Here is a 56,118-nt window from a genome sequence, read left to right as displayed (position 1 = left end):
CGGGGGTTGGCCACCAGGCCGCCGTGGCTCATCGAGGCGACATTGCCCAGCGCCAGGCCCGCGTAGTTGTGGGTCGGCCCCACCAGGCCGTCGAAGTTGACCTCGCGGTAGTCGCGATCCGGTCTCTGCTGGTCGCTCACAGGCTCACCCCCGGCGGCAGCTGATCGGGCAGGTGCAGGTCCTCGCTCTCCACGGAGGCCACCGGATAGGCGCAGTAGTCGGCCGCATAGAAGGCGCTGGGGCGATGGTTGCCGCTATCCCCGACCCCGCCGAAGGGGGCATCGCCGGAGGCGCCGGTGGTCTGGCGGTTCCAGTTGACGATGCCGGCGCGGATGCGCAGCAGGAAGTCGTCCCAGTCGGCGCGCTCGCCGCCGATCAGGCCGGCGGCCAGGCCGTAGCGAGTGGCGTTGGCCAGGGCAATCGCCTCGTCCCAGTCGCGGTAGCGCTGCACCTTGAGCAGCGGGCCGAAATGCTCCTCATCGGGCACCTCGAGGCCGGTGACGTCGATCAGCCCCGGCGAGAGCAGGCTGGTGTCCTCCTCCAGGCGCTCCATGCGCGCCAGCACCGTGCCGCCGAGCTCCTCCAGCGACGCCTGGGCCGCGAGCAGCCCATCGGCCGCCGCCACGCTGACGAGGCCCCCGTAGAAGGGGGCGGGCTCGCTGAACGGGCCGGCCACCCGCAGCCGCGAGACGGCGTCGCTGAGCGCGTCGAGCAGGTGGTCACCCACCGGCCCCTCGGGCACGATCAGCCGCCGAGCACAGGTGCAGCGCTGGCCGCCGGAGAGGTAGGCCGACTGCAGGATGGTGAGCACCGCGGCATCCTGGTCGGGCACGTCCTTCACCACCAGCGGGTTGTTGCCGCCCAGCTCCAGGGCGAGGATCTTGTCCAGCTGGCCGGCGAACTGACGGTGCAGCATGCCGCCTACCCCGGCGCTGCCGGTGAACAGCAGGCCATCGATGCCCGGATCGGCGGCAAGCGCCTGCCCGGTCTCCACGGCACCCTGCACCAGGTTGATCACGCCGGCGGGCAGCCCCGCCTCCAGCCAGCACTGGAGGGTGAGGTCGGCGGTCAGCGGGGCCTGCTCGCTGGGCTTGAAGACCACGCAGTTGCCGGCCAGCAGCGCCGGCACCATATGGCCGTTGGGCAGGTGGCCGGGGAAGTTGTAGGGGCCGAACACCGCCATCACCCCGTGGGGACGATGGCGCAGCACCGCCCGGGCATCGCCCAGGTCGCGCTCCCGCTCGCCGGTGCGCTCCTGGTAGGCGCGCAGGGAGAGCGCCACCTTGCCGATCATGGCGCCCACCTCGGTGCGCGACTCCCACAGCGGCTTGCCGGTCTCGTGAGCGATGGCCGCGGCCAGGTCCTCGCGATGGCGCTCCAGCACCTCCCGGAAGCGTTCCACCAGTGCCTGGCGCTCGGCGAAGGGCGTGCGCGCCCAGCCGGGGAAGGCCGTGCGGGCGGCCGCCACGGCGGCCGCCACCTGGGCCGGGCTGGCGGCACGCCCCTCCCAGAGTCGCTCCCGGGAGACCGGGTCGTGCTTGGTGAAGGTCCGGCCCTCCCCGGCCTGCCAGATACCGCCCACCAGCAGCTCTCGTCTCGCCTTCATCAGCCTTCCTCCTCGCTATCCAGAATCCGCAGGGTGGCGCCGGCGTCCACCTCGAGCCGCGCCGCCTCGCCGGGCGAGAGTCTGAGCACGCCCGCCTCGTCGGGGCCGCGCCCCACCCAGGCGGCGCGGAAGTCGGCCATCCCGGTGGTGGCGGCCAGCCAGCGCGGCCGCGCGCCCTCATCGCTCAGAGCCGGGTCGATCTCGACCCGACAGTGCCGGGAGAGGCGCACACCGCGCACATCGTCGATATAGGCCTCGACGGTGGGACCACCGTCGAAGATGTCGATGTAGCCCTCCCAGCGCAGCCCCTCCTTCTTGAGCATGGCCAGGGCCGGGCGGGTCTGCTCTCGGACCCGACCCGACCGATGCAGGCCCGCGCCTCCTCGGAGAGGAAGGGGGTATAGATCGGGTACTTGGGCATCAGCTCGCCGATGAAGCTCTTCTGGCCCAGCCCGGTGAGCCGGTCGGCCTCGTCGAAGTCCAGCGGGAAGAAGTGGCTGCCCAGGCAGTGCCAGAAGGGGCTCCTGCCCCGCTCGTCGAAGACCCCGCGCATCTCCGCCAGCACCTTGGCGGGGAAGCGGTCGCGGAACTCCGCCATGAACAGCCAGCGCACCATGGAGAGCAGCGCGCCGTTGCGCTGGTGGCGGCGGTCGCCGCCGCGGTACTCGGGGCGCAGGAAGAGCGAGGCCACCTCGGCATCGCCGGTGTGGTCGGAGCACAGGAAGAGGCTGTCGATGGTGCGATGCAGGTCGAGCTGCACCGAGGAGTGGGCCAGGGTGCCCACCCGGTAGTGGTAGAAGGGCACCTCGCGCCCCACCTCGCCCTCGATGGCGCAGCAGCCGGCCAGGTGGCCGGTGGCCTCGTCCTCCAGCACGAAGAAGTAGTTGCGCTGGTCCGGCGGTACACGCTCCTCGAAGGCGCTGATCGTGGCGGCGATCTTGGCGGCCAGGAACTCGCGGTTGTCGGGCAGCGAGGTGAAGCCCACGCCGGTCTCCCGGGAGAGCGCCTGCAGCTCGTCCAGGTCACTCTCGGCGATCGGTCGAATACGCATCACAGCTCTCCCTCGTCGTAGCCCGGGTCGCGCTCCTCGACGCCGTCGTCTCCCATGCCGGGCAGCGCGAGCGGCGCAGCCAGCACCGCGCGCCCCTCCTCCACGCCGAGGCGCTCGGCGTGCTCCGGCGAGAGCATCAGCTGGCCGGTGGGCGACAGCGCATAGCGCGCCACCACGCAGCAGAAGTCATCGAGACGCTGGTTGGCCACCATGGCCGGCTCCGCATCCGGCAGGGCATGGGCCGGGCGGATGCGCACCGGATGCCAGGCGGCGCGGCGGAAGGTCTGCAGCCGCTCGCGCTCGGCCTTGATCACCGGCCCGGCATCGAAGATGTCCACGTGACGCGAGCGCAGGAAGCCCTCGGCCAGCATCTCGGCCAGCGCCCCCTCGTGGTCGGGATGCTCGCGGCCGATGGCGGCCCGCGCCTGGGGGGTGAGCAGCGGCAGGTAGAGCGGGAACTGCGGCATCACCTCGGCGATGAAGCTCTTGGAGCGGATGCCGGCCAGGGTGTTGATCTCGTGGTAGTCGCGCATGAAAAAGTGGCGCCCCACGCTGTTCCAGAACGGCGACTCGCCGGCGCCGTCCAGGAAGCCGGGGAAGGCCATGGCCAGCAGGCCGGCGAAGCGCTCGGGGTACTGGGCGATGAACATCAGCCGCGCGCGGCGCAGCAGGCTCTCGGCGCTGGTGCCCCGGTAGCGGGGCTCCAGCGAGTAGGCACAGAGCAGGCTCGCCTCGGAGACCTCGTGGGAGAGCGCCAGGGTCTGCACCTCCCGGCGCACGTTGAGCTGCTGGGAGGCGTGGATCAGGGTCTCCTGCCGGTAGGTGTAGTAGGCGTCCCGGGCGCCGGCCTGAGCGCGGATGGTAGCGGTGCCCACCGCCTCGCCGCGCTCCCGGTCCTCGAGCACGAAGGTGTAGTGCTCATCGCCGGGGAAGGCCACCTCGGCGGTGAAGGCCTGGCGGGAGCGGGCGATGCGCTCCTCCAGGCGATCGCGATGGGCCGGCAGGTTGGTCAGCTGCGGCACGGCCATGCCGGCCAGCCGCTCCAGGGCGGGCAGGTCGGCGGGCACAACGGGGCGAACGACCAGCATGACGGGGTCTCCCTCGGATGACAGGGGGCCGGCAGGCCGGCTCACTGACCGGCCACGAGCCGTGCGATGGCGCGCTCCAGGCGCGCCATGCCCTCGGCGATGTCCGCCTCGGGGATCACCAGCGAGGGCGCCATGCGCAGCACGTTGGGCCCGGCGACCAGGGCCATCAGCCCCTCCTCCACCGCCAGCGGCAGGATCTCGGCGGCGCGCCCCTCGTAGTCGGCGGACATCACCGCGCCGATCAGCAGGCCCATGCCGCGGATCTCGCCGAACACCCCGTGCCTGTCGTTGATCGCCTCGAGGTGCTCGCGGAACAGCGCATGGCGGCGCTTCACGCCCTCCAGCACCTCGGGGGTGTCGATGAACTCCACCGCCGCCAGGGCCACCGCCGAGGCCAGCGGGTTGCCGCCGTAGGTGGAGCCGTGGGTGCCGAAGGCGAAGGCCGACGCCACCCGGTCGCTGGCGAGCATGGCGCCCACCGGGAAGCCGCCGCCGAGCGACTTGGCGCTGGTCAGGATATCCGGGGTCACGCCGAGCTGCTGGTAGGCGTAGAGGGTGCCGCTGCGGCCCACGCCGGTCTGCACCTCGTCGAAGATCAACAGGGCATCGTGGGCGTCGCACAGCGCCCGCAGGCCGGCCAGGAACTCGGGATCGCCCGGCAGCACGCCTCCCTCGCCCTGCATCGGCTCCACCATCACCGCGCAGGTGTCGTCGTCGATCAGGTCGCGCACGCTGTCGAGGTTGTTGTACTCGCCGTGGACGATCCCCCCCGGCACCGGGCCGAAGCCCTGGGCATACTTGGGCTGGCCGCCCACGCTGACGGTGAAGAAGGTGCGGCCGTGGAACGACTGGGTGAAGGAGACGATGCGGTTCTTGTGCTCGCCGAAGTGGTCATGGGCCCAGCGGCGGGCCAGCTTGAGGGCCGCCTCGTTGGCCTCGGCGCCCGAGGAGCAGAGGAACACCTTGTCGGCGAAGGTGCGCTCCACCAGGCTGCGGGCCAGCTTGAGGGCCGGCTCGTTGGTGTAGACGTTGGAGACATGCCAGAGCTTGCCGGCCTGCTCGGTGAGGGCCTTCACCAGCACCGGATGGCAGTGGCCCAGGCCGTTGACCGCGATGCCGCCGGCGAAATCGATGTACTCGCGCCCGGCCTGGTCCCACAGGCGGCTGCCCTCGCCGCGTACCGGGATCGCCTGCTGGGGGGCGTAGTTGGGCACCATGTAGCGGTCGAAGTCGGCGCGGGTCGGGGTCTGGGTCATGTCGCTTGTCCTTTACGAAGTACTTTGCGGAATGCTTTGCGGAAAGCTGGGCGAAAAAGGTGACGTCGTAGCGAATACCCCACCGAGTATAGGGAGTCGCCCTGCCGGATGCTTTCATCGATGGGACAGGGAGTTGTGAAAAAGGCTAGGCTGAGGTCGATGCCTCGAAGGAACCGCCCATGTTCAATACCACCGCCTGGAACCGCCTGCGCTACAGCCTCTACGCGCCGCTCTATGACGCCGTGGCCGAACGCGCCTTTCGCCGGGCGCGGCACCGGTCGCTCGACCAGGTGACCTGGCAGCCGGGGATGCGGGTGCTGCTGGTGGGCGCCGGCACCGGGCTCGATCTGCCCTGGCTGCCGCGGGATGTGGAGATTCACGCCACCGACCTCAGCCCAGCCATGGTGCGGCGCATCGAACGCCGCGCCGAGGCGCTGGGCATGGACGTCCAGGCCGCGGAGATGGACGGCGAGGCGCTCGCCTTTCCCGGCGAGCACTTCGATGTGGTGGTGATGCACCTGATCGTGGCCGTGATGCCAGACCCGGCACAGGGGCTGGCCGAGGCTCGCCGGGTGCTCCGGGGCGACGGCCAGCTCTGCGTGATGGACAAGTTCCAGGCCGATGACCGCCCCGCGAGCGCCGCCCGGCGCGCCCTCAACGCCCTGACCAGCGCCATCGCCACCGACATCACCCGCCAGGCCCGGCCGCTGCTGGAAGGCGCCAGCTTCACCATCGAGCAGGACACCCCGGTGATGATGGGCACGCTGTTTCGGGCCCTGCTGGCACGCCCGACACGGCCTCGCTGACGCTCAGCCCAGCCGCTCCTCCCGCGGGGTCAGGCCGAAGTGGTTGCGGTAGGCGGTGGAGAAATGCGCCGCCGAGGAGAAGCCGGTCAGCATCGCCACCTCCCCCGCCGGGTGCTCGCTCTCGCGCAACAGCCGCCGCGCCCGCTGCAGGCGCAGGTCCAGGTAGTAGCGGCTGGGCACCGCCTGCAGGTGCTTCTTGAACAGCCGCTCCAGCTGGCGCCGCGAGATCCCCAGGTGCTCGGCCAGCTCGGCGGTGGTCAGCGGCTCCTCCACGTTGGCCTCCATCAGCGCCAGCGCCTCCGCCAGGCTCTCGGGGACGCCGCCCGAGGGCGGGCCGGACGGCTCCTCGCCCATGCGCACCCGCTCCAGCACGAAGTGGGCCGAAACCCGCTCGGCGAGCTGGCTGCCGTGCTGGCGCCCGATGAGGGTCATCATCATGTCCAGGGCCGCGGTGCCGCCGCCGCAGGTCAGGCGCTCGCGGTCGATCTCGAACGGCTGCCGGGAGAGCCGGATGCGCGGATGGGCGCGACGCACCGCCTCGAGGTGCTGCCAGGGCACCGTGGCCCGGTAGCCGTCCAGCAGCCCGGCGCGGGCCAGCAGCTCCGCCCCCCCGCCGATCCCCGCGATCAGCCGTCCCGGTATCGCCAGCTCGACCAGCCGCCGCCGCAGGGCCTCGTCGGCCGCCTGGGCACCGGGAGCGCACACCAACAGCATGTCCAGGTCGGCGGCGGCCGGGGCCAGACCAGGCTCAGCATGACCAGACTCAGACAGGCCGGGTTGAGCCAGACCAGGCTCAGACAGACCGGGTTGAGCCAGACCAGGCTCAGACAGACCGGGTTGAGCCAGACCAGGCTCAGACAGGCCGGGTTGAGCCAGACTCAGCTCGGCCAGCAGCCGCTGGCCGGAGGCGCTGGCGACCGGCTGCACCGCCGCCCCCAGAGTGACGAGGCGATAGAGGGGCGCGCCGGCGAGCTGGCCGGCCACCGTCAGCGGTTCGGTGGCACAGGCCTGGGCCAGCAGCGAGAAGCCGGGCAGCACCAGCACGCCGACTCGCCGGGAGGGCGACGACGCAGGCGGGGGTGGCGAGGGCTCGTGCATGGGCGGGGCCGGCAGGAAAGGGGGCCCTCATCTTACCCAAGCAGAAGGCCGGGCGCTAAGGCCCGGCCGGCAGGGAGTGTCGAGACGAAGAGGGGCTACTGGGCGCTGCCGCTGTAGATCAGCATGGCCGCCACCAGCAGGCCCAGCACCACGATGATGATGGGCAGCAGGCGCTGCATCGTCCTGGGCGGCGGCTTCTTGGCCTCGGGCTGCTTGGCATCCGGCTCGGGGTCGTCGAAGTCCTCGGGTTCCAGTACCTCCTTGAGATGCTCGAGTTCCTCTTCCGGTGTCTTGCTCTCTCTGGTGTCCATGAGATCCTCCAGGGTCGATAAGCCACCGCGTCACAAACCCGTCATCCTGACCGGACTCGCGCGCTCCTTACAGTGTCACGACATCGAATTCCACGTCCGGGTTCACATCGGCCTCGTAATCGACGTCATCGCGCTCGAAACCGAACAGCTTCAGGAACTCGTGCTTGTAACCAGCATAGTCGGTGATAGCGAAGAGGTTCTCGGTGGTCACCTGGGGCCAGAGGTCCTTGCACGCCTGCTGCACGTCGTCGCGCAGCTCCCAGTCGTCCAGGCGCAGGCGGCGGGCGTCGTCGGTGGCCATCTCGCCACTGTCGGCGCCATACAGCCGCTCGCCGAACAGGCGGTTGAGCTGCTCGATGGTGCCCTCGTGCAGGCCCTTCTCCTTCATCACCTTGTAGACCATGGCGATGTAGAGCGGCATCACCGGGATGGCGGCGCTGGCCTGGGTCACCACCGACTTGAGCACCGCCACGTTGGCGCCGCCGCCGGAGGCCGCCAGGCGCTTGTCGATCTCGCCGGCGGCGCGGTCCAGGTCCTCCTTGGCCTTGCCCAGGGCGCCATGCCAGTAGATCGGCCAGGTGATCTCGGTGCCGATGTAGCTGAAGGCGACGCTGCGCGCGCCCGGTGCCAGCACGCCGGCACGGTCCAGGGCGTCGATCCACAGCTCCCAGTCCTCGCCGCCCATCACCGCCCTGGTGTCCTCGATCTCCTGCTCGGTGGCGGGCTCCACCTCGGCCTCGATGATGGTGTCCTTGTTGGTGTCGATGGCGGTGGCGCGGTAGGTCTCGCCGATCGGCTTGAGGCTGGAGCGCTTGAGCTCGCCGGAGTCCGGCAGCTTGCGTACCGGCGAGGCCAGCGAGTAGACCACCAGGTCGACCTGGCCCAGGTCCTGCTTGATCAGCTCGATGGCGGTCTCGCGGGCCTCGTGGGAGAAGGCATCGCCGTTGATCGACTTGCTGTAGAGCCCCTCGGCCTTGGCGAACTTGTCGAAGGCGGCGCTGTTGTACCAGCCGGCGGTGCCCGGCTTCTTCTCGCTGCCGGGCTTCTCGAAGAACACGCCCAGGGTGTCGGCACCGTAGCCGAAGGCGGCGGTGATGCGGGCCGCCAGGCCGTAGCCGCTGGAGGCCCCGATCACCAGCACCTTCTTCGGGCCGCGGGCCTTGTCCAGGCCGCGAGCGCGGGTCGCCTCGATCTGCTCGAGCACGTTCTTCTCGCAGCCGACGGGGTGGGTGGTGGTGCAGATGAAACCGCGTACCTTGGGCTTGATGATCACGTCAGACCTCGCTGTTGGTCATTGTCGGGCCGGCATGCCGCCGTCCCGCTGTCATGGAGTGGCAATCGCCCTATTCTAGCGGTCACGCCGGGCGCTGTCCGCCCTTGAGCCCGCCACGCGCCTGGGGCAGGATGCACCTCCGGGCGCATTGCCACGAGGAGGATCCCGATGAATGCACAGGCCCTGGTCGATGAACGCGGCGAGCTGTGGCTGGCGCTGGCCCCGCTGTGGCTGGAGCGCGAGCCCGGCGAGCGCGACTATGCGCACATGATCGAGGTCATCGAGCGCCACGATCTGACGCTGAAGGAGCTGGAGTGGATCTTCCGCCTGGAGCTCGCCCCGGTGCTGGGGCGCCAGCAGATGTCGATGGTGGGCGAGTGGCGCCGCTTCGACGACTACAAGCTGATGAAGCAGCTGGTGGCCCACAACCTCCGGCTCACCGGATGGCGCCGCACCAGTTGGATGCTGTTCTCGGGGCTGACCACCATGATGACGCGGCATCGCTGGAACGAGCTGATCGCACGCCTGATGGTGGAAAGGGGCGAGACACCCCCATGATGACTCGGCTCTCCACACACCCTGCTGGAACGAGCTGATCGCACGACTAATGGTGGAAAGGGGCGAGACACCCCCCTTAACGAGCTGATCGCCAGCCCCTACCCTTCGTCGAGGGCCAGCTCCAGCGCCTCGCGCAGCACCGCTTCGCCGTCGCGCGGTGCGAAGCGGCGGATTACCCGGCCATCCCGGCCCACCAGGAACTTGGTGAAGTTCCACTTGATCGCCGTGGTGCCCAGCACCCCGGGGGCGGCCTTCCTGAGCTCCACGAACAGCGGATGGGCCCCGCCGCCGTTGACCCTCACCTTCTCCATCAGCGGGAAGCTGACCTGATACTCCCGGGCGCTCAGGGTGCAGAAGTCCAGCGCCGACTCCGGCGACTGGCGACCGAACTGGTTGCAGGGAAAGCCGATCACCGTGAAGCCCCGCTCGCGATAGCGGCGGTAGAGACGTTCCAGCTCGCGCAGCTGGGGGGTGTAGCCACAGCGGCTGGCGACGTTGACGATGAGCAGCACCTGGCCGCGCAGCGCGCCGAAGTTGAAGGGCTCGCCCTGGGCGGTGCGGCACTGATGATCGTGGAGGGACATGCGCGCGCCTTCATGGTCGATGACCTTCACGATGCCACGCCACCCGCCTGCGCGCCACCCCTCCGGCGGCGTGGCAGCCGACGCAGCCGGCGTCGCACCTCCCTCTCCCGCCGGGCCAGCTGGCGGCGGCGCTCGCGACGCTCGGACCGCCCCAGGGGGGCGTAGCGCAGCCGCTCCAGATGGTGGGCGCAGTCGCGCAGCGCTGGCCCCGCATCGCCCGCCGCCTCGGCCACCCGTCGCAGATGGGCCGAGGGCGACTCCCCGGGCCGCACTCCCAGGCCGCGGCGACCGAGCCAGGCCTGGAGGCGAGCGATGCGCAGCGCCTCGTCGTGCGCCTCCCGCTGGCGTCGCCAGGCCAGACGCAGCAGCGCGGCGAGCCCGGCGGCGGCCGCCGCCGCCATCAGCAGCCCCAGCAGCCCCCCCAGCCAGCCGCGGCCGGGGGCCAGCGCCACCAGGCGGTCCCACAGGGCGTGCAGCCGCGCGGTCACCCGGGCCATCAAGGCATTGCGCGCCTCGCGCTGGTAGCCGATCACGCCGCGCTGCCAGCGGTATTCCAGGCGCTCCCAGTCCAGGCGCAGCCGATTGACCCAACCCACCTCGCGCATGCGCAGCGGCGAGAAGGGGGCATCGGCCAGGAAGGCCTCGCGGCCGTCATCGACGGCCTGGGGCCCCTCCTCGATGCGCTCCGGGGCGATCGCCGCGGTGGGGTCGAGGCGCTGCCAGGCGCCATCGAGCCACACCTCGATCCAGGCGTGGGCGTCGTAGTCGCGGATGGTGAAGTGGCCGTCGGGGTGACGCTCGCCGCCCAGGAAGCCCGCCACCACACGGGCTGGCAGGCCCACCGAGCGAGCCATCACCGCCATGGCCGAGGCGTAGTGGGTGCAGTAGCCGGCGCGGCTCTCGAACAGGAACTCGTCGACCCGATCGGCGGAGGTCAGCCGCGGCGGCGACAGGGTGTAGCGAAACGGCGCCTCGCCGAAGCGCGCCATGATGGCGGCCAGGAAGGCCCGTGGCTCGGCGCCGCTCTCCCGCCACAGCCGCTCGGCCAGCTCGCGGGTGCGAGGGTTGCCCTCGGCCGGCAGCATGGCATGCCAGGCGGGGCCCGCGGGATCGGGGTTGGCCGGCGCCTGGCCGGTGCTGCTCATGCGCAGCAGGCTGCGCGAGGCCAGCGGCGAGGTGCCCTCCAGGGTGCCATCGGCCAGGAAGCGTAGGGGCTCCTCGGTGGCCAGCGGCGCGCCCAGCGACGGCCGCCAGGGGCGGCTGTCCGGTTCCAGCAGCAGCTCCACCTCGAAGCGCGGCGCCCCATCGAGCCAGGGCGAGCGGCGCCCCTCGGCAACGAACTCCTCCAGCGGTCGGCCCAGGGTGGCGGCCAGGCGCTCGGGAGTGGTCCGCCGCCAGCGCTCACCGTCGAAGTCGGAAAGCGTGTAGACCCGCCAGTAGCGCTCGGCGGGTGTGGGCTCGGCGCCCTCGAAGCGCGCCCGGAAGGCGCGGGCGTCGCTGCGCGAGAGCTGGGCGATGTCGCCCGGGGCGATCTCGTCGGTGAGCCCGGTAGAGGCGCGATCGGCCTGGGGCAGGTTCCACAGCGGCCCAAGGCGCGGAAAGACCGCGAACAGCAGCACCATCAGCGGCGCCGAGAGCAGCAGCAGCCAGGCGCTCTCGCGCCAGGCCCGGCGGGCATCGCCCCCGGAAAGCCACACCAGCGAGTGCACCAGCCAGGCCAGCACCAGCAGCCCGCCGGCGGCCATGGGGATGCCCTGGTCGTGCAGGAAGGCCACGGTGGTGGCCACGAAACCGATGGCCACCACCACCCGCCCGTCGCGCCGGTCATGGGTCTCGAGCAGCTTGAGCAGGTAGACCCCGAGCAGCAGGCCGATCATGGCCTCCATCTGCCCGAGGGTGCCGTAGTGCAGCCACAGGCCGCCGGTGAGCGCGCCGACACCGGCCAGGCGCAGCACGACGCCGGCGCGGGGCAGGCGGCGGCGCAGCTGAAGATGGCGATAGCCGGCCACCAGGGCGGCAAGGGCCGCGAGCCAGGCCGGCATCCAGGCCAGGTGCAGGGCAAGCACCAGGCACTGGCCGAGGAAGAGCTGGCGCAGCATGGCGCCGCTCAGCGCCTGGCCATCGGCCAGCACCGCCTCGCCGCCGCGGCCGGCCATGCCGGGCCTCATGACTCCGCCCCCCGGTCGCCCGAGGGGGAGAAGCGCGCCAGCGCCTCCAGGGCCACACGGCGCTGGTGGGGGCCCTCCCCCTGGGGCAGGGTCACCCCGGGCAGGCGCAGGCCGTAGCGGTCGCCGGCCCGATGGTGGGCCAGCACCCGGGCGCAGAGCAGGGAGAGCCGCCGCTCGGGGTCGCCGCGACAGGCGTCATAGTCGAGCCACAGCTGCTGGCGGGGCGGCAGGCTGAAGGCCTTGGCGGCCAGCACCCCGGTGCGGCTCCACTGCTTCCAGGCCAGCCGGGCCGGGCTGTCGCCGGGCTCGGCGCGGCGCAGCCCGGCGAAGTCGGTGGCCTCCAGCCCCGCGCCGGCGTGGCGGTGCTCGGGTTCGTCCTCCGCAAGCGGACGGGGATAGACCAGCAACCGCTCGTCGCTCTGCAGCCAGGCCAGGGCGCGCACCAGCCCCAGCGGCCAGCGGGTCTCCAGGCGCAGGCGCGGCAGCGGCTGCTCGCCGCGCCGCTGAGCCGGCAGGGCCAGGACGGCCTCGCCCTGTCCCTCCGGCAGATCGAGGCGTGCCGAGACGCCCGCGCCATGCAGCTCCAGCGCCGTGCGCGGGCGCCCCCCGGCGAGCACCACGCCGAGACGCGCCTCGCCGCCGGCGAACACCTCCTGGGGCAGGCGCAGGGTGGGGGTGACGCCGAGCAGGTTGCGCCAGGCACGCAGCAGGGCCACCACCCCCAGGCCGAACAGCCAGAAGGCCAGCACATAGGCGAGGGTGTTCTGGTAGTTGATGCCGAACAGTAGCAGCAGCAGGACCAGCACTGCCCAGCCCAGCCCGAAGCGGGTCGGCAGCAGGAAGAGCTGGCGCTGGGGCAGCGGCGTGCCCGGCGCCATCGCCAGGCGTCGCCACCAGCGCTCGCCCAGCGTCAGCCGCGCCATGCTCAGCCCGCCACCGGCACGCGCGCCAGCAGGTGGCGCGCCAGGGCCTCGCCCTCCTCGCGCCGGCCGCTGCTGAGGCGGTGGCCCGCCACCGGCCCCCACACCGCCTGGACGTCCTCGGGCAGCACGTGGTCGCGCCCCTCGAGCAGCGCCCAGCCGCGGGCCGCCTGCAGCAGCGCCAGGGCGCCGCGGGTGGAGAGTCCCCAGGCCAGCTCCGGGTGGTCACGGCTGGCGGCCACCAGCGCCTGGACATAGTCGAGCAGCGCATCCGCCACGTGGATGTCGTCCAGGCGCGCCTGCCAGGCACGCAGGCGCTCGGCGTCCAGCAGCACCGGCAGGCGGTCGAGGCGCACGCGCCCGGCGCGGCCGCGCAGGATCTCGCGCTCGGCGGCGCGGTCCGGATAGCCCAGGGAGAGGCGCATCAAGAAGCGGTCGAGCTGGGATTCCGGCAGGGCGAAGGTGCCCGCCTGCTCCTGGGGATTCTGGGTGGCGATCACGAAGAAGGGATCGGGCAGCGCCCGGGTCTCCCCCTCCACGGTCACCCGCCCCTCCTCCATGGCCTCGAGCAGGGCGCTCTGGGTCTTGGGGGTGGCGCGGTTGATCTCGTCGGCCAGCACCAGGCCGTGGAAGATCGGCCCGGGGTGGAAGGTGAAGCGCGCCTCCCGGGGGTCGAACACCGAGACCCCCAGCACGTCGGCGGGCAGCAGGTCGCTGGTGAACTGCAGGCGCTGCATGTCGAGCCCGGTGACCCGCGCCAGGGACTGGGCCAGGGTGGTCTTGCCGAGCCCCGGCAGGTCCTCGATCAGCAGGTGGCCGCGGCACAGCAGGCAGCACAGCGCCAGGCGCACCTCCCGGGACTTGCCGAGCACCACCCCCTCCAGCGCTGCCACCACGGCCTCCAGCTCGCCCAGCCGAGCCGGGCGGTTCATGGTGCGGGCTCCAGCAGGCCGGTCTCGAGCAGCACCTGCAGCGCCTGGCGGGTGTCCGGGGTGACCCCGGGCAGCGCAAGGGCCTCGGCGGGCGGCCGCCAGAAGACCTCGGCCACCTCCTCCGCCTGCAGCGCCAGCGGGCCGTCGTGATCGACCAGGAACAGGCTGCCGAAGATATGGTGGCCTCCCTCGGCGTGGATGAAGCCACCGGCCGGGCGCAGCGGCACGCCGCGGATGCCCAGCTCCTCGGCCAGCTCACGGCGCGCCGCCAGGTGTTCGGCCTCGCCGGCGCCCACCACGCCGCCGGCGGCCAGGTCGAGTCCGCCGGGGAAGACCTCCTTGGTGAGGGTCCGGCGCTGCACGCAGATCTCGCCGCGGGCGTTGCGCACCACGATGTAGGTGGCCCGGTGCCAGAAGCGGAAGCGCCGCATCTGGGCGCGCCAGGCGCTGCCGCAGGGGCGATTACGGGCATCCACCAGCTGGATGCGCTCGCGGGCGACGTGCGGCGTCGGCAGCGGCTCGTCGCGAAGGGCGTCGGTCATGGGCATCTCCCGGGGAAATGCCTCAAGCCTACCCAGTCGGCGCCGCGGCGTCACGTTGACCGGGCCCCGCGGGCCCACCATGCTCAGGACACCCCTTCGATACTGGAGGTGTGCCATGTCCGACCACGCTCCCCGCACCCGGCTGGCCACCCATCGGGTGACCAACCAGCCCGCGCCAGGCGCTCGGCGAGGCCGCCGACCGCCACCCGCCGACGCTGCGGCTCTTCGACCGCCATGGGCGACGCCTCGACGAGGTCAGCTACCACCCCGCCTACCACGAGCTGATGCACCTGGCCATCGACCGCGGCTGGCACGCCGTGGCCTGGCAGGAGGAGGGCCGCGGCGGCCACCAGGCCCACGTGGCGGCCCTCTACCTGCTGACCCAGGCCGAGCCGGGGTTCTGCTGTCCGGTGACCATGACCCATGCGGCCATGCCGGTGCTGCGCCACTCCTCCCGGGCACAGGCGCGCTGGGCGCCGGGGCTGCTGGCCTGGGACTACGACCCGCGCCCCCTACCGGCCACCGAGAAGAGCGGGCTCACCTTCGGCATGGCGATGACCGAGAAGCAGGGCGGCAGCGATCTGCGCGCCACATCCACGCGAGCCGACCCCCTCGCGGCCACGCGAGCCGAATCCCTCGCCGCCACGCACGCCGAGCCCAGCGACGACGGCTGGCGGCTCACCGGTCACAAGTGGTTCTGCAGCGCGCCGATGTCCGACGCCTTCCTGACCCTGGCCCGCACCGACGAGGGGCTCGGCTGCTTCCTGGTGCCGCGCTTCACCCCCGACGGGGAGCGCAATGCCATCGAGCTGCAGCGGCTCAAGGAGAAGTGCGGCAACCGCGCCAACGCCTCGGCGGAGATCGAGTACCGCGGCGCCTGGGCCGAGCCCATCGGCGCGCCGGGGCGCGGCATCGCCACCCTCCTCGAGATGGTCCAGCAGACCCGCCTCGACGCCGCCACCGCGCCGGTCGGCATGATGCGCCAGGCGCTGCGGGTGGCCTGGCACCACGTGCGCGAGCGCCACGCCTTCGGCCGGGCGCTGGCCGAGCAGCCGCTGATGCAGGCGGTGGTGGCCGACCTGGCGCTGGAGGTGGAGGCGTGCCTCGCCCTGGTGATGCGTGCCGCCCGGGCCTTCGACGGCGCCGCCCGGGGCGACGAGAACGAACGCGCCCTGGCCCGTCTGCTGCCCGCGCTGGCCAAGTACTGGCACAACAAGCGCGGCCCCGGCTTCATGGCCGAGGCCATGGAGTGCCTGGGCGGCATCGGCTACGTGGAGGAGTCGCCGCTGGCGCGGCTCTACCGCGAGGCGCCGGTCAACTCGATCTGGGAGGGCTCGGGAAACGTGATCTGCCTGGACGTGCTGCGGGTGCTGCGCCGCCACCCCGAGGCGCTGGCCGCCTGCTGGCAGGCGATGGCGCCCGCCCGGGGCGAGAACCGCCGGCTGGACGCCGCCCTGGCCGAGCTGGAGCGGCTGCTGGCCGAGCCCGCCGAGGGGCTGGAACCCCGCGCCCGCTGGCTCACCCAGCGCCTGGCCCAGTGCCTGCAGGCGGCACTGCTGGTGCAGCACGCGCCGAGCGAGGTGGCCGACGCCTTCTGCGCCACCCGGCTGGGCGACGAGGCCAGCCCCGCCTACGGCGTGCTGCCCAGCGGCTCGCCCTGCACGGCACTGCTGGCACGCATCGAGTCCTGAGTCGATCCCACCTCGAGGATCGCCTCGGCCGGCATCGGCCGGGCCAGCCCGTAGCCCTGCACGTGGGTGCAGCCGAAGCGATCGAGGAGCGCCAGGCTGGCCGGATCCTCGACCCCCTCGGCCACCACCCGGATGCCCAGGCGTCGACCCAGCAGGGCCACCGCCTCGACGATGGCCGCGTCCTGGGTTTCCTCCTGGAGATGCTGCACGAAGCTGCGATCCACCTTGAGTTCGCTGATCGGCAGCATCTGCAGCCGCGCCAGTGACGAGAAGCCGATGCCGAAGTCATCCACCGATACCTCAAGCCCCCCCAGGCAGAGCCGCGCCGCCACCTCGCTGCCCAGCAGTTCATCCTGCATGGCGGCGGTCTCGGTGATCTCGAGCACCAGGGGCGGGTCCTCGGGGGAGCGCAGGCAGGCCAGCTCCAGCAGGTCCGGGCACATCAGGTCATCGGCGGTCACGTTGACCGAGACCGATGCCGAGACGCCCTCGCGCAGCCAGACGGCCGCATCGGCCTGGGCCCGCGCCAGCACGTGGCGCGTCAGGCGCTTGCCCTGGTCCAGGGAGAGCAGGGGCAGGAAGCTGGCCGGGCCGATCAGGCCAAGGGCGGGATGGGCCCAGCGCACCAGCGCCTCGACCCCGCTGAGCCGGCCGGTGGCGAGCTCGAACTGGGGCTGGTAGTGAAGGGTGAGCTCGTCCCGGAGGAGGGCCTGCTCGAGATCGTCGGCGCTGAACAGCGGCTCGCCTCGGGCCTCGAGCGGTGCCCGACAGCCCACCCTCAGGTTGTCCAGACAGCGGCGCAGCTCGGAGAGTCGCATCGGCTTGTCGAGGCAGCCCAGCATCTGCAGGCCGAGGGTATGTCCCACCCGCTCGGCGATCCGCGCGATCTTGCGCTCGACCCCGGAGAGCAGCAGCACCCAGTCGCGGTAGCCGGTCGCCGCCAGGTGGCGCAGCAGGGCGAAACCGTCCTCGCTGCCGAACTCCAGCCCCAGCACCACCAGGCGCGGCGGCCGCGCGGCCACCGCCGCGAGGAGCGCGGTCGACTGCTGGAAGTAGCGGGTCTCCAGACCCAGTACCTCGAACTGCAGGGAAAGCACGGCGGCGACGTCCGGGTCGGCCTCCAGGACCAGCGCGAGTGGTGCAGGCGAGGAGTCGTACATCGGCGGGATTCCGGTCAGCAAGTAACCAGAGCGTAACACCGCCTGATGAAAGTCACACGACAGGTATGATGACCGGCATCAACGTTGCCTACGCCAGCGGCCCGGCCACCACGCGCAGGGCCAGGGCCAGCAGCAGCACCCCGGTGATGCGATTGACCCAGTGGGAGCGCGCCTGCAGCCAGGGCAGCACCCGGGAGTGGGAGAGCCCCACCGCCACCATCACGTACCAGGCGCCGTCGATGATCATGGCCGTCAGCACGATCACCGCCTTGGCCGCCAGGCTCATGTCCGGGGTCACGAACTGGCTGAGCAGGGCGATGAAGAAGAGGATCAGCTTGGGGTTGCCGAGCGCGACCAGCATGCCCTCCCGGGCCGCCTGGCGCCGGGTGGTGGGCACCGCCCCGGCTTCCAGCGGGCCGGCGCGACCGGCACGCAGGGCCTTGAGGCCGAGCCAGGCCAGGTAGGCCGCGCCGGCCCAGGTGATCACCTGGAACAGCGCCGGCTGACGCACGATCAGCGCGCCGAGCCCCCACACCGTCAGCAGTGCATAGAGACCCACGCCCAGCGCATGGGAGAGCCCCGCCACCACCCCCGGAGCGCGACCGCCGCCCAGCGTATGGCGCAGCACCAGGGCCAGGCTGGGGCCCGGCGACATGGCGCCCATGGCGCAGACCGCCGCCAGGGAGAGCCAGAGGGAAAACGGCATGGTGGAAGGCGGCCTCTCAGCGGTGGAACTGCTTCTCGCGCTCCGGCTGCCAGAAGATGGCATCGACGCGCAGCTGTACCTCGTGACCATCCGGCAGCGGCCAGTCGATCACATCGCCGATGCGCAGCCCGATCAGCCCGGCACCCACCGGCGCCATGACCGAGATGCCATCTTCCGTGGTGGCCAGGGCGTGGGGGTAGACCAGGGTGCGGATCATCTGGCGGTTGCGGGTCAGGTCGGTGAACTGGATCCGACTGTTCATGCTGACCACGTCCTCGGGGATCTCCTCGGGATCGACGACCTCACCGCGCTCGAGCTCCTCCTCGAGGGCCTCGGCAACGAACAGATCCTTGTCGCTGGCCTCGTCGATCAGGCGCTGCAGGCGCTCGGCATCGAGGCGATTGATGATGATGGGGGGGCGGGGTGACATACGACCTCCTGATAACCCGTCAACGCAGAGAGAAAGCCTTGGGCCATCCAATAAAAACAGCCCTCCACCCCCGAAGGGGGGAAGGACTGTCGACTCGGACCATCATAAGCCCAATGAGGCAGCTTGTCAGGTCCCCTCGCCAGGGCCGCGACGCCAGGTGGCCAGCACCACCGCCCCCACCACGGCCAGGGCCAGCCCCACGAAGGCGACCGGGTTCCAGGCCCGCCAGCCGTATAGCCCCAGCACCACGCCCAGCGCGATCAAGCCCCCGGCAAATCCCTTCACTCCCATGACACGCTCCCAGACTGGCCCGACTGCCATCGCCCCAGCATGGTCTCCGCGCGCGAGCCCTGCAACCGCCTCCCACCCCGACGCCCCCAGACGGCAACGCCACTCGACGACGCCGGCCTCACGGCAAGGATTGACAGCGCCGGCCAATCGGCACTATGGATATGATCAAAGGCATTCGCCTTTCCCCGGCCACCCCGGGTCTACCGTGCTCAGGATGCTGTCCATGGACGCCATACCCTGTCCCCCGTCACTGTCCTCCGAACTGATCGACCAGCCGCTCGCCGACCCCGAGGTTCCCGACGCCTGCCTGGTCTTCGATACCGCCCTCGCCCGCCGCCTGGCCCAGGCCAAGGCGCTGCTCGACCGCCTGGAGCGCGACAGCGACTCCCGCGACCTCAGCGCGCTGGGCGCGGCACGCATCGAGTTTGCCCAGGCCTCCCGCGCCGTGGCCGACGACGTGCTGAGCCGCGGCCTCGGGTAGCCCGTCCTGCCCATGCGGGCGGAAAGGCAGGCATCAGACATAACGCCTCATGCTGCAATGCAGCAAGGAAGGAGCTATGGTGATAGGTGTCCCACTCAGGAGGACAGCTATCATGAATGATTACACTTCACCTACCCTCGACACCGAAGTCCTGGCGTTCTGGTATCGCCAATCACAATGGCAACGCACCGCCTTCGAAGCCGTAGCGGCCTACCTGGGCTGACGCCCCCAGCGGCCTGCTTGGCGCTGCACCCTTTACCTGCATGAAGTCGCCCCTCGGGAGAATGCCTTGCCCCGAGGGGCGCCCTTGCGTCGGAGAGCGGGAGCACCAGCATCGACCGACAGCGTGGCCCGGGCGAGATTGACCCGGGCACCTCTCCCTAGTTTAGACTGGCCCACTCCCCGCCACGTGAAGGAAGGACACCATGCAATCACGCTACTTCACCATCAACGACTTCCCCCAGGGGACGCCGGGGCGCGAGCTGTTCGAGCTCCGCGAGACCGAGCTGCCCGCCCTGGCCGAGGGCGAGGTGCGGATTCGCAACACCTGGCTATCGGTGGACCCCTACATGCGCGGCCGCATGAGCGGCGTCAAGACCTACATCGACCCCTTCGTGCTCGGTGACCCGCTGGAGGGCGCCGCGGTGGGTGAGGTGATCGAATCCCGGGACGCGCGCCTGAGCGTGGGCGACCGGGTCCGCCACATGGCCGGCTGGCGGGACATCGCCCAGCTGCCGGGCGACCAGGTGGAGCCCCTGCCGGGCATCGATGTGCCCGAGCAGGCCTACCTCGGCGTGCTGGGCATGCCCGGCATGACCGCCTGGACGGGCCTGAACCGGATCGCCGAGATGCTGGCGGGCGACAACGTGCTGGTCAGCGCCGCCAGCGGCGCGGTGGGCTCGCTGGCCGTGCAGCTGGCCAAGGCCCGCGGTGGCACCGTGGTCGGCATCGCCGGCTCGCCCGAGAAGCTCGCCTGGCTGGAGTCCCACGGCATCCAGGCGGTGAGCTACCGGGACCGCGACGCGGGGCAGCTCACCGAGGCGCTCCAGGCGGCCTGCCCCGAGGGTTTCGATATCTACTACGAGAACGTGGGCGGCACCTGCCTGGAAGCGGCGCTCAACACGCTGCGCACCGGCGGGCGCATCGCCGTGTGCGGGATGATCACCCGCTACAACGCCCAGGAACCGGCCCCGGGGCCGAGCAACCTCGCCATGGTACTGATCAAGCGCCTGCGCATGCAGGGCTTCATCATCTTCGACCACTGGGCCGACTACCCCCGTTTCCTCGAGGAGGTCGGCCCGCTGGTCGCCAACGGCGAGATCGACTACGCGGAGACCATCGAAGAGGGCCTCGAGCGCACGCCGGATGCCTTCCTGGCGCTGTTCGAGGGGGCCAATACCGGCAAGATGCTGGTGCGGCTCTGACCCGCGTCCCACGGCGGCAACCAAGGAGCGACGCCATGAACGCCATCAACCCCGAGAAGCTGCACCACAGCAAGTGGACCGCGGCGAAGCCACGGAACAAGGAGAAGCACTTCCTGGTGACGGCGCTGGAGCGCGACGAGGAGGAGAACGTGGTCGCGGTGGTCCTCGAGGCCGTCTACACCCGCCGCGAGACCACCCTGCCCTGGCAGGACCTGAAGGACGACGCCACCTGGCTGATGGGCTGGCGGTGATCGTCCACGCCTGGCTTCAGGTTCTAGTCCGGCTTGCCCACCAGCCAGTGGGTCACCCCCAGCGCCAGCACCACGGCGGCGATGGCGAGCATTTCCATCGCCGTCACGGTGGCGATATCCAGGATGATCACCTTCCGGGCGATCGCCATCAGCGCCGTGGCCACCACCAGGCGGATGGGCAGGATATTGGTGCCCAGGTAGAGGCGGATGTTGATGAAGATCTCGACCGCGATCAGCACCACCATGAAGGCGCCGAAGATCACGAAGATGTCGCTGACCTCGAACAGCAGCACCGGCGGCGAGATGAACTTGGTGTAGAGCACATAGATGACATCCAGGACGCCCCAGATGATCACCAGCACCATCAGCACCGCCAGCACCTTGATCGCCTGGCGGATGATGAGATGCAGCCGCCGGATCAGCGGGTCCTCGTGCTCCTTGGGCAGCTCGTCGTGCTGCAGCCTCGGTCCATGTCGTGCATCCTGATCATGCTGTTCCATCGCCGCCTCTCCCGGTAGCCCCCGGCGGGGGTCGAGTCCATTGATGCCCGAGCGCGCGACGCTGTCAATCCATGCCGTGCATCAGCATGGTGTAATGATCCCGTGGTTTCTTCTCACCCTCACGATATGTAGTTCACCTGTTCAGGGTCGGGCGCCTCGAGGAAAGCTACGATGATGACCAACTAGATAGCCAGAACATCGCCGAAAGCGTTGGGGTGAATGGCAGGATATGGTTTGAAGTGTGACGGTATTCACCTGACAGTCGGCCGCTGAAAAGCAAAGTGGTCATAGTGCCCCCCGTGGGTTATAGAACGAGTGTCTGACGCTCGGCTGTAACACCATGAGGAAACGACTATGACCACCGAAGAAAAGGTAGCACGTCGCAAGCTCAGTCTCCTAGAACTGGCCAAGGATCTGCAGAATGTCAGCAAGGCCTGCAAGGTCATGGGCTACTCCCGGCAGCAGTTCTATGAGATCCGTCGCAACTATCAAACCTTCGGCTCCGAGGGGCTCGTCGACAAGCTCCCCGGGCCGCGGGGACCACACCCCAACCGCGTCAGCGAAGAAATCGAAACGGCCATTCTCGAGCACAGCCTGGCCTTCCCCACCCACGGTCCTGTCCGCGTCGCTCAAGAACTGGCGCTACGTGGCATTCAGGTCAGCTCTACGGGCGTCAGAGGCGTATGGGGACGCCATGACTTGCTGACCCGGCATGAGCGCCTCCTGCGGCTCGAGAGGGCCATGCGCGAGCAGAAAATCGAGCTGACCGAAGAACAAGTTCGCCACCTGGAGCGGTTCAGCCCTGAGTTCCGCGAGCGGCATATCGAAGTCCACCACACCGGCGAACTGGTCGCTGTCGATACCTTCTTCGTCGGTACCCTCAAGGGGGTTGGCAAGGTCTATCTGCAGTCCGTCATCGACTGCTTCAGCCGCTACGCCTGGGGCCGCCTCTACACCAGCAAACTGCCCATTACGGCCGTGCATGTACTCAATAATGACGTGCTGCCCTTCTTCGAGGCTCACAACGCCAAGGTCAGCACGGTACTCAGCGACAACGGCCGAGAATTCTGCGGCCGTAAGGATCAGCATCCGTATGAGCTGTTCCTTCAGCTCGAAGAGATCGAGCACCGCACCACCAAGGTGCGACGGCCGCAGAGCAACGGCTTCGTCGAACGGCTGCACCGCACCTTGCTGGACGAGCACTTCCGCATCCAGGGACGCACCAAGTGGTACGAGGCCCTGGAAGAGATGCAGCAGGACCTGAACGACTATCTGGTCACCTACAACACGAAACGGCCGCATCAGGGCCGCAACATGAAGGGCTCGACGCCCTATGCCGTGTTCAAGAAAGGGCTCCCCAAAGCGACGAAGAAGGAACCCAGGAAAACGGCAGAAAACACTGCTTAACTATAGGGAGCCCACGGGGGCATGTGTCAGGCGAATACCATCACTGTACATATGGTTGTCGTCACGGCTAGGGCCTCTTGCAGCCGACAGTCTTTATCATGGCTGATTCACATACTAAAAGGCTGAGAGTCTACCCCTGAAAGACCTCGCAACTTTCGTAGAAACAGCTCACCTCTTCCCAAACTCGAGAACTTCATCCATTTCACGACTTGAAATAGGAGCAATACCAGTCAGATCGACATCAAACCGCACATTTTCGATTGGCAATGCCTGGCCAACTTCTGGAACAGGTATATTTAAAGAACTAAACATGACTAAAGACGTCTGGTCGGGAAAAGCGCTTAATTTTAGACTATTCCGATAGATGTCCCGACCGCCTTTGACAAGGCACTGCGCCAAGAACCGAGCACGTAGCTCGTCATCGGAAATCTTGATGCACAGTTCATCCATGAACTCCGATGCGGATTTTCCGGAATTTACCTCTACGACTGCAAGGGATGCTACATATACGCTAAAACCACCAGCAGGACGAAGCTGCTCGAGGGAAAACCGATGCTTACGCTTGGAACGCACGGTCGTCTTGGCTTCCAGAACAAAACCGTCAGCCACGTAATCATACTTTGCCTTCTTGTGGCAGCACCAGCTATGAACGGCGGCAGCCAAGTTACTTGAACGGGAGAGTATATATAACTCGCCCCACAAGCCGACAACATCACCGATGGAACCCTCGACTTTCTCGAAAAGGTCAGCAAGCTCAAGAATTCTTATAGAAATTTCCTTATTTGTATAATACCTCCCCCGCACCCGAAAGCTTTCCTCAAAAACCCTGAGAAACATTCGGATAATATCCGGATCATTTTCGTTCAAGCGCACAATCGTATATATCCCTGATGCCCCAACCCCACTGGCATCCTCTATGACGCAATCGCGTGAGAAACGTATGGAGATTGAGCGAAGTTCAATATCGCTTCGGGGAGCGTCCCTCCGCACACTAAAAAGCAAGGATGGGCACGTATCGCCATCCACCGATAGCCACAACGAATTATCTGCCGCCAAAGGTTGCCCGAGCAGCTGGTCGCAGCCATCAGGGAATTCACTCACCAGACTTTCGTAGAATTCGAAGAACATGTCAGACCTGCCTCTCGACCCAAACCCGCTCCATTAGATGATCGGGAACATAAACGGCAAGTATTGGCACGTCCATGATCGTCCGCTTTTTATCCGATGCTTGAACATCGTAACGGTGAACTTGAAAGGTTATCGTCTCTTCAGAAACCAGTGCTCTGGCACCGGGGTAGTTCGTTTTGGCGTTCTTGCCCTGGAACAGGTTCTTGATTTTTGGCGGCACCTTATCACTAAGGGTACGGACAGCATCGACACCAGACCACGGCCCAGACAGGGCGTAAAAACAGCACTGCATATCTGGCTCTTCGCTTGCTAAACGCTCAAGGCCGAGCATGAGGGCCGAATGCTGTAAATTGTCGTCAGGCCACTTGTAGCGAAGCTGGCCTATCTTCTGGAGCAGGTCAGCCAGTCTGATACCGCCGCTAAATTTCGGCACTACCTGCTTAGCATTCCAGCCCTCTTCAGAATAGCTTCCCAATTCAAAGCTGGCGATGATATCGTCTACTACTTCTCGGTTTTCTGAAACAATCTCCGAGTCCTCGAAAGGATGGTCGGGAATAATCCAGCCACCACGCCCCTTTGACTGATACATTTCCAAAAGTATGACGGAACTTCGTGTGGGCTTGAGGCTTTGATCAAGAAAATAGGTTCGGCGCCATTCCTTTAAGGTTTTTCCGCCCTCAAGATGGTGGCGAATTGATCGGCGAATGGACTCCTCATGTGTCACATAGTCAGTGAACGCATCAATATTCTCTGATGTTAGATAAATTCTGCACAGGCCAAGATAGCCTTTTTTGTACCCGAAGAACCGTGCTCGCTGTTGAATATTGTCGGCGTTACCTACGCCAGTCGAACGCGGCATATAGCTTACAGTAAGCCCTTCGACCGTAAATCCACGATCCAGCCCAATACCACCAACCAGAATCCAGCTATATTCACCCTTCCAGTCAACGCTAGGAATCCGATTCTTCTCACGGGTATTGAGTTCGACAACCGCCGTTTCCTCAACGGCATCGAACAACACCGAAAGCACGTCATCAAATGTATAATTTGTGACGTAAGTTTTAAAAATCTCTAGAGCAGACCCCTTGAACTCTTCAACCAGCTCGGAATAACTTTCGTGGCGTTCATCCTGAAGGATGATCGACCAGTTCTGTTTCGTCTGTTTAACCCATCGTGCGAACATCAGATGTTCATCCTTAGGCACAGCGGGGTGGATCATCATCGAGCGATTACGCCCTTTATGGTCATCCTCTTCTAGCAGTCCGATGGCAACGCCTATAAAATAGTCCCGTAATCCCGCCTTATTCACGAGGGCGCTGATTGAGCGGTCTGAAGGTACTGGCTGTTGGCATTGCTTATCAGGATTCGCCTCTTCAGCGCGAGTGGCTGTTGAGTAATGCCAGAACGCAGCCCTTTTCCTACTTACTTATAGCTCTTTGGAATCAATGGCGGCCGTCCAAGCAGCCGTGATCGCCGACCGCCGCTCCGGTCGCTCGCTTTCTGATGCTGTGGTGGTCTCGCAGGAGCGTCAGCTCAGTGCGGTCAGCTTCGGTAGCCCCTTCAGCAGCGTCGGCCACCACTTGTCGGCGGCGGCACCCAGATGAACGGTGATTCGCCGAGCGTGCAGCCTCAGCGTGGCGGCGACCTTGAGCACCTGCTCGCGCATCCGGCTCAGGCTCCAGCCTTGTCGGGTTTGCCGCTCCAGGAGGCAGCGCAGGCCATGCAGGACCTGGTAGGCGTAGAGAGAGACTGAGCAGCAAGCTCACCTCGTTGCGCGCCATCACGTCCTGAACGGTGGAGGCGCCGCGATCGGTCGACGAGAGGTGCACGTCGAGCGCCGACTTCACTTCGCCCATGTGCGCCTCGGCGCTGCCGCGCTTGCGATAGAGTGCTAGGACCTTCTCTGGCGGCCAGTCGAACTTGCTGAGGTTGGTGACCAGGAAGAAGGCATGCAGCAGCAGGTCATCGGGGCGCTCCTGCACGACCAGCACGACGCGCCGTGGTGCCGGCCAGGAACCGGCTTGGTACTCAAGGTCATGGCACCATTCTCGAGGCTGTTCAGGCGGTCGGCCGCGGGGCCGCTTCAGGTAGGGCGCCGCCAATTTTTGCAGGCCCTTGTGGCTGCGTAACCGGCCCAGATACTCGATGTCGCGCTCTTCCAGCGCCTCCAGCGTGTCGTTGTCGGTGAATCCGGCATCGATGCGCACCCGAACCTGGGCGCCAGTGCTCTCGTTGAGCCGCGCGTCCAGATGGGGGATCCATGTATCGGCATTCTCAGCCGGGCCGGCGTTGCCCTCGCGTAGCAGGCCACCGACCATGTCGCCTGTTTCGGCCAGCGAGGCGACCAGCGGCGAGTAGATGCGGGTACCGTAAAGGCCATGGTAGGCCGAGCCACCTTGGTGACCGTGGACCTCGATCGGCAGGCCGTCGATGTCCAGCGTCAGCTGCTTGGGGCGCTCGCCGTTCTTCAGCGAGGTCAGGCGCCAGAGCACCAGCCGCAGCAGGCCTTCGTGCACGGCATCGATGTTGTCGTTGCGGCCGAGGCAGGTCAGCAGCCGCGACAGCGTGGCTTGAGACGGCCGGTCCTGCGCCAATGGCGTCGTCCCGCGCGCGTCGCTACAGGCCAACTGCCAGAGCGGGTCACGGCGCAGCGTGTCGGTATCGCTGAGATCGATCCAGCCCATCGCGCGCTGCAGCACCAGGGTGCGTAGCTGACTGGCCAGGGAGTGGCGGATACGCAGCGGGTGACCGGATCGACCAGGTTGTCTTCGAGCGCCTCAATCACGCCGCTGTTGTCGAGGGCTTCACGCAGCAACAAAGCGCCGCTGTCGCTGGTGGTGCGGTGGCCGCTCAGCTCGACACGGACAGAGCCGTTGCACGAGGGCGTCCAGGTGGATAGGCTTTCACCCATAGCGGATGGCTCCCTTGGATCAGGTTCTTGGCGGAACACACTGAATTTTCAAGAGGATACCATCCGCTATCTTCGTTTTCAGGCCGGTCTCATGAATAAGGCGGGGTAATGCGGCAAGCAGGCTTTTTGGAGGTCTATGAGGCGGGTCGTTCTTATCCGGCACATCGCCAGGAGGAATGGGCTCAATGTATTTACCCACACCTTCGACGAAAAACTCCTGCCCACCCACATAATTGCTGCCAGGGGTCAGGACGCGCCCGAAGTCAGGTGATAGTGTATCAATCCGGCTGATCAAGAGCGGCGCCTGCGGCGTAGCAGTATAGAGTAGATAGCTATGGTGGGGAAATAAACGCCGGAGTCCGACGATCCGCGAGTATGTCGTACTCTCCTCGTCTTGCTTGGCCTTCGTATTTATCCCTGCTTGATCACCCTCATCATCGATGATAAGCGCCGGCACATCGGACAAGTCTATCTCCGAAAGTAGCGCAACAAGATTATCGATATGTTGGTGCTGCTTCATAGAGACAATCAGGATTGTGCGGGCTCGAGAATTCCCCCGCCGCCACTTTGCAAGCTCCATGTTTACACGATCAAGCTCGCTTTGCTGAAAACCCATCTGTTGAGTAGAAAACAGCTTCCACTCTCGCGTACCTTCGACATCCAGATCATCTTTCAGGCGTGTATAGGACTGTTCGACCAAGTTATTCGTCGTGCCTGCCAGCAAGATGATGAGGCGGTATTGATTGTCACGCGCTAGCGCTGCAAGGCTGGTAAATGAAAGAGTCTTTCCGCTTTGAACATACCCGATCACCAAGCCAGTATTTTGACCTTCTAACTTCTTGGGGTCGGCGCATTCACTTAAAATCGAGGCCGTCTCTGCTGTGAGCCTATCCCTCTCTTCGTAGGATAGCGCTTCATTAGAGTTTAGCATTTCTGTGAACGAACGCCCCTGTACTGGCGTCCACCGCCCCTCGTTTGAAGCCGCCGCCAGCGCGACGTTAATAATACTTTTTTTTTCAGTCATTGATTATTCTCTTGGACATCTGGTTCTTCAAAATCTCATTGGTGTAGCGGCGCACTGCGGCAGGTTTTTTATCTGCAAGCTCAGCAGCAACCACTTCGGCAAGCGCCATAGCCGCTGCAATATTAAGTATGGCCGTAAAACTCTCCGAATCCATTGTCGGGAACTGCGCCATGAATGGATGAAGCATTGCTACGCGTACAGTGACCTGCCGAGGTTCTGGATCGGTGATAGAAGGTCGATCGCAAATGGTCAGCCAGTCGGCCTCATCATCCACATATGAGAGCTCAATAGTGATAATCCATGTTTCACTACGGAAGTGAAGCTTGAACTGCGCCTGCTCCTTTTCAGAGCTACCAATATCAGCCAAGGCATCATATCGTGGTGGTGCACCGTCGCCCACAACGGCAGGTTCGAGATGCGGATCTCTACTGGATACTCCCGGCGACAACGTGGCGCCTTGAAGGCTCGATGCAGTCGTGCTCAAAGCAATGGCAGCATCTTTTCGCGTAGATTTAACGCTAGCCTTGGTGCGGTGTTCTCGTGCCTGCTGTAGAAGAGGAAAGTCGTGTTCTGATAAGGCTTTCCTAAGCTTACGCAGAAACTCGTCTTCGCTCTCTTCCCACTTGATCCCATCCTTGGTGTGAGAGACAAAGAAGCCTTTAAGGTGAATTTCCCCAAATATTCTTTGATAGGAATAGGTATTTGATCGCCCAAATATTTCTTCAGGCCGATAGGCCTCATCGGCACTTCCCATGATGAGGCGCTTTCGTCGAAACAGCGCTAGCCCAGCAAACCGCGTGCTGGCTATCTCCCGGATCGCCACAAATCCTGATGCCGATTTTCCGTCACCGAGATCGATATTGATTTCTTTTTTCCATTCTACGGCCTCCCCATCGGGGTCGCGATAGCTAGGTGCCTTTAGGATTGACGGAGCTTCATAGGCTAGCTTTTGACCATCAACATAGAGAACCAGAAAACCCTCTCGAATATAGACTCGATAAATACTAGAAAGATGCTCTTTAATCTTCTGAATTGTTTTTTTTCGCGTGGAAATCGTCGAATATTTTCAAGCCGAACCACTGTATAGTGCTTATCTTCAGAAACCTTCATGGACAACACGTTTAGCTCTTCTATGCTGTCGTTAACGATCTCATCGATATTAAATATTACTGTGCGCTCCTCACTCTCTCCTAGCGCACTTGATCGAACGCTCCAATTCGGAGAAAACCAACATGCAGCGCTCTTCATTCCCATACCAAACTCAGACAAACCTGACGCATCTGGTGGTATCTCAGCCGGACGAAAAGCCCTATGATAATCTTCCGATGAAATTCCAGCAGCATTATCCCTAACAACAATCGTATTATTTGGGGCATCAAACTCGATGTCGACGCGGAGCTTATAATCAACTCCATCTACGGCTTCGAGCCTCGACCTTTTAGCGACGCTACTCTGAATCGAGTTATCAACAAATTCTGCCAGCGCGAACCAAGACTTATAATTCAGATGAGGAAGTACAGATAGAACATTGACACCAGGCCGAATATTAACAGAGCTGACCTTTGCCATCACGCCTCCGCTATTGATAAAGTCTCTGACACCTGAAGGTTCGCTCGATTGACCAAGGCATCATAGATGTGTAAAACCACATCTACATTCACCGCATTGCCAAATGCCTTGTATGCTCCACTCTTTGAGCCTGGCAGATGTTCAAGTTTACCCATACTTTGCAATCGACTACATTCACGTATCGTCATGTAGCGACTCTGCCATGTGATGACCGGCACTTGACTGGTAGTCATCGCAATTAAAGACGGGGCTGTGTCGGCTTTCTTCACGCGTATACCGCTAGCACGAAACTGAAGCAAATGTTTCCAGATATTGCGTTCACTGCCTTTGCAGTTCCATTCAAGCTTTTGAAAGCTTGGAGGAAACCCTTTAATCTTATGTACCCAGCCATCAATTAGCTTCTGATGTTGCTCATAGAAATTGCGATTTTTCTGTATGAAGTCTATCTTCCAGTCAGGAAATTTATCGAGCTCGGTTCTGGCGTAACCGGGAAGGGCACCTTTAACCGCTTCAGGAGAAAGACCTTTAAGCGGTTCGCCGAATGCACCTTTAAACCCCCCGAGCCCTTCATAACTGCGCTTATGAGGCGTCAGACCATCAAGCGGGTAATCAGCACCAAACTCCATCGCCCATATTGGAAATGTAGGCAACTCCTCATCTTTTGGGAAAGCGGAAACAAACTCCTGCCAGGCTTCTAGATAGTTGATGTGGTTATCAGTCAATACATGCGCATCTTCAGGGTTATCATCGATGATCGAGTGAATGGAAGTCTCTGGCAATTCTTTCGGTATCTTCCAATCGAAACCATCCAGCCCCAGCCTGTCACCGACGATAAAAGCACGCTCGCGCTTTTGCGGAATGCCGAACATATGCGGAGATAACTTTGCGAAGGATATATCATAATCTTTTCGCAGCTTTTCACATATACCTGAATCCGTGAGACTGGCCCCCGGAAGCACTTCTAACCCACTGACCTGCATGGCAATATAGCCATTATCGCCATTCACCCAGACAGTGCCATGCCCAACATAAAGTTCCGCGCCAGTCGCCGCACCCTCACCAGCCACGCCGGGCTGTCCATCATCGGGCAATGCTTCGAGATCGCTGGCGTCGACAGCATCGACGGCCGCTTCCCCACCACGCTGGGCATGCGCACCAGTGACGTGATCAAGAGCTACCTGGGCCTGCTGTGTCTGGGCATGAGCGACTATGACGCTGTCGAGAACTTCCGCCGCGACAAGCCCTTCCAACAACTGCTGACCCTGCAGAAGGTGCCGAGCGCGGCGACGTTGCGACAGCGGCTGGAGAAACTTGCCGCCAACGACCTGCAGGCGCGCACCGCCACCTGGTCCACGACCCTGCTGTCACTGATCGAAGCACCGATCACCGCCGAGACGACGCACGTCTGCCTGGACATCGACACCTTCGTCATGGACAACAGCAACTCGAAGAAGGAAGGCGTCTCGCGGACCTACCAGAAGGTCGATGGCTACACCCCGATCGCCGCCTATCTGGGCAACGAAGGGTGGTGCCTGGGTCTGGAACTGCGGCCTGGCAAGCAGCACACCATGAAGGAGAGCAACGCCTTCCTGGAGCGGGTACTGCCTCGCGCCCAAGGCCTGACCAAGCAACCGATCCTGTTACGCGAGGACAGCGGCTTCGACAGCCAGGCGCACCTGGCGCTTCTCGAACAGCAACGCCAGGTCTTTGCCGACGAGGGGCGCCGGCTCGACTATATGTCGTCAAATGGAACCCGCGCGGCTCGGCCACGGCGGATCAGGATACCTGGTTGGCTGTGGCGGCGGACTACTGGGAAGAGCTGCGTCCTGGCAAGCGCCAGGCGCTGTGGCCGCAGACCGTCTCGATCCACGACGACAACAAGACCGAATACGTCGTCCAACGCGTGATGCGCCTGGTAGAGCGCACCGCCGATCGCGATGGCCAGTTGCTGCTCGAACCGGACTATGAGTTGGAAGGCTGGTGGACCAGCCTGGACGAGGCGCCGGAGGCGGTGATCAAACGCTACCAGGCGCATGCCACCCACGAGCAATTCCACAGTGAGATCAAGACCGATCTCGACCTGGAGCGGCTGCCGTCGGGCAAGTTCGCCACCAACGATCTGATCCTGCACCTCGCCCAGCTGGCCTACAACATCCTGCGGCTGATGGGGCAGCTGGGCATGACCGGCGAGCTGAGCCCGGTGCGCCATCCCGCTAAGCGGCGCCGGATCCGCACCGTGCTACAAGAGCTGGTGCATCGTGCGGCGCTCGTGATTCACAAGGCGCGGCAGATCATCCTCGACTTCGGGCAGGACATCGGGCGCATGACGGTGCTCAAGACGCTGCGGAGCCGACTGCGTTATCCACGAGGAACGCCATGCTGACCGTCAATCGGCGACACTCTATCCACAAGCAGTTCCAGGCGACACGCGATCGCCAGATATGTCGTGCCTGGCGGGTGGAAAGGCATGACAAAACGGGCCGTCAGCACCGATCAGCACGGTGGGTTTTGGCAATAACGGGCTTGCGAAAGCCAACTTGCACGGGGCGAATGATCAAAAAGTGCTCGCTGGCGGTGATAGGGAAAGTGTCGGCGCCGGCTTCACGGATTCAGGATATAGTTTTCCACGTCGCTCCGCCATTATGATTAATCAGATTGGGAACGTTCTCTATGATAAAATAACGCGGTTTCTTTAGCTCCAGGATTTCGACAACGTAGTCAAAGAGATTCCCCCCTTGCGGACACTCCAGTCCCTTTTGACCTCCAGCCTTAGAGAACGGCTGACAGGGAAAACCAGCGCACAAGAAATCATGATCTGGGATAGAAGAAAGGTTCACCTCACGAATATCGCCACTCGGCTGAAATCCGAAGTTCTTTTCGTACAGGCCCGATAGATGCGCATTAAGCTCGGATGCAAAAACACACTCTGCTCCACGCTGCTTTAACGCCTGGTGAAAACCACCAAGCCCTGCGAAAAGATCAATAAATTTCATTAATTTGACATACCCCGCACTTTCTTCTTTATTACTCAAGCGGATCAATTCATCGATGCATAGAGCATAGCATGCGGTTAAACCGCATGCCATTTATTAACAATGACTAACTTTCAAATCTTATACGACGTTCACTCCCACTCGATGGTGGCCGGCGGCTTGCTCGAGACGTCGTAGGTGACGCGGGAGACGCCGCTGATCTCGTTGATGATGCGGTTGGAGACCGTTTCCAGCAGCTCGTAGGGCAGGTGGGCCCAGCGGGCGGTCATGAAGTCGATGGTCTCCACGGCGCGCAGGGCGATGACCCACTCATAGCGGCGGGCGTCGCCCACCACGCCGACGGACTTCACCGGCAGGAAGACGGCGAACGCCTGGCTGGTCTTGTGGTACCAGTCCGCCTTGTGCAGCTCCTCGATGAAGATGGCGTCGGCCTCGCGCAGGATGTCCGCGTACTCCTTCTTCACCTCGCCGAGGATGCGCACGCCCAGGCCCGGCCCCGGGAAGGGGTGGCGGTAGACCATGTCGTAGGGCAGGCCGAGCTCGAGACCGAGCTTGCGCACCTCGTCCTTGAACAGCTCGCGCAGCGGCTCCACCAGCTTGAGCTTCATGGTCTCCGGCAGGCCGCCCACGTTGTGGTGGGACTTGATCACGTGCGCCTTGCCGGTCTTGGCGGCGGCGGACTCGATCACATCCGGGTAGATGGTGCCCTGGGCCAGGAAGTCCACGCCCTCGATCTTGGCCGCCTCGGCGTCGAAGACGACGATGAAGGTGTTGCCGATGATCTTGCGCTTGGCCTCGGGGTCCGCCTCGCCCTCGAGCCGCGAGAGGAACTGCTCCTCGGCGTCGACGCGGATCACCTTCACGCCCATGTGGCGGGCGAAGGTCTCCATCACCTGGTCGCCCTCGGCCTTGCGCAGCAGGCCGTTGTCGACGAAGACGCAGGTGAGCTGGTCGCCGATCGCCTTGTGCAGCAGGGCCGCCACCACCGAGGAGTCGACGCCGCCGGAGAGGCCGAGCAGCACGTGGCGGTCGCCCACCTGGGCGCGCACGCGCTCGATCTGGTCCTCGATGATCTGGGCCGGGGTCCAGTTGCACTCGGCCTGGCAGATCTCGACCACGAAGTGCTCGAGAATGCGCTGGCCCTGCAGGGTGTGGGTCACCTCGGGGTGGAACTGCACGCCATAGAAGCGCTTCTCCTCCCAGGCCATGGCGGCGATGGGGCAGCTCGGGGTAGAGGCGGTCACGGTGAACTCGGCCGGCACCCGGGCCACCTTGTCGCCGTGGCTCATCCAGACGTCGAGCAGGCTCTTGCCTGTGTCGTGGTCGATGTGGTCGGCGATGTCGCGGAACAGCGCGGTCGGCTCGTCGATGCGGATCTGGGCGTAGCCGAATTCGCGGACGTTGGAGCCTTCCACGGCGCCGCCGAGCTGCTCGGCCATGGTCTGCATGCCGTAGCAGATGCCCAGCACCGGCAGACCCATCTCGAACACGCACTGGGGCGCCCGGGGCGAGCCCAGCTCGGTGACCGACTCCGGGCCGCCGGCCAGGATGATGCCGTTGGGGGCGTACTCGCGGATCTCGGCCTCGGTGATGTCGAAGGCGCGGATCTCGGAGTAGACGCCGATCTCGCGCACGCGGCGGGCGATCAGCTGGGTGTACTGGGAGCCGAAGTCGAGGATCAGGATCTTGTGGGCGTGAATGTCGGTCATGTCTGGTCCTCAGCCCGCCCGATATTTCGGGGCTTCCTTGGTGATCTGCACGTCGTGCACGTGGGACTCGGCGAAGCCGGCCCCGGTGATCTGCACGAACTGCGGCTTGGTGCGCATCTCCTGGATGTCGCGGCAGCCGGTGTAGCCCATGGAGGCGCGCAGGCCGCCCATCATCTGGTGGACGATGGCGCTCATCATGCCCTTGTAGGGGACCCGGCCCTCGATGCCCTCCGGCACCAGCTTCTCGGCGCCGGCGTCCTTGTCCTGGAAGTAGCGATCGGCGCTGCCCTGGCTCTGGGCCATGGCACCCATGGAGCCCATGCCGCGGTAGGCCTTGTAGGTACGGCCCTGGAACAGCTCGACCTCGCCCGGGGCCTCCTCGGTGCCGGCCAGCAGGCCGCCCACCATCACCGCGCTGGCGCCGGCGGCGATCGCCTTGGCCAGGTCGCCGGAGAAGCGCACGCCGCCGTCGGCGATCAGCGGGATGTCGTAGGGCTCGAGCGCCGCGGCCACGTTGGCCACCGCGGTGATCTGCGGCACGCCCACACCGGCGACCACGCGGGTGGTGCAGATGGAGCCGGGGCCGATGCCCACCTTGACGGCATCGGCGCCGGCCTCGGCCAGGTCCTTCGCCGCCGCGGCGGTGGCGATGTTGCCGCCCACCACCTGGATCTGCGGGAAGTGCTCCTTCACCCAGCGCACCCGGTCGATCACCCCCTTGGAGTGGCCGTGGGCGGTATCGACGATGATCACGTCGACGCCGGCCTCGGCCAGGGCGGCGACGCGATCCGGCGTCTCGGGGCCGGTGCCCACCGCGGCGCCGACCAGCAGGCGGCCGTCGGCGTCCTTGGCGGCGTGGGGGAAGGTACGCGCCTTCTCGATGTCCTTGAAGGTGACCAGGCCGCGCAGGTGGAAGCGGTCATCCACCACCAGCATCTTCTCGACGCGGTGCTCCTGCATCTTGGCCTTGATGATGTCGAGGCCGGTGCCCTCGGGCACGGTGACCAGGCGCTCGCGGGGGGGCATGATGTCGGAGACGCTGTCGCCGTGGTTGGGCTGGAAGCGCATGTCGCGCTCGGTGACCAGGCCCACCAGGGTCTCGCCCTCCACCACCGGGAAGCCGGAGAAGCCGTGCTCCTGGGCCATGGCCAGCAGGTCTGCCAGCTTGGCCTTGGGCCCCACGGTCACCGGGTCCTTGACGATCACGCTCTCGTGCTTCTTGACCTTGCGCACCTCGGCGGCCTGGTGTGGGATCGTCATGTTCTTGTGGATGATGCCGATGCCGCCTTCCTGGGCCATGGCGATGGCCAGGCGGGCCTCGGTCACGGTGTCCATGGCCGCGGAGACCAGGGGAATGTTGAGGAAGAGATCGCGGGTCAGGCGAGTCCGCAGGCTGACGTCCTTGGGCAGGACCTCGGAATAGCCGGGAACAAGCAAGACGTCATCGAACGTAAGAGCTTCTTGGGCCATACGTAACATAATCGGCAACACCCAGTGAGCTGGTGGGAAGGGGGGGTGTGAGTTAGTTAATCAACCATTATAACGCCCCGAGGCGGGCAACGTCACGGGGGGTGGGGCCCTGTCGAGAGGGTCACATAACATTAGAAAACCATTCATTACCCATTATTACGGTGGCTGCGCTAGGGTGAGAGTCAGCCCCTGCGGGGGCGTAACGCCATGAATCGGGAATCGATCAAAGGAAATGGCACGATCAAGGAGCGAACCATGAGCATGAAGAAGTCCACCCCGACCCTCGCCATCGCCGCCCTGGCCGGCGGCCTCACCCTGGGCGCCCAGGCCCAGCCGGCCTACGAGCCCCAGGGCCTCTACTCCGCCGAGGACATCCTCGACGCCGATGTCTACCTGACCAGCGACCCCCACGAGCGCGTCGGCGAGGTCGAGGACATCCTCTTCGACGAGGCGATGCAGGTGACCGCCCTGGTAATCGAGAGCGGCAGTGTGCTGGGACTCGGCGGGCGCGACTTCATCGTCGAGTCGGGCCAGTTCACCCTGATCACCCATTACGATGACGACGGCGAGACCGAACACCGCGTGATGCTCGAGGCCAGCGCCGAGGCGATCGAGGGCTACCCGGTCTACAGCGACGACTGGTGGGACAGGGCCCGGGAGCGCTCCCGTGAGGCCTGGCTGCAGACCCAGGATGGCGCCGAGAGCGCCTGGCAGACCACCCAGGAGGGCGCCGAGCGCGCCTGGGACACCACCCGCGAGAATGCTCAGCGGGCCTGGGAAGCCGCCCGTGATGCGGTGGGCGCCGACGACTGAGGCGCCCCCACCCCTCAACCCGCCGCGGCGCTCGCCGCCGCCAGGTTCGCCGCCGGGCCCCGTGCCCGGCGGCGCCGTCTCCGGGAGGGGCTCGCGCCACCGGCGGCGTGGTAGGCTGATGACACCGCCCCAGGAGCCCAATCCATGTCCGCCACTACCGACGCCCCCGATGCCCTCTCCGTCAGCGAGGTGAACCGCCGCGCCCGCCAGACCCTGGAGCGGGACCTCGGCGAGCTGTGGGTCGAGGGGGAGCTCTCCGGGGTGTCGCGGCCGAGCTCCGGCCACCTCTACTTCACCCTCAAGGACGACCAGGCCCAGCTGCGCTGTGCGCTGTTTCGCACCCGCGCCCGCTTCGTGGCCGCGCCGATGCGCGACGGTGATCGCGTGCGGGTGCGCGGCCGGCTGTCGATCTTCGAGCCCCGCGGCGACTACCAGCTGATCGCCGAGGCCGTGCAGGCGGCCGGGGTCGGCGAGCTGCTGGCCGCCTTCGAGGCGCTCAAGGCCAGGCTCGCCGCCGAAGGGGTGTTCGCCAACGCCCGACCGCTGCCCTGCCCGCCCCGCCACCTGCTGGTGCTCACCTCCCCCACCGGGGCGGCGATCCGCGACGTGCTGGCGGTGCTGGCGGCGCGCTGGCCCCTGGCCCAGATCACCCTGATTCCGGTGCCGGTCCAGGGGTGCGAGGCGGCCCCGGCGATGATCGCGGCGCTGGGGCTGCTCAATCGCCAGGCGGCGCTGGACCCGACCCGGGACGCGATCCTGATCACCCGCGGCGGCGGCAGCCTGGAGGACCTGTGGGCCTTCAACGACGAGCACCTGGCCCGGGCGATCTTCCACTCGCGACTGCCGGTGATGTCGGCGGTGGGCCACGAGGTGGATGTGACCCTGGCCGACTTCGCCGCCGATGCCCGGGCGCCGACCCCCTCCGCCGCCGCCGAGCAGCTGGTGCCGGACCAGCGCGAGCTGGCCCGCCGACTGGACGCGCTGTCGACTCGCCTGGCCCGGGCCGCCGAGCGTCATCTGGAGCGAGAAGGCCAGCGGCTCGACCACCTGCGTGCCCGTCTGCGCCACCCCGGCGAGGTGCTGAGCGGCCGCCGCGAGGCCCTGACGCGGCTGCAGGGTCGGCTGGCCCGCTCCCTGGCCGGGTGCCTCGCGGCCGAGCGTCGTCACCAGCAGCAGCTGGCGGCCCGCCTGTCCGCCCACGCGCCGGCACGGCGCCTGACGGAGGCCGGCGAGCGCCTCTCGCGGGCCCAGGCGCGACTGCACGCCGCCATGCCCCGTCAGCTGGCGGGCCACCGCCAGCAGCTGGTGGCGGCGGCACGCGAGCTGCAGGCGGTGAGCCCCCTGGCCGTGCTGGGGCGCGGCTATGCGATTCTCGAGGATGAGCGGGGCCAGGTGGTGCGCCGCGCCGCCGACACCGCGCCGAGCCAGGCGCTCACCGCCCGGCTGGGCGAGGGGCGCCTGGTGCTGGAGGTGACGCGCCAGCTGCCGGAGTGATCGCCGGGCTCAGCGATCCGGCTTGAAGACCCCGGGCTCCAGCTCGTGGCGCCCCAGCAGCTTGTAGAAGTCGGTGCGGTTGCGTCCGGCGATGCGGGCCGCCTGGGTCACGTTGCCCTCGGTGATCTTGAGCACCTTGATCAGGTAGCTGCGCTCGAAGGCGGCCCGGGCGTCGTTGAAGGTGGGCAGGGCACTGTCCTCGGCGATCAGCGCCTGGGAGACCAGGGCCTCCGGGATGATCGCCGTGCTGGTCAGCGCCACGCACTGCTCCACCACGTTGACCAGCTGACGCACGTTGCCCGGCCAGGCGCTGGCGGCCAGCAGGTTGAGCGCCTCCGGCGAGAAGCCCTTGACGAAGGGCTTGTGGCGCTCGGCCGCCTTGGCCACCAGGTGCTTGGCCAGCAGCGGCACGTCCTCGGCGCGCTCCTTGAGGGCCGGCAGGCGCAGGTTGACCACGTTGAGGCGGTAGTAGAGGTCCTCGCGGAACTCCCCCTCGCGCATGGCGCGGTCCAGGTCGCGGTGGGTGGCCGAGATGATGCGCACATCGATGGGGATCGACTGGGTGGAGCCCAGCGGACGGATCTGGCGCTCCTGGAGGGCGCGCAGCAGCTTCACCTGCAGCGGCAGCGGCATGTCGCCGATCTCGTCGAGGAACAGGGTGCCGCCGTCGGCGGCCTGGAACAGACCGTTGTGCTCGCTGACCGCCCCGGTGAAGGCCCCCTTGGCATGGCCGAACAGCTCGCTCTCCAGCAGCTGCTCCGGCAGGGCCCCGCAGTTGATCGCCACGAAGGGCTTGTCGGCGCGGCGGCTCACCCGGTGGATGGCGTTGGCCAGCAGCTCCTTGCCCGAGCCGGAGGGGCCGGTGATCAGCACGCTGACGTCGGAGCCGGCCACCATCCGGGCCTGCTCGAGGATGCGCTCCATCACCGGGCTTCGGGTGATGATCTCGGCGCGCCAGGCGTCGTCCCCTTCGAGGGCGGGGCCAGGCGCCTGGGCCAGGGCCTGGTCGATGGCCGCGAACAGCTCGTCGCGGTCCACCGGCTTGGTGAGGAAGCTGAAGACGCCCTGGCGGGTGGCACTGACCGCATCGGGAATCGAGCCGTGGGCGGTGAGCAGGATCACCGGCAGCCCCGGTGCCTGGCGCTGCACCTCCTGGAACAGCGCCAGGCCGTCCATCTCGTCCATGCGCAGGTCGGTGAGCACCAGCTCGGGGCGATCGAGCTCCAGCACCCTGAGCGCCTCGCGGCCGCTCTCGGCGGTGGTGACCCGGAAGCCGCGGCTCTCCAGGCGCATGCCCAGCAGCTTGAGCAGGCTCACATCGTCATCCACCAGCAGGATATGCGGGCCGGTGGAACCGCGCGGGCCCGGCGCCAGGCCGCCCGCCATCCGGACACCCTGAGTGTGGGCCTGCAGGTGCAGGGAGGTCGCGTGTTTCACGGTCGTTCTCCTGTCATTCGGTCTGCTGTCGCAGGTTGATGCTCTGTTCGATGGCAGTGAGCGCCTCGAGCTTCTCGGCCAGGTCGGCGTTCTCCTCCTCCAGCGCCGCGCGGCGCGCTTTTCGCATCGGCCAGCTCGCCCCGCGTACGCTCCAGGCGGCCGACCATGGCGCGGCGCCCCTCCAGCTCGTTCAGCCAGTAGCGCAGCAGCGGCTGCAGCTCCACCGGTGCCGCGGCGAGGTCGGCCTTGAAGAGCTCGGAGGCCTGGTCCCACTCGCGCTCGTTGCCCCAGGCAAGCGCCACGGCGCGGGCCAGGCGACGCTCGTTGGCGTTCCCCTGGAGCCGGGTGAGCATGCCGTCGCGCCAGGCACGGTCGCCACGCTGGGAGACCAGCCCGAAGGCCACCCAGTCATGCAGCAGGCACGCCTCGTCGTCGAAGCCGGGAACCTCGGCATGGCAGCCGCTGACCGCCGACGCCGCCGCACTGAGCGCGGGCCGGGACGGCTGGGCAAAGGGCGATTGCGGAAGCAGTTCGCAGCCGGCAAGCCAGAGCACACTCGCACAGGCCAGCAGGGGGCGTAGTCGCATGAGGGTCAGTTCCTTGCATGGTGGCCCGCCTCCAAGGCGGGCATCCGGGAATGGGGAAGCGCCTCGGTCGGTATCCCGAGCGGCAGGGTCAACCGGAAGCAGACCGCGAGGCGGTCATCCTCGACCAGCTCGAGCCGGCCATGTTGGAGCCGGGCGCAGTCGGCGGCCACCGAGAGGCCGATGCCGGACCCCTTGAGCGGCCCCTTGCGTCGGGCGCGGCCCTGGTAGAAGGCCTCGAACAGCCGGTGGCGGTCCTCCTCGGCGATGGGGTCGCCGCTGTTGGCCACATCCACCTCCAGCCGGTCGCGCAGGCGCTTGGCGCGAATCTCCAGCTCGCCGCCATCCGCCCCGTAGGCGATGGCGTTGGAGATCAGGTTGTCGAGGATGCGGGCGGTAATGGTGCGATCCAGCGACCACTCCAGGGGGGCGTCGAAGCAGGTCACCCGCATGCCCTTGCTGGACAGGGCCAGGCGATGCTTGGCCAGCACCTCCCGGATCACCACGGTGATGTCCAGTCGCTCCGGGGCAACCTGGCGGTTGTGCTGCAGCAGGTTGTAGTCGAGCAGCTGCTCGATCAGCCGCTGCAGCTCGGCACCGCTGGCGTCGATCAGCCCGAGCACCTCGAGCTGGCGCGGAGTCAGCTCGCCGGCCACGCCGTCGGCGAGCAGCGCCGTTCCCTCGCGCACGCTGGCCAGCGGCGTCTTGAGCTCGTGGGACATGTGGCGCAGGAACTGCTGCTTCTCGGCCTCGAGCTCATCCAGCCGCGAGGCGAGCCAGTCGAGGCGCTCGTCGAGCTGGACCAGCTCGGCCGGCCCCTGCACGGAGCGTGTCACCTCGCGCGGCGCCCCGCTGCCGATGCCCAGGATGCGCCGCTCGAGCTGGCGCACCGGGCGGATGATCAGCCAGGTGAAGAGCAGCATCAGCACCAGGCTGGCCGAGACCAGCGCCGCGGTCTGCAGCCACAGCCGGGTCTGCACCCCCTCGGCGCGCTCGCGGATGCTCTCGATGCGGATGTCGATATGGCGGTTGGTGGCGCGCCGAATCGCCTCGGTGCGTTCGGCGAAGGGGGGAAACAGCACCAGCTGCTCGCGAAACGCCTCCAGGGGCAGCTCGGGCAGGCGCTCCAGCACCTCCAGCTGGCGCTCCAGCACCGCCACATCGGGCTCCTCGCCGAGCAGCAGGCGCTGGTGCGCGAGAATCGCCCGATACTCCTCGAGGCGCTCGGCATAGATCTCGAGCAGGCTCTCCTGCTCCACCACGGCATACTGGCGGGCGCTGCGCTCCATTTCGAGCGCCAGGGCCCCCTGGGTGCGCGCACGGCGGGTCTCCTCCACCGCCTGGCGGGCACTGACATCGGCCAGGCGCGACAGCTCCGAGAGCGCCTGGCCGGCCTGGAACATCAGCACGCCAAGCGGCAGCATCACCACGAGAAAGGCGAGCAGCACGAGCTGAAACAGTGAACGGGGGCGCCAACGACGCGTTACACGAGTAGTCATGTCCAGCGTTCTTTGCAGGATGAATCGGGGCAGAAAAGCAGGAGATACCGCCATCTTCTTGACCTGTAGGATACCAGAGTTCTGCCAGCCGACGCGGCACCAAACTTCCTGCTCGCTTCCCGCCAGCTGCCGGTTCGGCGAGCACGAGGCGGGAAAAAAAAGGGCCGGCGGAGCCGGCCCAAGTACGCAGGGAACTGAAGGGTTTGGAAAGTGGGCCAAAGGACCGCCTGACCGGTACAGTCGACACGCTTTCCGTGGGCCCTGAGGCCCCGAAGCCATGTGGATCCCTTCGCCGCCAGGGGCTGGCTCCACATGCGGGTGGCGTACCATGGAATGGCCCACCGCCCTGCTTCGTTCCTGGCACCACCGCCTCGGCCGGACCGATGGCGATGCTGCGCGATTCGATCCCCCCCGAGGGGGAGAGGCATCCATGCCAGGGCATCCTTGCCCAAAGTGGTACACGTCCTTGACTGCGTCGGTACCCGTCTCATCGCAACCTTGAGTCACACATCGCTAGGAGCAGACGCTGATCGCCTTGGGGGGCCGGGCGCACAGGGCAGTGATTGCCCGAACTCCCTTGGCGATCGAAAGCGGTTCGAGCCGTAGTGAACCGCTTCCGTTGCTCACCTAGACTATTGCGATCCACGTGCCAGAAATGACAATACATATTAAAAATCAAATAGTTAAAAACGCTGCGACCGAGGGGAATCGGCCAGGAGAGGGAAGCGGGGCCCTCAGGGGGCCCTGGAGGGCGCTTTTCTGTTGCCAGTTGGCGACGGCTTTGTTCGCAAAGAAAAATATCCCTTTATAATCAAATGCTTTTGATGTCACCCTCTGGCGACATCGAAACCCGAGGCGACGCAGAAATGCGACGCCCCGGCTTTCGGCCAGCGGTCTGGCAGGGGGAGATGGCGCCTCAGCCGCGCCCGGGGGCGAGCGGCTTGACCAGGATCTTGGACTTGCGCGCGTGGTTGTAGGTGTCGCGCTTGAGCGGCGGCAGCGCGTCGATATCGGCCAGGCGGAAGCCGTGCTCGAAGAACCAGTGGGTGGTGTGGGTGGTGAGCGCGAACAGCGCGGCCAGGCCGAGGCGCCGGGCACGCCGCTCGACCTCGGCGAGCAGCAGCTCGCCGCGGCTGCCGCCGCGATAGTCGCCATGCACCGCCACGCAGGCCAGCTCGCCCATGTCGGCGGCGTCGAAGGTGTGCAGGGCGGCACAGGCGATGATCATGCCGTCGCGCTCGATCACCAGGTAGTCGTCGATCTCGTGCTCGAGGCGCTCCCGGGAGCGCGGCACCAGCATGCCGCGGTGCTCGAGGGGCTCGAGCAGCTCGAGCAGGCCGCCGATATCGGCCAGCTCTGCCGGGCGCAGCTGCTCGTAGCGATGCTGGGTGATCATGGTGCCCACCCCGTCGCGGGTGAACAGCTCACCGAGCAGGGCGTCATGGTCGTGCCAGGAGAGCAGGTGGGTACGGGCCACCCCGTGGCGGGCGGCCTGGCAGGCCGCCTCCAGGTGGCGAGCCAGCTCGCTGCCGGCCAGCGCCTGACCGAGCAGCGGCTCGGCCTCGCCCGGGGTGAGCTGGCGCTGCATCTGGCCGCTCTGGTCGAACAGGCCGCTGGCCTCGCCGAGCAGGATCAGCTTGTCGGCGCCGAGCGCCATGGCGGCGTGCTGGGCCACGTCGGAGGCGTTCAAGTCGAACACCTCGCCGGTGCTGGAGAAGCCCAGCGGCGGCAGCACCACCAGCGAGCCCCGCTCCAGCAGCCCCTGAATGGCCGCGGCGCGCACCCGGCGCACCTCGCCGCTGCGGTCGAAGTCGATCCCCTCGCGCACCCCCAGCGGCTTGGCCATCACCAGGTTGCCGGAGACTGCGGTGAGCTCGACGCCGTGCATGGGAGTGTTGGGCAGCCCAAGCGACAGACGCGCCTCGAGCCACAGGCGCTGCTCGGCGGCGACCCGCTCGATGCAGGCCATCACCGCCTCGTCGGCGATCCAGCGCCCCTGATGCAGGCCGGGCGAGATGCCGGCCTCGTCCAGGGCCTGCTGCACCTGGGGGCGGATGCCGAACACCACCACCAGGCGCACGCCCAGCGTGTGCAGCAGCGCCAGGTCCTGGATCAGCTGCTCCCCTCGCCCGCGCGCCATGGCCTCGCCCTCGATCAGGATGACGAAGGTGCGCCCGCGGTGGGCGTTGATGTAGGGCGACGAGTTGCGGAACCAGTCGACGAAGGGGAAGCGTGTTTCCAAGAACCTCTCTCCAGGGGCGATGAATGCGGGGAAGCGAGAATCGAGAATAGCAGAGCCGCGAAAGCCGCGGCACCACCGCCACAAGGACGAGGCCCGCGCGGTTGCGCGGGCCTCGCCTCGGGGCACCTCGCCGGGGCGGCCTAGCCGAAGATCCCCTTGAAGGTAAAGAAGAACAGGATCGACAGGCCGGCGCCGGCCGGCAGGGTGATCAGCCAGGACATCACGATGGTGCCGATCACGCTCAGATTGAGCGCCGCCATGCCGCGGGCCAGGCCCACTCCCAGCACCGCCCCCACCAGGGTATGGGTCGTGGAGATCGGCAGGCCGGTGCCCGAAGCCAGCACCACGGTGGTGGCGGCGGCCAGGGTGGCGGCGAAGCCACGGCTGGGGGTCAGCTCGGTGATGCCGGTGCCCACGGTGGCGATCACCTTGTGGCCATAGGTGACCAGGCCGAAGACGATGCCGCCACCGCCCAGCATCAGCACCCACCAGGGCACCAGGGCCGCGCTGTCGATCACGCCGTCGCTGCGCACCACGCTGATCACCGCGGCCAGCGGGCCGACGGCGTTGGCCACGTCGTTGGAGCCGTGGGCGAAGGCCATGGCACAGGCGGTGAAGATCATCAGCACGCCGAACACCCGCTCCACGTTGCTGAAGCCGAAGTGGTCATCGGCGCGCCGCTCGTACTTGATCCGCCGTTGCAGGGAGATGCCGGTCCCCATGATGACGGCGCCGATCAGCAACGAGAAGAGGAAGCTCTGGCCGAAGCTGAGGTCGAGGCCGACATGGGTCAGGCCCTTGGTCAGGGTCACCATGGCGACGATGAAGCCGACCAGGAAGGTGTAGACCGGCACGTAGCGCTTGGCGGCGGCGAAGGGGTCGTGGGACTCGAAGATCAGGTGCTGTACCGACTTGAAGAGCACGAAGGCGATGGTGCCGGCCAGCAGCGGCGAGACCACCCAGCTGGAGGCGATGGTGCCGACCCGGTTCCAGGCGACCGCCTCCATGCCCAGCCCCACGGCGCCGAAGCCGACGATGGCGCCGACGATGGAGTGGGTGGTGGAGACCGGCCAGCCCTTGGCGGAGGCCACCAGCAGCCAGATGGCGGCGGCCAGCAGCGCGGAGAGCATGCCGTAGACCAGCAGCTGGGGATTGGCCTCCAGCAGCGCCGGGTCGACGATGCCGCCGCGGATGGTGGCCGTCACCTCGCCGCCGGCCAGCCAGGCGCCGAGGAACTCGAAGATCACGGCGATGATGATCGCCTGCTTGATGGTGATGGCCTTGGAGCCCACCGAGGTGCCCATGGCGTTGGCCACGTCGTTGGCACCGACGCCCCAGGCCATGAAGAAGCCGAAGAGGCAGGCCAGGATGATGAAGATTTCGCCGTGCTGCGCGATGATCGACATAGGGAGTGGTTTCCTATGTGGCTTGTCGTGAGTGGCGTGTGGGTGGCAGGCCCTGGATCGGCGGGCCGGCAGGAGGGGAAAAGGGCTCAGCGAGCCGTCAGGATCTGCAACCGGCTGCCTACGCGCTCGGCGCGGTCGGAGAGTTCGCCGACCCAGTCGATGATCTTGTAGAGGAAGATCACGTCCACCGGCGGCAGCTCGCTCTCCAGCTCGAAGAGCTGGCGGCGAATGGCCACCTGCTGGCCATCGGCCTGCTGCTCGAGCACGTGCAGCTGGCGGATCAGGCGCTGCATCACGTCGGAGACGTTGCGGCCGAAGCCGGACTCCAGCAGCGCCTCGAGCTCCTCCATGGCCTCCCGGGCCTGGGCCACGCAGGCCACCGCGGTGCGCATGTAGTCGCGCATGGCGCCGGCCAGGGGCTCGGGGATCTGCATGGTGCGGCCGAGCATGATGCCGGTGATGTCACGCACCTTGTTGGCCATCTTGTCCTGGACGCTGATCAGCTCCAGCAGGTCGGTGCGCGAGACCGGCAGAAAGAGGGTGTTGGGCAGGTTGAGGCGCAGCTCGGTCTTGAGCTCGTCGGCCTCGTGCTCCAGGCGCGTGATGGTCTCGCGGACCCTCGCGGCCTCTTCCCAGTCGCCGGCCAGGGTGGCCTCGAAGAAGGGCAGCAGCTGGTCGGCACACTCCTGCGCCTTGACGATATGCGCCAGCAGCGGCTGAAATGGCGAACGACCGAACATGGCCGAGAAGGGGTTGGGGGTAACCATAGGATTCTGTCGGCTTGGCAAATGGCGGCGACAGTATAGAGGGCACCCCTGCCAGCGTCATGGAAAAATCATCCAGAATTCATCGACACGAGGTGGCACCGCCATGAGTCATGAGATAGAGCTGAAGCTCGCCCTGGGCCAGGAGGGCCCCGCGGCGCTGCGCCGCCACCCCCTGCTGGCGGGCCTCGCCTGCGAGGTGCAGCACCTCGGCAACACCTACTTCGACACCCCCCAGGGCGACCTGGAGGCGGCCCGCATGGCGCTGCGCCTGCGGCGGCTGGACGGGCGGGTGCTGCAGACGGTGAAGACCCGTGGCGCGGGCGGCGGCGGGCTGTCGCGCCGCGGCGAGTGGGAGTGGGAGGTCCCCGGGCCGGGGCTCGACCTGGCGGGCCTGGCCGGGCTGCCGCCGGCCGCGCTGGGCGACGGGGTGCTCGCCCGGCTCGAGCCTCGCTTCACCACCGACTTCCGCCGCGAGACCCGCCTCATCGATCACGCAGGTGCGCGCATCGAGGTGGCCCTGGACGAGGGAGAGATCGCGGCCGCCGGCCGGCGGGTGGCCATCCGCGAACTGGAGCTCGAGCTCAAGGAGGGCGAGCCCGAGGCCCTCTGGTCGCTGGCCGAGGCGCTGGCCGGCGCGGTGCCACTGCACCCCGCGGACACCAGCAAGGCCGCCCGGGGTGGCGCCCTGCTGGCCGGCGCCTGGCGGCTGCCCGAGGGGGGCACGCCCAGTGCCTGGCTGCATCGCGCCGTGGTGGCCCTGGATGCCCTGGCCGACAGCGACGATGACACCTGGCGCCAGGCGGCCCGGGAGGCCCTCGCGCGGCTGGCCGAGGCGAGCAGCAGCGACCGCGGAGGCGACCGCGGCGACGCGGCGCGAGGGCTGGCCGAGGCGCTTGGCGATCCGGTCTGGCTGACCCCGGCGTTCGGCCTGGCCATGGTGCGCCTGGCCCGGAGCCTGCCCGCCGACAACGCCCTCGCCTGACCCTGCCCCTTCGCGAACCGGCTCAAGGAAAAGCGCCATGAATCTCGAGTTCAAGCCCGGCGGGGAAGGCCTGCGCACCCGCGCCTTCCAGATCATCTTCGAGTCGGACACCCCGCTGGGCCAGGGGCTCTCGGTGATGGTCATGCTCACCGGCTACTCGATCATCGTGGTGCCCACCGGGGTCTTCTCGGCCCAGGTGATCCGCTCGATCCGCCAGGAGCGCCACTCCGACGAGGCGTGCCCCGGCGGCGGCTGCCATTACTCGCGGAAGGGGGCGACGTCGCCGCGCCCCTCGCGCAGGATCGTCGGCGGCAGGTCGCGCAGGTCCACCACGCTGGTGGGCTCCAGGTGGCAGGCGCCACCGTCGATGATCAGGTCGAGCTGGGCGCCGAAGCGGTCGCGGATCTCCTCGGCATCGGTCATCGGCAGCTCATCGCCCGGCGGGATCAGCGTCACGCTCATCAGCGGCTCGCCCAGCGCCTCGAGCAGGGCATGGGTGATGGCGTGGTCCGGCACCCGCACCCCGATGGAGCGCCGCTTGGGGTGCAGCAGCAGTCGCGGCACCTCGGTGGTGGCATGCAGGATGAAGGTATAGGCCCCCGGCGTGTGGGCCTTGAGCAGCCGGAAGACGGCGTTGTCCACCTTGGCGTAGGTGCCGATCTCCGAGAGATCGGAGCAGACCAGGGTGAAGTTGTGCTTGTCATCCAGGGAGCGCAGCCGCTTGATCTTCTCGACGGCCTTCTTGTCGCCGAGGTGGCAGCCCAGGGCGTAGCCCGAGTCGGTGGGGTAGGCCACCACCCCGCCGGCGCGGATGATCTGGATGGCCTGGTCGATCAGGCGCTTCTGGGGGTTGTCGGGGTGAAGCTGGAAGAACTGGCTCATGGTGTCGCTCCCTGTGCAAAGGCCATGCGGATGATGGTGTGACTATAGCGCGCCGACGCAGGCGACGAGCCTGGGGTGGGTCCACACCGGCGGCGTGGCCGTGCGCGGCACCGGGCTCATGCTGCCCGGCGCCAGGTGGCCGCCGGGAAAGTGGAAGTCGCTGCCCAGCGAGGCGTAGAGCTCGCGCTCCTGGAGCTGGCGGGCCAGGTCGCGGGTGGCATCGGGGTTCTGGAAGCCGCTGACCAGCTCGGCGGCCTGCCCGCCCGCCTCGCGGAAGGCATCCAGCAACAGGCCGCGCTTGCGCCGAGTCAGGCCGTGGCGCAGCGGATGGGCCAGCACCGCTACGCCGCCCGCGGCGACGATCCAGGCCACCGCCTCGCTGAGCCCCGGCCAGTGAGACTTGACGTCCCCGGCCTTGCCATCGCCCAGGTGCTTCTTGAAGGCGGTGGCGACGTCGGGCACCAGGCCCGCCGCCACCAGCGCCCGGGCGAAGTCGGGCCTGCCCAGGGGGCGCTCGCTGCCGGCCTGCTCCCGGGCCCGGGCCAGGGCATTCTCGAGGCCTAGCTTCTCCAGACGCTCGGCGATCTTGAGCGCCCGCCGCTCGCGCGCCTCGGCCTGGGCCGCCAGCCCCTCGGCCAGGGGGCCGCGCACGCCCTGCGGCAGCAGCCCCACCACGTGGATATTGTGGCCGCGCCATTGGGTGGAGAGCTCGGTGCCGGGGATCAGGGTGAGCCCCTCCCGCGCCGCCGCCGCCGCGGCCTCTGGCACCCCGGCCAGGGTGTCGTGGTCGGTCAGCGCGACGTGGGTCAGCCCCCGCGCCTTGCACAGCGCCAGCAGCGCCTCGGGCGAGAGAGCGCCATCCGAGGCGGTGGAGTGCATGTGCAGGTCGATGGCGAGCGGTTCGGGGTCGCCCTCGAAACGGGCGGGAAGTGGGGACATTGGCATGACGCCGGCTGGGGACTTTGTCAGAATGGCTTTCCATGGTGCGCGCCAGGCCCTGCGCGGTCAATCGCAGGCGCATCCTGCAGCGCCAGCCGTCCAACCCGAGGAAACCACTGCCATGCTCTATGCCATCATCAGTGAAGACGTGAACAACAGCCTGGAACGGCGCCTGGCCGCCCGCCCGGATCACCTGGCGCGCCTCGAGCTCCTGCGTGACGAGGGCCGTCTGGTGCTGGTCGGCCCCCACCCGGCCATCGACAGCGAGGACCCGGGCGAGGCGGGCTTCACCGGCAGCCTGGTGGTCGCCGAGTTCGAGAGCCTCAAGGAGGCCCAGGCCTGGGCCGACGCCGACCCCTACATGATCGCCGGGGTCTACGCCAGGGTCACGGTGAAGCCGTTCAAGAAGGTGATGCCCTGACCCCCTGCCCTTCACGGCACCTTGTCCACAGCCGAGTTTTGCACAGAGGCTGTGGATAAGACTGTTGAAACGCCGCGGACGCTTTTCCCCAGCCGGCATGGGGCGCCGCCGCGGCGCCATTGATCAGATAGTGACCAGCCCTCTCGCCTGAGACCACCCCCGCCATGGAGCTCCCGTGACCGCCGCCCCCGATGGCCTGCCCCCGCTCGCCGCCCTGGAGACCGCTCGCCTCGACTGGCAGCGCGATGACACCGGCGAGGAGGCCCCCCGCTCCGCCGCCTTCGACGACGTCTACTTCTCGCGCCACGACGGCCGCGCCGAGACCGAGCATGTCTTCCTCGGCGGCAACCGGCTGCCGCAGCGCTTCGCCGACTGGCAGGCGCGCCGGCCCTTCGTGATCGGCGAGACCGGCTTCGGCACCGGGCTCAACATGCTGGTCGCCTGGGCCTGCTTCGACGCCCATGCCCCGGCGCAGGCGCGGCTGCACCTGGTCTCCACCGAGAAGTTTCCGCTCTCCCGCGAGGACCTGGCCTCGGCGCGGTGGGCCAGCTGGGCCGACCTGGCCCACCGCGCCGAGGCGCTGCTGGCCCAGTGGCCCGAGCCGGTGGCGGGCGTCCACCGGCTGTGGCTCGACCCGCGGGTCACCCTGGACCTGCACTTCGGCGACGCCGCCGAGCGCCTCGCCCTGCTCGATGGCCGGGTCGACGCCTGGTTCCTGGACGGCTTCGCGCCCGCGAAGAACCCCCAGATGTGGCAGCCCGAGCTGTTCGCGGCCATGGCCGCCCGCTCGCGCCCCGGCACCACCTTCGCCACCTTCACCTGCGCCGGGGTGGTCAAGCGTGGCCTGGCGGCGGCGGGCTTCGCCTGGCGCAAGGTGCCGGGGTTCGGGCGCAAGCGCGAGATGCTGGCCGGCGATATCACAAGCCCCCCCGAGGATCCCCGCCGCACCCGCGCCCCCTGGTTCACGCCGCCTGCGGCTCGGCCGCCGCGTCATGTGGCGGTGATCGGCGCCGGCATCGCCGGCGCCAGCGTGGCCGCCGCCCTGTCGCGGCGCGGCATCGAGGTCACCCTCATCGACCGCTTCGACCGGGCGACCCTGGGCGAGACCCACCTGCAGGGGGCGCTCTACGTCAAGCTGGCCGTGGAGACCAACCTCCAGAGCCGGGTCTACCTGGCCGGGCTGCTCCACAGCCGGCGCTGGCTGGCGTGGCTCGACCCGGACCAGCGCCTGTGGCGCCCCAGCGGCGTGCTGCAGCTGGCGCTGAGCGAGAAGGAGCAGGCACGCCAGGCGCGCTTCCTGGCGGGACACCCCCTGCCGGAGAGCGTGGTGCGCGGCCTCGACGCCGAGGCGGCCAGCGCCGTCGCCGGCGTCAGGGTCACCGCCCCCGCGCTGGACTACCCGAATGCCGCCTGGGTCCGCCCCCTGGAGCTCTGCGTTCGCCTCGCGGCAAGCCCGGGCGTGCGCTTCCGCCAGGGCGAGGTCAGGGCCCTGCAGGCGGAGGACGACGGCTGGGCGCTGACCCTGGCCGACGGCGAGCGCCTCGCGGCCGACCAGGTGGTGGTCGCCGGGGCCAGCGAGGCCGCCGCCTTCGCCCAGACCGCCGGCCTGCCGCTGCAGCCGGTACGCGGACAGGTCAGCCAGCTCGCCCTGCCCGAGGGCGCCCCCGCCCTGGAGCGGGTGGTGTGCGCCGGCGGCTATGTGCCGCCCGCGGCGGACGGGGTGCTCAATTTCGGCGCCACCTTCGGCCCCGGTGAGACCGACCCCACCGAGCGCGAGGCCGACCACGCGGCCAACCTGGCCGAGCTCGCCCGCGGCCTGCCCGATTTCGTGGCGGTCCTGCGCGCCGCCGGCGCCGACCTCGCGCCCGAGCGCCTCACCGGCCGGGTGGGCGTGCGGGCGGCGAGCCCAGACAAGTCACCCTACGCCGGCCCGGTGCCCGACGCCGAGGCGTGGCGGGAGGACTACGCCGTGCTGGCCAAGGACGCCACTCGCGTCCCGGACGTCTCCGGGCGCCACCATGCCGGACTCTGGATCAGCAGCGCCCACGGCTCGCGAGGGCTCGCCAGCGCCCCGCTCTGCGCGGAGCTCATCGCCTCGCGGATCTGCGACGAGCCGCTGCCCCTGGAGCAGCCGCTCGCCGACCACCTGCATCCCGGCCGGCGGCTGATTCGCGACATCATCCAGGGCAAGTAAGCGAGAGGCGTCAGGAACGGCTCGTGGAGGGGGCCCTACCCCTCTTCCTCGTCATCAGCCAGGTCCCGCCCAAAGGCCCGCCACTGGGCCAGGGTCATCACCTCGGTGGTCTCGGTCTGCAGGTCGTGGGCGATGATCAGCTCGTCGCGCTCGAGCTGGCGCCGGAGCTCCCCCACCCAGCCGCGCATCCCCTCGCCGGTATCGCTGGTGTCATAGCCCTGGCGGGTGACGAAGGCCTCCAGCAGCGCCTCCAGGGTCTCGGCGGGCAGCATGCGGTAAGGCACCTCGATAAAGCGTCCGCTCATGCTTCGCCCTCCTCGTCGCTACCCTGGTGGCTGGCGCGTTCGCGTTCGCCGGCCTCCCAGGCGGCCAGCCGCTCGAGGAAGGCCGCCTCGTCGAGCACCGGCACGCCGAGCTGCATCGCCTTCTCCAGCTTGCTGCCGGCGGCCTCCCCGGCCACCAGACCCGCGGTCTTCTTGGAGACGCTGCCGGCCACCTTGGCGCCCAGCGCCTGCAGCCGCGCCTTGCCCTCGTCGCGGGTCATGCTCGCCAGGGTGCCGGTGAGCACCCAGGTCTGGCCGGCCAGCGGCTGCGGCCGTTCGCCCACCGCCTCCTCCTCCCAGCGCAGGCCGCAGGCGATCAGGTCGTCGACGGTCTCGCGGTTGTGGGGCTGACGGAAGAAGGTATGCACGTGGGCGGCGACGATGGGGCCCACATCCTCCACTGCCTCGAGATCGGCCTGCTCGGCGCTCATCAGCGCCTCCAGGGTGCCGAAGTGGCGCGCCAGGTTGGCCGCCGTCGCCTCGCCCACCTCGCGGATCCCCAGGGCATAGATGAAACGCGCCAGGGTGGTGGCCCGGGCCTTGGCCAGGGCCGCCACCAGGTTCTCCGAGGACTTCGCCCCCATGCGCGGCAGCTCCGCCAGGCGCTCGGCCTCCAGGCGAAAGAGATCCGCCGGGGTGGTGACCCAGTCGCGCTCGACCAGCGCCTCGATCAGCTTCTCTCCGAGCCCGTCGATATCCAGCGCACGGCGCGAGGCGAAATGCTTGAGCGCCTCCTTGCGCTGGGCGGCACAGTAGAGCCCGCCGGAGCAGCGAGCCACCACCTCGCCCTCGAGGCGCTCGATCTCGGCCTCGCACACCGGGCAGCGCTCGGGAAAGACGATCTCGCGGGCATCGGAGGGCCGCAGCTCCTTCATTACCCGCACCACCTGGGGAATCACGTCGCCGGCGCGGCGAATGGCCACGGTGTCGCCGATCATGACGCCGAGCCGCGCGATCTCGTCGGCATTGTGCAGGGTGGCGTTGGAGACGGTAACCCCGGCCACCGAGACCGGCTCGAGGCGGGCCACCGGGGTGATGGCGCCGGTGCGTCCCACCTGGAACTCCACGTCGTTGAGCCGGGTGGTCTGCTCCTGGGCGGGAAACTTGAAGGCGATGGCCCAGCGCGGCGCCCGGGCCACGAAGCCCAGTTCGCGCTGCAGGCGCAGGTCGTCGACCTTGATCACCACGCCGTCGATGTCGTAGTCCAGCCCGTCGCGCTTCTCGCCGAGGCGCCGACAGTAGTCGATGATCCCCGCCGCGCCCGTAACGACAGCCAGCTCCCGGCTGGTGCGAAAGCCGAAGTCGCCGAGGTGGGCCATCAGCGCGCTGTGGGTGGCATCCCCCTGGGGCGGTTCGATGCGTGCCACCTGGTAGGCGCTGAAGGTCAACGGGCGGGTGGCGGTGACCCTGGGGTCGAGCTGGCGCAGGCTGCCGGCGGCGGCGTTGCGGGGGTTGGCGAAGACCTTGGCCTCCTCGGCCCGGGCCCGGGCATTCATCGCCTCGAAGCTGGCGTGATCGATGGTCACCTCGCCGCGCACCTCGAGCAGGGCCGGGGGAGCGTCGCCGCGCAGCCGCAGCGGGATGGAGCGCAGGGTGCGCAGGTTGGAGGTGATGCCCTCGCCGGTGCGGCCATCGCCACGGGTAGCCCCGGTGATCAGCACGCCTTCCTCGTAGACCAGGGAGACGGCGGCACCGTCGAGCTTCGGCTCGCAGCAGAAGGCGATCGCGTCGCCCTCCACCTCCAGCCGCTCCGCCACCCGGGCAACGAAGGCGGCCAGTTCCTCCTCGCTGAAGGCGTTGTCCAGCGACAGCATCGGCACCGCGTGCTCGATCTCGGGAAATCCCGCGTCCGGCGGCGCCCCGACCCGTTGGGTGGGGGAGTCCGGGGTCACCAGCGCCGGATGAGCCGCCTCAAGCTCCTGCAGGCGCCGCAGCCGGCGGTCATAGTCGGCGTCGGTGAGGCTCGGGTCATCGAGCACGTAGTAGCGATGGTTGGCGTCATCGAGTTCGGCGCGCAGGCGCGCCACCTCGTCGAGAAGCGACTGATCGGCGTTGGTCATGGAAAACAGTGTCTCGATGGTTGGCAGGGCGTCGAGGCGGATGGCCCGCAGCGGGAAGCAATCAAGGCCTGCAAGCTTACCAAAGCAACACCCCCCGGTGGGATGCCGGGGGGTGTCGATGGGGCCTGGCCGATGCCGCTGGTCAGTTCACCTGATAGCGGTGCAGGCGATGGCGGCGCACGAACTCCTGCACGCGCTGACGGGCGAAGCCGACGGTCTGGGCGGTCATCACGCTGTGGTTCTCGTCCTTCAGCTCACCGCCCAGATGGCGCACGATCACCATGGCGGTCTCCACCATGGCCTCGAAGGCGGCCGAGGGGTCGTCGGCACCGGGCAGCGGCATCAGCAGGGTGATGCCCGGGGTGCGGAACTCATCCATGGCCTTGATGGGGAAGCTGCCCGGCTTGACCACGTTGACCATGGAGAACTGCAGGCGGCTCTCCGGGTCCTCGGTCTCGAAGCGGTGGAAGACCCCCATGTCGCGGTCATAGCGCAGGCCACAGGCCAGCATCAGATCCAGCAGGGCGGCGCCGGAGAAGCCTTCCTCATCACGCGACATCACGCTGATGACGATCAGCTCGCTGGCTGCGCTCAGGGTCTCCCGGGCATGCCCGGCGCTGACATCGTGGCGGAGCGCCTTCTCCAGCACCGGGTGCACGCGCACCTTGTCGCTGTTGAGCGCAGGCGCCAGGTCGGGCTCGGGGTCACGGAGGTCATCCGCCCGGGCAGTATCGTACTCGTACTCGTACTCGACGTCGGCGGGCTCGCTGCGGCGGGCGCGGGGCGGCGCGAAGAGCGGGTCGTTGTCGTCGGCCTCGGCGATGGCCTGAGCTTCGAGGCGGCGGCGCTCGGCCTCCAGGGCCGCACGCTCCGCTTCGGCCTGCTCCCGAGCCAGGCGCTGATGCTCGGCGTCGAGGGCGGCCTTCTCGGCCTTCTCCTTCTCGCGACGCGCCTTCTCCAGGCGCTTCTGCTCCCGGCGCTCGGCCAGGGTCTTCTGCAGGGAGGCCCCGAAGCGCTGGACGGAGGCGCCCACGCGTCTGGAGCCGCTCTTCAGGGAGTCCCCCATGCCTTCCAGGTCCACCAGCCGGTAGCGTTCGTCATCCTGCGGATGGCCGTCATGATCGTCGGGATCAGCGGCCAGGGGCTCATCGGTGCCTACCGCCAGGACAGCGTCATCGTCCAGGGCAGAGAGGCCCGGCTCGCGGCGCTCGGCCTGGAGCGGGTCGGCAGCCTTCGGACGGGGCGGCTCGGCCTGAGCGGACTCGGCCTTGACGGGCTCTGCCTTGACGGTCTCAGCCTGATCGGGCTCGGCCTTGGCGGGCTCGGGCTGAACGGCATCCAGCGGTGTGGATTCGGCCTGAACGGGTTCGGCCGGTGCCGCCGCGGCTGGCTCGACCGATGCGACCGAGGCCGCGGCAACCGGCTCGTCCTTCCTGGCCTTGGCGACCTTGACCTTGGCGGCCTTGGCATCGGCGGCCTTGGCATCGGCGGCCTTGGCATCGGCAGGCGTGTCGGCAACCCCTTCGCCGACGCCTAGCCCGGGCTCGCGCTTCGCGGCCGGCGCCTCGCCATCGCTGCGGAAGGCCTCGGCCTTGCGGCGGAAACTGGCCAGCACGCGGGATGGGCCAGGATGTTCCTGGCGCTCCAGCTTGGGCTTGGGCTGCACCTGGCTGTAGTCCGCGGGCCTGACGACTCGCGCCCCTCCGTTGGGCAATTCCCAGTTGATCTCGGCCTCGCGGGCCTGCTCGTCGGGGTCGGTGCCGCGAGTCTCTTCCGCTACCTCATCGAGGCGGGGAACTCGCCGCTGGCGCTGAAGGCGACGCACCCCATCCACCACGATGAGGGTCACCAGCGCCAACCCCAGGATGATCAGCCACTCTCTAAGTTCCATGGGTCGTCAGCCTTTCGCTTAGGCGCCATGCCTGATGGTTGTCCGTCCATAGCATAGCGCGATCGCCAAAAAAGGGGCCACTTTTTTTATTTGTCAACCCTCCGGGATTTCCTGCCCTGAGTCGACGATGCCCCGCGCAATCGCCCTTCGATGATCCCCTAGCATCCATGCAATGCAGCATGACCACTCTCCTTGTTACCCCTTTTATTCCTCGGCATCAAGCCCGTCAGGCTTCGGCGAGGGCGGCGGCTTCCTCGACATCCACCGATACCAGCCGCGACACCCCCGGTTCCTGCATGGTGACCCCCATCAGTCGATCGCCGGCTTCCATGGCGATCTTGTTGTGGGTGATATAGATGAACTGGACGCTCTCCGACATCTCCTTCACCAGCTTCGCATAGCGACCCACGTTGGCATCATCCAGCGGCGCATCCACTTCGTCCAGCATGCAGAAGGGGGCCGGGTTGAGCTGGAAGATGGCGAAGACCAGCGACAGGGCGGTCAGCGCCTTTTCGCCACCGGAGAGCAGGTGAATGGTGCTGTTCTTCTTGCCGGGCGGGCGCGCCATGATGGCGACCCCGGTCTCCAGCAAATCCTCCCCGGTCAGGGTCAACCATGCGGTTCCGCCGCCGAAGACCCGGGGGAAAAGCGACTGCAGGCCGGCGTTGACCCGCTCGAAGGTGTCGCGGAAACGGGCCCGGGTTTCCTGGTCGATGCGCCGGATCGCCCGGTCGAGGGTCTCCAGCGCCTCGCTGAGCTCGGCATGCTGGGCCTCCAGGTAGTCGCGGCGCTCGGCCTGCTGGTCATACTCCTCGATGGCCGCGAGGTTGATGGCGCCGAGGCGGC

At 67.4% G+C, this 56,118-nt stretch carries 50 protein-coding genes and 4 pseudogenes (2 of these 54 running past the window's edge); 14 read left to right on the top strand and 40 right to left on the bottom strand.

What is annotated here, in order from left to right; translation table 11 throughout:
- The 5 genes and pseudogenes from astB to B6N23_RS12865 form a co-directional block, all read right to left on the bottom strand.
- Window positions 1-140, bottom strand: partial view of an N-succinylarginine dihydrolase gene (gene astB, locus B6N23_RS12885; RefSeq protein ID WP_110068815.1) — the beginning only. 1,234 nt of this gene lie to the left of the window's left edge; only the first 140 of its 1,374 coding nucleotides appear in the window; the start codon lies at window positions 138-140; the stop codon falls past the left edge of the window.
- Complete coding sequence (gene astD / locus B6N23_RS12880) at window positions 137-1,606, bottom strand: succinylglutamate-semialdehyde dehydrogenase (RefSeq protein WP_305499516.1); 1,470 nt, start codon at window positions 1,604-1,606, stop codon at window positions 137-139. The genes astB and astD overlap by 4 nt, the downstream gene beginning before the upstream one ends.
- Window positions 1,606-2,657: pseudogene (gene astA, locus B6N23_RS12875) on the bottom strand (arginine N-succinyltransferase). The gene astD and the pseudogene astA overlap by 1 nt, the downstream one beginning before the upstream one ends.
- Complete coding sequence (locus B6N23_RS12870) at window positions 2,657-3,745, bottom strand: arginine N-succinyltransferase (protein ID WP_119021537.1); 1,089 nt, start codon at window positions 3,743-3,745, stop codon at window positions 2,657-2,659. The pseudogene astA and the gene B6N23_RS12870 overlap by 1 nt, the downstream one beginning before the upstream one ends.
- 41 nt (window positions 3,746-3,786) lie before the next feature.
- Window positions 3,787-5,001 (bottom strand): aspartate aminotransferase family protein, encoded by a 1,215-nt coding sequence (locus B6N23_RS12865; RefSeq protein WP_110068819.1) that lies wholly within the window; start codon window positions 4,999-5,001, stop codon window positions 3,787-3,789.
- Window positions 5,002-5,180: 179 nt separating this feature from the next.
- Between B6N23_RS12865 and B6N23_RS12860 the strand changes: the two genes are divergently transcribed.
- Window positions 5,181-5,807: a class I SAM-dependent methyltransferase gene (locus tag B6N23_RS12860; RefSeq protein ID WP_305499504.1), complete on the top strand. Its 627-nt coding sequence runs from the start codon at window positions 5,181-5,183 to the stop codon at window positions 5,805-5,807.
- Between the two features lie 3 nt (window positions 5,808-5,810).
- Here the strand turns inward: B6N23_RS12860 and B6N23_RS12855 are convergent, their stop codons facing one another.
- The 3 genes from B6N23_RS12855 to fabV form a co-directional block, all read right to left on the bottom strand.
- Entirely contained in the window at window positions 5,811-6,848 is a 1,038-nt protein-coding gene (locus B6N23_RS12855) for a GlxA family transcriptional regulator (RefSeq protein WP_305503805.1), read from the bottom strand.
- 152 nt (window positions 6,849-7,000) lie between these two features.
- Window positions 7,001-7,216: a hypothetical protein gene (locus B6N23_RS12850; RefSeq protein WP_305499503.1), complete on the bottom strand. Its 216-nt coding sequence runs from the start codon at window positions 7,214-7,216 to the stop codon at window positions 7,001-7,003.
- 67 nt (window positions 7,217-7,283) lie between these two features.
- Window positions 7,284-8,489 (bottom strand): enoyl-ACP reductase FabV, encoded by a 1,206-nt coding sequence (fabV, locus tag B6N23_RS12845; RefSeq protein WP_305499500.1) that lies wholly within the window; start codon window positions 8,487-8,489, stop codon window positions 7,284-7,286.
- 168 nt (window positions 8,490-8,657) lie between these two features.
- Here fabV and B6N23_RS12840 point away from each other — a divergent pair, with 168 nt between their 5' ends.
- Window positions 8,658-9,047 carry a DUF7079 family protein gene (locus tag B6N23_RS12840; RefSeq protein WP_110068824.1) on the top strand — a complete coding sequence of 130 codons (390 nt, stop codon included), beginning with the start codon at window positions 8,658-8,660 and terminating at the stop codon, window positions 9,045-9,047.
- Between the two features lie 98 nt (window positions 9,048-9,145).
- On the opposite strand, the gene B6N23_RS12835 is transcribed toward B6N23_RS12840, so the two are convergent.
- From B6N23_RS12835 to B6N23_RS12815, 5 genes are read right to left on the bottom strand one after another with little or no spacing between them, the layout of a single operon-like run.
- A complete protein-coding gene (locus tag B6N23_RS12835) occupies window positions 9,146-9,631 on the bottom strand; it encodes a glutathione peroxidase (protein WP_169959254.1) in 486 nt (161 codons plus the stop codon).
- A gap of 26 nt (window positions 9,632-9,657) precedes the next feature.
- A complete protein-coding gene (locus B6N23_RS12830) occupies window positions 9,658-11,787 on the bottom strand; it encodes a transglutaminase TgpA family protein (RefSeq protein WP_305499496.1) in 2,130 nt (709 codons plus the stop codon).
- An 8-nt stretch (window positions 11,788-11,795) separates the two neighbouring features.
- Entirely contained in the window at window positions 11,796-12,722 is a 927-nt protein-coding gene (locus B6N23_RS12825) for a DUF58 domain-containing protein (protein WP_305499494.1), read from the bottom strand.
- A gap of 2 nt (window positions 12,723-12,724) precedes the next feature.
- The gene (locus B6N23_RS12820; RefSeq protein WP_305499492.1) at window positions 12,725-13,651 is read right to left on the bottom strand and encodes an AAA family ATPase; all 927 of its coding nucleotides are present in this window, start codon (window positions 13,649-13,651) and stop codon (window positions 12,725-12,727) included.
- Window positions 13,648-14,193, bottom strand: coding sequence for an NUDIX hydrolase (locus tag B6N23_RS12815; protein ID WP_110068829.1), 546 nt, complete (start codon window positions 14,191-14,193; stop codon window positions 13,648-13,650). Before B6N23_RS12815 ends, B6N23_RS12820 begins: the two co-directional genes overlap by 4 nt.
- 215 nt (window positions 14,194-14,408) lie before the next feature.
- Here B6N23_RS12815 and B6N23_RS12810 point away from each other — a divergent pair, with 215 nt between their 5' ends.
- Window positions 14,409-15,884, top strand: a complete 1,476-nt coding sequence (locus B6N23_RS12810) for an acyl-CoA dehydrogenase family protein (RefSeq protein ID WP_305503803.1) — start codon at window positions 14,409-14,411, stop codon at window positions 15,882-15,884.
- Here the strand turns inward: B6N23_RS12810 and B6N23_RS12805 are convergent.
- The 4 genes from B6N23_RS12805 to B6N23_RS12790 all read right to left on the bottom strand — a co-directional run bounded on the left by B6N23_RS12805 (window position 15,824) and on the right by B6N23_RS12790 (window position 18,471).
- Entirely contained in the window at window positions 15,824-17,044 is a 1,221-nt protein-coding gene (locus tag B6N23_RS12805; RefSeq protein ID WP_305499490.1) for an EAL domain-containing response regulator, read from the bottom strand. The two genes, B6N23_RS12810 and B6N23_RS12805, sit on opposite strands and share 61 nt — an antisense overlap.
- Window positions 17,045-17,132: 88 nt before the next feature.
- Window positions 17,133-17,750: a LysE family translocator gene (locus tag B6N23_RS12800; RefSeq protein ID WP_110068832.1), complete on the bottom strand. Its 618-nt coding sequence runs from the start codon at window positions 17,748-17,750 to the stop codon at window positions 17,133-17,135.
- Between the two features lie 16 nt (window positions 17,751-17,766).
- A complete protein-coding gene (gene rnk, locus B6N23_RS12795; RefSeq protein WP_119021548.1) occupies window positions 17,767-18,180 on the bottom strand; it encodes a nucleoside diphosphate kinase regulator in 414 nt (137 codons plus the stop codon).
- A 126-nt stretch (window positions 18,181-18,306) separates the two neighbouring features.
- Entirely contained in the window at window positions 18,307-18,471 is a 165-nt protein-coding gene (locus B6N23_RS12790) for a hypothetical protein (protein ID WP_305499484.1), read from the bottom strand.
- A 223-nt stretch (window positions 18,472-18,694) separates the two neighbouring features.
- Here B6N23_RS12790 and B6N23_RS12785 point away from each other — a divergent pair, with 223 nt between their 5' ends.
- From B6N23_RS12785 to B6N23_RS12775, 3 genes are all read left to right on the top strand, one after another.
- Entirely contained in the window at window positions 18,695-18,952 is a 258-nt protein-coding gene (locus tag B6N23_RS12785; RefSeq protein ID WP_305499482.1) for a hypothetical protein, read from the top strand.
- A 425-nt stretch (window positions 18,953-19,377) separates the two neighbouring features.
- Window positions 19,378-20,376, top strand: coding sequence for an NADP-dependent oxidoreductase (locus B6N23_RS12780; RefSeq protein WP_305499480.1), 999 nt, complete (start codon window positions 19,378-19,380; stop codon window positions 20,374-20,376).
- 35 nt (window positions 20,377-20,411) lie between these two features.
- A complete protein-coding gene (locus B6N23_RS12775) occupies window positions 20,412-20,627 on the top strand; it encodes a TIGR02450 family Trp-rich protein (protein ID WP_305499477.1) in 216 nt (71 codons plus the stop codon).
- A gap of 23 nt (window positions 20,628-20,650) precedes the next feature.
- Here the strand turns inward: B6N23_RS12775 and B6N23_RS12770 are convergent, their stop codons facing one another.
- A complete protein-coding gene (locus B6N23_RS12770) occupies window positions 20,651-21,127 on the bottom strand; it encodes a phosphate-starvation-inducible PsiE family protein (RefSeq protein ID WP_305499475.1) in 477 nt (158 codons plus the stop codon).
- A gap of 354 nt (window positions 21,128-21,481) precedes the next feature.
- On the opposite strand from B6N23_RS12770, the gene B6N23_RS12765 reads away from it, so the two are divergent.
- The gene (locus tag B6N23_RS12765; RefSeq protein ID WP_305499472.1) at window positions 21,482-22,534 is read left to right on the top strand and encodes an IS481 family transposase; all 1,053 of its coding nucleotides are present in this window, start codon (window positions 21,482-21,484) and stop codon (window positions 22,532-22,534) included.
- A gap of 168 nt (window positions 22,535-22,702) precedes the next feature.
- Here B6N23_RS12765 and B6N23_RS12760 read toward each other — a convergent pair whose 3' ends face one another.
- From B6N23_RS12760 to B6N23_RS12730, 7 genes and pseudogenes are all read right to left on the bottom strand, one after another.
- Window positions 22,703-23,662: a PD-(D/E)XK motif protein gene (locus B6N23_RS12760; protein ID WP_305499469.1), complete on the bottom strand. Its 960-nt coding sequence runs from the start codon at window positions 23,660-23,662 to the stop codon at window positions 22,703-22,705.
- 1 nt (window position 23,663) lies between these two features.
- The gene (locus B6N23_RS12755; RefSeq protein WP_305499467.1) at window positions 23,664-24,971 is read right to left on the bottom strand and encodes a Z1 domain-containing protein; all 1,308 of its coding nucleotides are present in this window, start codon (window positions 24,969-24,971) and stop codon (window positions 23,664-23,666) included.
- Between the two features lie 219 nt (window positions 24,972-25,190).
- Window positions 25,191-26,612 (bottom strand): annotated as a pseudogene (locus B6N23_RS12750) (IS1380 family transposase).
- Window positions 26,593-27,597, bottom strand: a complete 1,005-nt coding sequence (locus B6N23_RS12745) for a hypothetical protein (protein WP_305499465.1) — start codon at window positions 27,595-27,597, stop codon at window positions 26,593-26,595. Before B6N23_RS12745 ends, B6N23_RS12750 begins: the two are co-directional and overlap by 20 nt.
- On the bottom strand, window positions 27,590-28,351 hold the full coding sequence (locus tag B6N23_RS12740) for a hypothetical protein (RefSeq protein ID WP_305499462.1): 762 nt from the start codon (window positions 28,349-28,351) through the stop codon (window positions 27,590-27,592). The genes B6N23_RS12745 and B6N23_RS12740 overlap by 8 nt, the downstream gene beginning before the upstream one ends.
- 188 nt (window positions 28,352-28,539) lie before the next feature.
- The gene (locus B6N23_RS12735; protein WP_305499460.1) at window positions 28,540-29,166 is read right to left on the bottom strand and encodes an ATP-binding protein; all 627 of its coding nucleotides are present in this window, start codon (window positions 29,164-29,166) and stop codon (window positions 28,540-28,542) included.
- Complete coding sequence (locus tag B6N23_RS12730) at window positions 29,166-30,233, bottom strand: DNA cytosine methyltransferase (protein ID WP_305499458.1); 1,068 nt, start codon at window positions 30,231-30,233, stop codon at window positions 29,166-29,168. The genes B6N23_RS12735 and B6N23_RS12730 overlap by 1 nt, the downstream gene beginning before the upstream one ends.
- Between B6N23_RS12730 and B6N23_RS12725 the strand changes: the two are divergent.
- A pseudogene (locus B6N23_RS12725) lies at window positions 30,186-31,549 on the top strand (IS1380 family transposase). The gene B6N23_RS12730 and the pseudogene B6N23_RS12725 sit on opposite strands and share 48 nt — an antisense overlap.
- A 226-nt stretch (window positions 31,550-31,775) precedes the next feature.
- Here the strand turns inward: B6N23_RS12725 and B6N23_RS12720 are convergent.
- The 3 genes from B6N23_RS12720 to guaB all read right to left on the bottom strand — a co-directional run bounded on the left by B6N23_RS12720 (window position 31,776) and on the right by guaB (window position 35,347).
- Window positions 31,776-32,198 (bottom strand): DNA cytosine methyltransferase, encoded by a 423-nt coding sequence (locus B6N23_RS12720; protein WP_305499456.1) that lies wholly within the window; start codon window positions 32,196-32,198, stop codon window positions 31,776-31,778.
- A gap of 92 nt (window positions 32,199-32,290) precedes the next feature.
- The gene (gene guaA / locus B6N23_RS12715) at window positions 32,291-33,868 is read right to left on the bottom strand and encodes a glutamine-hydrolyzing GMP synthase (RefSeq protein WP_305499447.1); all 1,578 of its coding nucleotides are present in this window, start codon (window positions 33,866-33,868) and stop codon (window positions 32,291-32,293) included.
- Window positions 33,869-33,877: 9 nt separating this feature from the next.
- On the bottom strand, window positions 33,878-35,347 hold the full coding sequence (gene guaB, locus B6N23_RS12710; RefSeq protein ID WP_305499444.1) for an IMP dehydrogenase: 1,470 nt from the start codon (window positions 35,345-35,347) through the stop codon (window positions 33,878-33,880).
- Between the two features lie 246 nt (window positions 35,348-35,593).
- Here guaB and B6N23_RS12705 point away from each other — a divergent pair, with 246 nt between their 5' ends.
- Window positions 35,594-36,151, top strand: a complete 558-nt coding sequence (locus tag B6N23_RS12705; protein WP_369424624.1) for a PRC-barrel domain-containing protein — start codon at window positions 35,594-35,596, stop codon at window positions 36,149-36,151.
- A 144-nt stretch (window positions 36,152-36,295) separates the two neighbouring features.
- On the top strand, window positions 36,296-37,645 hold the full coding sequence (gene xseA, locus B6N23_RS12700; protein ID WP_305499441.1) for an exodeoxyribonuclease VII large subunit: 1,350 nt from the start codon (window positions 36,296-36,298) through the stop codon (window positions 37,643-37,645).
- A 9-nt stretch (window positions 37,646-37,654) separates the two neighbouring features.
- On the opposite strand, the gene glrR is transcribed toward xseA, so the two are convergent.
- The 6 genes from glrR to B6N23_RS12670 form a co-directional block, all read right to left on the bottom strand.
- Entirely contained in the window at window positions 37,655-39,031 is a 1,377-nt protein-coding gene (gene glrR / locus B6N23_RS12695) for a two-component system response regulator GlrR (protein ID WP_305503799.1), read from the bottom strand.
- 47 nt (window positions 39,032-39,078) lie between these two features.
- Complete coding sequence (locus B6N23_RS12690; protein WP_305499438.1) at window positions 39,079-39,669, bottom strand: hypothetical protein; 591 nt, start codon at window positions 39,667-39,669, stop codon at window positions 39,079-39,081.
- A 5-nt stretch (window positions 39,670-39,674) separates the two neighbouring features.
- Window positions 39,675-41,165: a sensor histidine kinase gene (locus B6N23_RS12685; RefSeq protein WP_305499436.1), complete on the bottom strand. Its 1,491-nt coding sequence runs from the start codon at window positions 41,163-41,165 to the stop codon at window positions 39,675-39,677.
- A gap of 916 nt (window positions 41,166-42,081) precedes the next feature.
- Window positions 42,082-43,407 carry an amino-acid N-acetyltransferase gene (argA, locus tag B6N23_RS12680; protein WP_169959267.1) on the bottom strand — a complete coding sequence of 442 codons (1,326 nt, stop codon included), beginning with the start codon at window positions 43,405-43,407 and terminating at the stop codon, window positions 42,082-42,084.
- Window positions 43,408-43,547: 140 nt separating this feature from the next.
- Window positions 43,548-44,813, bottom strand: coding sequence for an inorganic phosphate transporter (locus B6N23_RS12675; protein WP_305499433.1), 1,266 nt, complete (start codon window positions 44,811-44,813; stop codon window positions 43,548-43,550).
- Window positions 44,814-44,899: 86 nt separating this feature from the next.
- Window positions 44,900-45,580 (bottom strand): TIGR00153 family protein, encoded by a 681-nt coding sequence (locus B6N23_RS12670; RefSeq protein ID WP_110068847.1) that lies wholly within the window; start codon window positions 45,578-45,580, stop codon window positions 44,900-44,902.
- Window positions 45,581-45,683: 103 nt separating this feature from the next.
- Here B6N23_RS12670 and B6N23_RS12665 point away from each other — a divergent pair, with 103 nt between their 5' ends.
- Window positions 45,684-46,562, top strand: coding sequence for a CYTH domain-containing protein (locus B6N23_RS12665; RefSeq protein ID WP_305499430.1), 879 nt, complete (start codon window positions 45,684-45,686; stop codon window positions 46,560-46,562).
- Window positions 46,563-46,671: 109 nt separating this feature from the next.
- Window positions 46,672-46,815, top strand: a pseudogene (locus B6N23_RS12660) (ion transporter); the annotation flags it as partial.
- 5 nt (window positions 46,816-46,820) lie between these two features.
- Here the strand turns inward: B6N23_RS12660 and B6N23_RS12655 are convergent.
- The gene (locus tag B6N23_RS12655) at window positions 46,821-47,444 is read right to left on the bottom strand and encodes an L-threonylcarbamoyladenylate synthase (RefSeq protein ID WP_110068850.1); all 624 of its coding nucleotides are present in this window, start codon (window positions 47,442-47,444) and stop codon (window positions 46,821-46,823) included.
- A gap of 42 nt (window positions 47,445-47,486) precedes the next feature.
- Complete coding sequence (locus B6N23_RS12650; RefSeq protein WP_305499428.1) at window positions 47,487-48,389, bottom strand: PHP domain-containing protein; 903 nt, start codon at window positions 48,387-48,389, stop codon at window positions 47,487-47,489.
- A gap of 115 nt (window positions 48,390-48,504) precedes the next feature.
- On the opposite strand from B6N23_RS12650, the gene B6N23_RS12645 reads away from it, so the two are divergent.
- On the top strand, window positions 48,505-48,804 hold the full coding sequence (locus B6N23_RS12645) for a YciI family protein (protein ID WP_110068852.1): 300 nt from the start codon (window positions 48,505-48,507) through the stop codon (window positions 48,802-48,804).
- Between the two features lie 175 nt (window positions 48,805-48,979).
- Entirely contained in the window at window positions 48,980-50,998 is a 2,019-nt protein-coding gene (mnmC, locus tag B6N23_RS12640; RefSeq protein ID WP_305499426.1) for a bifunctional tRNA (5-methylaminomethyl-2-thiouridine)(34)-methyltransferase MnmC2/FAD-dependent 5-carboxymethylaminomethyl-2-thiouridine(34) oxidoreductase MnmC1, read from the top strand.
- A gap of 35 nt (window positions 50,999-51,033) precedes the next feature.
- Here mnmC and B6N23_RS12635 read toward each other — a convergent pair whose 3' ends face one another.
- The 4 genes from B6N23_RS12635 to smc form a co-directional block, all read right to left on the bottom strand.
- Window positions 51,034-51,303, bottom strand: coding sequence for a YheU family protein (locus B6N23_RS12635; RefSeq protein ID WP_110068854.1), 270 nt, complete (start codon window positions 51,301-51,303; stop codon window positions 51,034-51,036).
- On the bottom strand, window positions 51,300-53,381 hold the full coding sequence (gene ligA / locus B6N23_RS12630) for an NAD-dependent DNA ligase LigA (RefSeq protein WP_305499424.1): 2,082 nt from the start codon (window positions 53,379-53,381) through the stop codon (window positions 51,300-51,302). The genes B6N23_RS12635 and ligA overlap by 4 nt, the downstream gene beginning before the upstream one ends.
- Before the next feature lie 142 nt (window positions 53,382-53,523).
- Entirely contained in the window at window positions 53,524-55,272 is a 1,749-nt protein-coding gene (gene zipA, locus B6N23_RS12625; protein ID WP_305499422.1) for a cell division protein ZipA, read from the bottom strand.
- Between the two features lie 226 nt (window positions 55,273-55,498).
- A protein-coding gene (gene smc / locus B6N23_RS12620) for a chromosome segregation protein SMC (RefSeq protein WP_305499419.1) crosses the window boundary here: on the bottom strand, window positions 55,499-56,118 show its 3' portion. It continues 2,866 nt past the right edge of the window; only the last 620 of its 3,486 coding nucleotides appear in the window; its start codon lies off the right edge, out of view; it ends in the stop codon at window positions 55,499-55,501.

The sequence above is a fragment of the Halomonas alkalicola genome, from assembly GCF_030704205.1.
GTDB classification, from domain to species: Bacteria; Pseudomonadota; Gammaproteobacteria; order Pseudomonadales; family Halomonadaceae; genus Halomonas; species Halomonas alkalicola.
This window is presented reverse-complemented; position numbering and strand designations above follow the sequence as displayed.

What these genes read in the sequence shown, in the direction of transcription:
- B6N23_RS12670 (WP_110068847.1), bottom strand. Translation starts at nt 45,580, where the DNA reads ATGGTTACCCCCAACCCCTTCTCGGCCATGTTCGGTCGTTCGCCATTT.
- B6N23_RS12735 (WP_305499460.1), bottom strand. Translation starts at nt 29,166, where the DNA reads ATGGCAAAGGTCAGCTCTGTTAATATTCGGCCTGGTGTCAATGTTCTA.
- B6N23_RS12805 (WP_305499490.1), bottom strand. Translation starts at nt 17,044, where the DNA reads ATGTACGACTCCTCGCCTGCACCACTCGCGCTGGTCCTGGAGGCCGAC.
- B6N23_RS12785 (WP_305499482.1), top strand. Translation starts at nt 18,695, where the DNA reads ATGGACGCCATACCCTGTCCCCCGTCACTGTCCTCCGAACTGATCGAC.
- B6N23_RS12760 (WP_305499469.1), bottom strand. Translation starts at nt 23,662, where the DNA reads ATGTTCTTCGAATTCTACGAAAGTCTGGTGAGTGAATTCCCTGATGGC.
- B6N23_RS12645 (WP_110068852.1), top strand. Translation starts at nt 48,505, where the DNA reads ATGCTCTATGCCATCATCAGTGAAGACGTGAACAACAGCCTGGAACGG.
- rnk (WP_119021548.1), bottom strand. Translation starts at nt 18,180, where the DNA reads ATGTCACCCCGCCCCCCCATCATCATCAATCGCCTCGATGCCGAGCGC.
- B6N23_RS12685 (WP_305499436.1), bottom strand. Translation starts at nt 41,165, where the DNA reads ATGACTACTCGTGTAACGCGTCGTTGGCGCCCCCGTTCACTGTTTCAG.
- zipA (WP_305499422.1), bottom strand. Translation starts at nt 55,272, where the DNA reads ATGGAACTTAGAGAGTGGCTGATCATCCTGGGGTTGGCGCTGGTGACC.
- B6N23_RS12820 (WP_305499492.1), bottom strand. Translation starts at nt 13,651, where the DNA reads ATGAACCGCCCGGCTCGGCTGGGCGAGCTGGAGGCCGTGGTGGCAGCG.
- B6N23_RS12690 (WP_305499438.1), bottom strand. Translation starts at nt 39,669, where the DNA reads ATGCGACTACGCCCCCTGCTGGCCTGTGCGAGTGTGCTCTGGCTTGCC.
- B6N23_RS12800 (WP_110068832.1), bottom strand. Translation starts at nt 17,750, where the DNA reads ATGCCGTTTTCCCTCTGGCTCTCCCTGGCGGCGGTCTGCGCCATGGGC.
- B6N23_RS12665 (WP_305499430.1), top strand. Translation starts at nt 45,684, where the DNA reads ATGAGTCATGAGATAGAGCTGAAGCTCGCCCTGGGCCAGGAGGGCCCC.
- B6N23_RS12870 (WP_119021537.1), bottom strand. Translation starts at nt 3,745, where the DNA reads ATGCTGGTCGTTCGCCCCGTTGTGCCCGCCGACCTGCCCGCCCTGGAG.
- B6N23_RS12825 (WP_305499494.1), bottom strand. Translation starts at nt 12,722, where the DNA reads ATGGCGCGGCTGACGCTGGGCGAGCGCTGGTGGCGACGCCTGGCGATG.
- B6N23_RS12790 (WP_305499484.1), bottom strand. Translation starts at nt 18,471, where the DNA reads ATGGGAGTGAAGGGATTTGCCGGGGGCTTGATCGCGCTGGGCGTGGTG.
- glrR (WP_305503799.1), bottom strand. Translation starts at nt 39,031, where the DNA reads ATGGCGGGCGGCCTGGCGCCGGGCCCGCGCGGTTCCACCGGCCCGCAT.
- B6N23_RS12850 (WP_305499503.1), bottom strand. Translation starts at nt 7,216, where the DNA reads ATGGACACCAGAGAGAGCAAGACACCGGAAGAGGAACTCGAGCATCTC.
- B6N23_RS12650 (WP_305499428.1), bottom strand. Translation starts at nt 48,389, where the DNA reads ATGCCAATGTCCCCACTTCCCGCCCGTTTCGAGGGCGACCCCGAACCG.
- B6N23_RS12815 (WP_110068829.1), bottom strand. Translation starts at nt 14,193, where the DNA reads ATGACCGACGCCCTTCGCGACGAGCCGCTGCCGACGCCGCACGTCGCC.
- guaA (WP_305499447.1), bottom strand. Translation starts at nt 33,868, where the DNA reads ATGACCGACATTCACGCCCACAAGATCCTGATCCTCGACTTCGGCTCC.
- ligA (WP_305499424.1), bottom strand. Translation starts at nt 53,381, where the DNA reads ATGACCAACGCCGATCAGTCGCTTCTCGACGAGGTGGCGCGCCTGCGC.
- B6N23_RS12835 (WP_169959254.1), bottom strand. Translation starts at nt 9,631, where the DNA reads ATGTCCCTCCACGATCATCAGTGCCGCACCGCCCAGGGCGAGCCCTTC.
- B6N23_RS12635 (WP_110068854.1), bottom strand. Translation starts at nt 51,303, where the DNA reads ATGAGCGGACGCTTTATCGAGGTGCCTTACCGCATGCTGCCCGCCGAG.
- guaB (WP_305499444.1), bottom strand. Translation starts at nt 35,347, where the DNA reads ATGTTACGTATGGCCCAAGAAGCTCTTACGTTCGATGACGTCTTGCTT.
- B6N23_RS12770 (WP_305499475.1), bottom strand. Translation starts at nt 21,127, where the DNA reads ATGGAACAGCATGATCAGGATGCACGACATGGACCGAGGCTGCAGCAC.
- astD (WP_305499516.1), bottom strand. Translation starts at nt 1,606, where the DNA reads ATGAAGGCGAGACGAGAGCTGCTGGTGGGCGGTATCTGGCAGGCCGGG.
- B6N23_RS12840 (WP_110068824.1), top strand. Translation starts at nt 8,658, where the DNA reads ATGAATGCACAGGCCCTGGTCGATGAACGCGGCGAGCTGTGGCTGGCG.
- B6N23_RS12775 (WP_305499477.1), top strand. Translation starts at nt 20,412, where the DNA reads ATGAACGCCATCAACCCCGAGAAGCTGCACCACAGCAAGTGGACCGCG.
- B6N23_RS12745 (WP_305499465.1), bottom strand. Translation starts at nt 27,597, where the DNA reads ATGACTGAAAAAAAAAGTATTATTAACGTCGCGCTGGCGGCGGCTTCA.
- B6N23_RS12860 (WP_305499504.1), top strand. Translation starts at nt 5,181, where the DNA reads ATGTTCAATACCACCGCCTGGAACCGCCTGCGCTACAGCCTCTACGCG.
- B6N23_RS12655 (WP_110068850.1), bottom strand. Translation starts at nt 47,444, where the DNA reads ATGAGCCAGTTCTTCCAGCTTCACCCCGACAACCCCCAGAAGCGCCTG.
- B6N23_RS12705 (WP_369424624.1), top strand. Translation starts at nt 35,594, where the DNA reads ATGAGCATGAAGAAGTCCACCCCGACCCTCGCCATCGCCGCCCTGGCC.
- B6N23_RS12740 (WP_305499462.1), bottom strand. Translation starts at nt 28,351, where the DNA reads ATGGGAAGTGCCGATGAGGCCTATCGGCCTGAAGAAATATTTGGGCGA.
- B6N23_RS12765 (WP_305499472.1), top strand. Translation starts at nt 21,482, where the DNA reads ATGACCACCGAAGAAAAGGTAGCACGTCGCAAGCTCAGTCTCCTAGAA.
- xseA (WP_305499441.1), top strand. Translation starts at nt 36,296, where the DNA reads ATGTCCGCCACTACCGACGCCCCCGATGCCCTCTCCGTCAGCGAGGTG.
- B6N23_RS12830 (WP_305499496.1), bottom strand. Translation starts at nt 11,787, where the DNA reads ATGGCCGGCCGCGGCGGCGAGGCGGTGCTGGCCGATGGCCAGGCGCTG.
- B6N23_RS12675 (WP_305499433.1), bottom strand. Translation starts at nt 44,813, where the DNA reads ATGTCGATCATCGCGCAGCACGGCGAAATCTTCATCATCCTGGCCTGC.
- B6N23_RS12780 (WP_305499480.1), top strand. Translation starts at nt 19,378, where the DNA reads ATGCAATCACGCTACTTCACCATCAACGACTTCCCCCAGGGGACGCCG.
- B6N23_RS12865 (WP_110068819.1), bottom strand. Translation starts at nt 5,001, where the DNA reads ATGACCCAGACCCCGACCCGCGCCGACTTCGACCGCTACATGGTGCCC.